Origin of the sequence: Campylobacter sp. RM12647 (assembly GCF_020138135.1) — a bacterium.
Taxonomy (GTDB): domain Bacteria; phylum Campylobacterota; class Campylobacteria; order Campylobacterales; family Campylobacteraceae; genus Campylobacter_E.
Genome location: NZ_JACGAS010000012.1, coordinates 1 through 54,379, shown reverse-complemented (window position 1 = coordinate 54,379; position 54,379 = coordinate 1). Strand labels below are relative to the sequence as shown.

The following is a 54,379-nucleotide window of genomic DNA, read 5'->3' as shown; positions in this document are numbered from 1 at the left end:
AACAGGAACAGCTACAGTTACTTTTAAAAACGTTGATGGGATTAATGATGTAACTTTAGAACCTGTAAAACTTACAAATGAAAAAGGTGATATCAGTGCTACTACAGGTCTAGGAGCTTTAGCTGAAGCTATCAATAAAGCAAGCGATAAGACAGGAATTAAGGCTAGTGTAACAGCGATTTCTACATTCGAGCAGCCTATTAAAGCAGGTGAGACTACAAGTAATTTTAGTATTAATGGCGTTAAGATTGGAACAGTAAATGTTCAAGAAAAAGACGGAAACGGAGCACTTAGAGCAGCTATTAATGCTGTAAAAGATCAAACAGGGGTTGAGGCTTCTGTAGATGCTAAGGGTAGATTAGTACTTGCAAATAGAGATGGTAGAGGGATTAAAATAGAAGATAACGTTAAAGTTCCAACAGGCGCTAATGATATTCATGATTTAGTAACTCAAGGAGCAGCAGGAAGACCTAATGCTAAATTAGGAGTAGATTTAGGTAATGATGCTACTTGGACTACAGCAGCAGGAACTGCAGGTTCTATTTTAATTAAAGAAAATAGCTTCGGAGATGTTAAAAACGCTCACGGAGTGCAAGATGCGGCTATTTATAATGATGCTTTAACTAAGACTAAACAAGCTACAGCAGCAAGTAATGCTTATAACACTTTCCACGAAAAAGAGCAAGCAGCTTTAGATAAGTTTAAATCAGAGGCTTTAAAGGCAATGGATGGTTATATTGGTGTTGCAGCAGCTGCTAATGACGCCGCTGGACAAGTTGCTAAGGCTCAAGGTGATGCAGCAGCTGAAAAATTAAAAGATTTAATAAATAATTCAAAAAGCTTTAGCGAAATAGCAACAGCTATAGATACTTTTAATACAGCCCATTCAGCAGCTGCTAATGCAGGTACTTTCAAAACTGCCTTTACAGATGTTATAGCTGCAGCAACTAAGGCATATGCTACTACAGTAGAGGATGCTGGAATTAAAGCTAGGGGAGAACTAGCAGCATATAATCAAACAGGCGATGTGGCTACTTTAGATGGTGAGTTAGATACTATGGTACAAGCCGCAACAACTGCTAAAACAGCAGCAGCTGTGACAGATTTAAAAACTCTTGGTGATGCTATGGGGGCATTTGAAACCGCATCTGCTCCAATAGGTGCTAAAGAAGTAGATTTTGCTACTTTAGCGGCAGAAAAAATCGGTGCATTAAATCTAACAAATAATCAACCTGCAACAGGTCCAGCAGCAGGTTTGGGTAAAGAAATTACAGATTTATTTAAGGATTTAAGAGCTCAAACAACAAAATCAGGTGCAAATGCGACAATTGATAAAATTGAGCAAAAATTAGATAAATTAATTGATGCGGCAAATGGTAAAACTATGGATACCGATGAAGCTAAACAGGGTATGATAGCTCACTCATTTAAGCAATTCTTTGCAGGTGTTAAAGCTGGTATGAATGAGCCTGATAAAGCAGGTCTTACTTCAATTATCGGCTTAAATACTGAAAACAGCACAAACATGGGAAGATTAAGCCTTGTTGCAAATAATGGTAGAGATATTCAAGTAGAGATTAAAGATGCTAATGGCTTTACTACAAACTCAGCAATCGGATTTGATAAGAATGTTAGCGAAAAAACTGTTTCATTAAGAGAAACAAATGCTAAGATAGATGTAGATACAGCTGATGCAATGGGCTTTAACAACGAAGAGTGGCAAGCAACTGATACAGGAGATAATGTTAACGGCTACGCAGCAGGCGTAATGACACTAAAAGGTGCACAAGCTATGATGAATATTGCTGAAACAGCTCAAAAAGCTCTTGAAGCAATTAGAAGTGACCTTGGTTCTGTCCAAAATCAACTTGTTTCAACTGTTAATAATATTTCAGTTACTCAAGTAAATGTTAAATCAGCTGAAAGTAATATTAGAGATGTTGACTTTGCATCTGAGAGTGCTACATTTAGTAAACACCAAATCCTAGCTCAATCAGGTGTATATGCAATGAGCCAAGCTAACGCTGTTCAACAAAACGTAATGAGATTATTACAATAGTTTTAAAGATAGCTTCGGCTATCTTTAAAAACGCATTAAAGATTATTGCGTTAATGAATGGAGTTTTTAAGGTGCTTATCGCCTTAAAAACTACTAAATTATTAAAATAATAATAGGAGTTTTTAAGATAGCATTAGCTATCTTAAAAAAACGACTAAATTATTACAATAGTTTTAAAGATTATTTGTAATAACAAAAAAGGTGCTATCCTTAGCACCTTTTTTATAAAAATCAAATAAAATCAAAAAACTAGCATAAAAAATATTTATGATTGTTTTAAATTACTACCTTATTAAAAATATTTATCATTTTCTACTTTTTAATTTTGATTTAGATTTAAGATATTGCATAATTTTTGTAAGTGATATTGTTAAATTTGTTATACTTTATCTAGTTAATATATTATGAAGTTTTTTAAATATTATATGAAAAAATAAAGGAGTAAAATACCTATGAAAAAATATCCGTTAAATCAGATTTTATATGGAGCACCAGGGGTTGGTAAGACTTATGATACTATAAATATAGCTTTAGAGATTTTGGGCGAAGATTTTTCAACTCAAACAAACGAAATTAACACAAGACAAGTAATGCAAAAAAAGTTTAAGGAGTATGTAGAAAACGGACAAATCGTATTTATCACTTTTCATCAAAGCTATGGATATGAAGAATTTGTAGAAGGAATTAGACCTGATTTTGACAACGAAGAGCTAAAGTATATGATAGATGATGGTGTTTTTAAGGCTTTATGTAATAAAGCTAAGCAAAATTATATAAATTACTCTACTCCAAATGAGCTAGATTTTGATAAGCTTATCAATTATTTTGCTGAGTATGTAAAAAGTGAGTTTTTAGACCAAAATAAGGAATTTGAGTTAGAAAAGGGTGTAAATATTCATAGCGTTTATTATGATAAAGACGGCAAGTGCCGTTCTTTTAAACTTGGTGGCACTATACAAAGTGATCAAAGATTAGTTATGGATATAATTAAACGTGATTACGAAGAATTTAAAATAGGAAATATAAAAAGCTATAAAGATATAAAGCCAAAGTTTGAAAGCAAGAGTATTAATCATGGTAATGCGGGGTATTATTTTATGCTTTATAAAAAACTTTTTGAGTTTGAGAAAAAAGATAATTATAAAAATCAAAAAGAAGATTTAAAGCCTTATATAATCATTATTGATGAGATAAATCGTGGGAATATTAGTAAGATTTTTGGAGAGCTTATCACACTTATTGAGCCTAGTAAAAGACTAGGAAATGCTGAAGAGCTAGAAGTAGTGTTGCCATATAGTAAAGAGAGTTTTGGTGTGCCAAATAATGTTTATATAATAGGCACTATGAATACAGCTGATAAGAGTATCACTACCCTTGATACGGCATTAAGGCGTAGGTTTGAGTTTAAAAAGATTATGCCTAATAGTTTTCTTTTAAATTCTAATTGCGATGGGATAAATCTTCAAGAATTATTAAATAAAATGAATGAAAGAATTGAATGTTTAATAGGAGATGAAAAGCTTATCGGACATTCGTATTTTATGGATATAAACAGCATTGATGAGCTTAAAGTCGTGTTTAGAAATAAGATTTTACCACTTTTAGAAGAGTATTTTTATAATGATTATTCGCAGATAAAATCGGTGCTTAATGATAATGGTATGATAAAAACTAAAAATATTTTAAATACCGATAAGTTTTATTTAAGCGATGATTTTAATGAAACGGATTTTAAGAAAATATATGAAGATTGAAATAGCCCACGAACACGAAATAATAAGCTCACTTGATAACGACGAGTTTTTAAATGAGCTTATGAGCTTTGCTGAAAATAACCCAAAGTTTTTAAAAATAGTCGGCAAAAATAAGCTAAAAGCAAGAAATTATGTAGGGCTTATAAAGACAAAAAGTGGGGTTTTAGAAATTTATCCTAAGGTTTCAAAACCAAGTAATGAGATAATGCCAAGAATAGATTTAAGCAAGGCTTATGAGCTAAAAGATGAGATGTTTAAGGATTGTAAAGAAAGAGAGTTAAATCCCAAGCAGCTACTTTTAGAACTTTTAAGAACTTTACAAAAAAGTCCGTTTAAAAAATCGCTTAAAGCAACGCTAAAAGATGAAAAAATACCACTTTTTGAAGTCTTTGTTGAAATGTTTTTAGAAGAACTTTTCGTGCTTTTAAATAAAGGGCTTATGAGTGATTATATAAAAATAGCTGAAAATAGAACAACTTTAAAAGGCAAATTGCTTTTTAATGAGAATTTAAAACATAACTTAATTCATAAAGAGCGATTTTTTACCGAAAATGATGAATATATCATAGACAATGTGATAAATCAAACTATAAAAACTACATTATTTCATTTAAAAAAACTAAGTCAAAATAAAAAGATTTTAAAATATTTAAAGACTTTTGATGATATTAGTTTAATTGATATTAAAAAATGTGAATTTAGTGTAAAAAATAAGCATTATAGTTATTATGAAAACATACTTTTATGGTGTAAGTTATTTTTAAATGGTTTTAGTTTTACACCATTTGCGGGGGATAATAACGCTTATGCTTTGCTTTTTGATATGAATAGACTTTTTGAAGATTATGTAGCTTTTATGCTTAAAAAACACAATCCAAATATAAAAATAAGCACTCAATTATTAAAAAAACACTTAATAAAAGATGGTCAAAATGAGCGTTGTTTAATGCGACCTGATATTTTAATTGAGCTTAAAGATAAAACAATCATCGCTGATACAAAGTATAAAATCATAAATAAGTTAAGTAATATTAGCCAAGCTGATTTATATCAATTATTTGCCTATGCAATAGCTTTTAAAGTTAGTGAAGTTTGGCTTATATATCCACTTTTTGATGGTAGTTTAGGGTATAAAACACTAGAATATAACTTAGATTACTTTAATACTAAGATAAAATTACAAATTCTTTTTGCTCCTTTAGGTTGATATTTTAGTTGCATTGTGATTTGTTATAATCTAGATTTTATGAATTTAAAATATGATTAGATATAAATAAAAAGCTTGATTATTAAGATAATAAATTGCAAGTTTAAAGATAGCTTTTACTATCTTTAAACATAGTTTCAAATTAAATTCCTAGATTTTCTAATGTTTTTTGAGCGTTTAGGAGTTGGGTTTTTACTGCGTTTTCTGATGTCCCACCATAAGAATTTCTTAAATCAACGCAAGTTTTTAAATCAATTGCTTTATAAATATCATCTTCAATTAAATCACACTCAAGCCTTAATTCATCTAAGCTTAATTCATCTAATTTAAGTTTTTTTGAGATTGCATAGCTTACTAATTTTCCCGTAATTTCGTGAGCTTTTCTAAATGGCACACCTTTTTTAGCTAAATAATCAGCCAAATCAGTAGCATTTGAATATCCATTAGCAGCTGCTCTTAGCATATTTTCTTTAATTGGTTTCATTTTTGCAATTAGTTTTGTAATTATTATTAGACTATCTTTTATGGTATCTTGCGTATCATAAACACTTGCTTTATCTTCGCTCATATCGGTATTATAAGCTAGTGGCAAACCTTTCATAATAGTTAGCATTGAGATTAGATTGCCATAAATTCTACCTGTTTTGCCACGCATTTTTTCGCATACATCGGGGTTTTTTTTCTGTGGCATTATGCTTGAACCCGTGCAAAAATCATCACTTAACTCAATGAATTTATAATCATTTGAATTAAAAATAATTAGCTCTTCACAAAGGCGTGAAAGATGGCTAAAACAAATTGCACTAACACTACAAAACTCAAGCATATAATCTCTATTGCTAACACTATCAATACTATTTTCACTTGGCTTTGCAAAGCCAAGTTCATTTGCGCTAAAAAATCTATCTATATTAAAAGTAGTCCCAGCAAGTGCAGCCGAGCCTAGTGGGCATTCGTTTAATGAATTGTATAGATTTAAAAATCTATCATAATCTCTTTTAAACATCCAAAAATACGCCATTATCCAATGCGAATATAAAATCGGTTGAGCGGTTTGAAGATGAGTAAAGCCTGGCATAATTAAGTCTAAATTTGTCTTAGCTTGGTTTAAAATCTCTTGCATCAATTCTTTTAAATTAGCTTTAATTCCTAATACAAATTCTTTCATTTGTAATATTCCATCTAGTGCGGTTTGGTCGTTTCTACTTCTTGCAGTGTGAAGTTTGCCAGCACTTGCACCTATTAAAATACTAAGTCTTTTTTCAATAGCCATATGAATATCTTCATCGCTTATATTAAACTCAAATTTATTTTCTATAAATTCGTTTTGAATAATTTCTAAGCCTTTTAAAATCTCTGCTAATTCTTGAAAGTTTATGATTTTTTGACGCTCGAGCATTTTTGCGTGTGCTATGCTTCCTTTTATATCTATTAAAGCAAGTCTGTTTTCAAGTGGCAAAGTCGCTGTGTAATTTTCTACTAATTTATCCGTAGCTTGGCTAAATCTACCGCCCCATAATTTTTTCATACTATTCTCCTAATAAAATTCCTTCTTTAAGCCCATAAGCTGAAATGATAAATTCAAAATCATCAAATAAAGTATCAATAAAATAAGCCCCGCAAAGCACTGCAAAATCTCTATTAACTCCTAGCATTAAATCTCTTTTTTCGGCATTATTTGTATTAATAAAATCAATTAACTTATATAATTCATCTTTATTTACAATGCTATTATGAAACTCTAAATCATCAATATCTTTATAAGCAATATTTTTTGCAATACTTTTTGCAAATATTCCCGTTTTTGATGCTAGAACAATTGGTCTTGGATAACTTTTAAGCTCGTTTTTATAAGGGTTTAAAAGTGTATATGCGTAGTCTTTAATATCTAAGTTTTTTTCTTTTACGCTTTTATAAAAAGATAAAAGTCCTATATCAAGTAATAATTTTTTATCATTACTTGTAATTTCTGTTGAATACCCACCAACATCTACTAAAGTAAAATCACCTTGAATTGAAATTCCAACCCCTAATCTAGTAAGCCTTGCTTCTTCGTTTTGGCTTAATATTTTTAATTTAAAGCCGTATTTTTGATAAAGCATATTAGCTATTAAATCAGCATTTTTACTTTTTCTAAAAATTGCAGTAGCAACTACTTTTGCCTTGCTTAAATCGTAATTTAGCTCATCAAGTGCATTGATTAAGACCTTAATTCCTTCATCATTTATACACTCGTTTTCATAAAATAGTCCTAAGTTTAAGACCTTTTCGTAGTTTTTTAAAACCTTATCAAATACAGCTATTTTAAGAGTATTTGAGCCTATATCAATTGCTAAATTCATTTAAAGTTGCCTTTATTAGCTTTAATAATTTTTCATTATCAATATCTTTTAAAACCTTTACTAGGTTTAACTTGCTTAAATCAATGCCTATATTCATATTAAGATTTTTATCATATCTTAAGCTTTTGCCCCTTGCTTCGCCACAAGTTTCTATATCTACATAATATTCATCGCTTTTACAAATGCTAGAATCTAGCAAATATGCAATTATTAAAGCATCGTGTATCCAAGTGCCAATGCTATTTCTTGTAAGCTCTGCATAACTTATCCAAGGCTTAATACTTGTATATAAAAAATCACATAATTTATTATTAATTGCTTTTATTTCTTCTAAATCTTTATGAGTTAGGCTAGTTTGCATTGTGATATTGTAAGGTGCTAGAGTGATTTTTGCCCCACTTCTTAGCACAATCCTAGCAGCTTCTGGGTCAAAACCAAAATTAGTATCTTTAGGGTATTTACTCATATCAAATACCCCGCCCATAATTAAAATCTCTTTTACATTTTTTGCAAACTCATTATCTAAAATACAAGCTTGAGCTATGTTTGTAAGTGGTCCAATAGCACAAACAATAAGCTCATTTTTATAAACTCTTGCTAATTCGCATAATTTATAAACAGCGTTTAATTTAGCGTTTTTATAAAGTTTAATAGGTTTAAAATCTTGCCATAAGTGTTCTAATTTAAAATTATAAACACTCTCATCAAGTCTTTTTCTCCACGGCGTTTCATCTTCTAATAAAGCCTTGCTTGAGCCTAAAAATACAGGAATTTTAATCCCTAATTTAGAAATTAAATTCCTTGCGACTGCATAAGCTTTGTGATTTATCACATTTCCGCTTAGAGTTGTTATTGCTTTTAAATCAATCTTTTTACTAGCAATTGCAAGTGCTAGGGCTAAGCCATCATCAGTATTAGCCCCACAAATACCATTGCCTATATCAGTATCAATTACGATTTTCATATAGCATCTTCAATAAGATTTAAATCTCTACCCCTAGTTTCAGGAGCAAAAAATGTAGTAACAAATCCAATTCCTGCCATAAATATAAAATAAGCAGCGATTAAATACCAATTATGAGTTAGATTTATAAAATAAGTCGCTAAAAATGGTGCAGTTCCACCTGATAAAATGCCACCGATTTCTTTAGCTAGTGCCATTTTTGTATAACGATTTTTGCACCCAAACATTTCAACTCCGTAAGCTGCTTGAACTCCAAAAATCCCTAAAGATGCAAGGCACATTCCTACGACAATTACACAAATTACTATTATTTCATTTTTGCTATCAAGTAACATAAATGCAGGAACTGCATAAATCATTAATAATAAGCAAAATATCCTATACATAATGCGACGACCAAATTTATCGCTTAGCCATCCAGATAATGGAATAACTAAAAATCCTAAAAATGAAGCTATTAAAACCCCTGTTGTAGCTATTTGTTTGTCTAATAATAAAATAGTATAAACATAACCTACTAAAAAGCTTTGAGCTATATAAGATGGGGCGTTTTCTCCCATTCTAAGACCTAGCATAATAAAAAATGATTTGTTTTTTTGCCAAAAAGTTTTGTTTTCGGTTTTGTGAGTTTTTAAATTTTGTTCTCGTTGTTTTTGCATTTGTTCTTTTTGTTTTGCAAATACAGGTGTTTCTCCTACAAAGCGTCTTAGATACAAGGCAAATGCAGCTATTAAAAAGCTAAATATAAATGGCAATCTCCAGCCCCATTCTAAAAAGTCTTTATCATCTAAAAATCCAAGTAAAAACCAAATTCCACTAGCAATTAAAGTCCCACTATTAGAGCCTAGTGCAATGATTGATGATACTAAACCACGATTTTTGCTAGGTGCGTATTCACCCAACATAATAGCTCCACCGCTAAGTTCAGCTCCTGCTCCAAAACCTTGTAAAAATCTTAAAATTACTAATAATAAAGGTGCTAAAATGCCTATGCTATTATAAGATGGGATAAATCCTATTAAAGTAGTCGCTGCACCCATCAAAAATATAGTTATCATCATAACTTCTTTACGACCATATTTATCTCCTAATCTACCAAAAAAGAAAGCTCCAATAGGTCTAGCAATAAAGCCAACTCCATAGGTTGCAAAACTAAGCATTAGAGCGATTATAGGAGTTTGCTCTGGGTAAAAAACTTTACCAAAAACGGTTGCAGCCGCAAGGCCATATAAAACAAAATCAGCATATTCCATAGCAGTTCCTAGCCAACAGCTAATGATTGCGTTTTTAAAGGATTTTTTGCCTTCTTTTGTCTTTAAAATATCATCTTGAATTTGATTCATTAAATCTCCTAAAATAAATAATAAAGTAAGCTTAAGAAAAATGCCGAAATTAAAGCACTAGCAGGTAAGGTTATCATCCATGCTAAGCCTATTGGCTTCATCATTTTCCAATTTGCGTTTTTGTTAAATACTCCAATTCCTAATACCGCACCTATTAGAATATGAGTTGAGCTGATTGGAATTCCTAGTTGAGTTGCTAGAAGTATTACAATAGCTGAAGCAAACTCGGCACTAAAACCTGTGGTAGGTTTGATTTTTGCTAGACTTTTGCCAACGGTTTTAATAACGCTTTTGCCTAAAAACCAAAGCCCAGCAACTAGTGAAATACCAAATACTAACATTACAATAGTAGGCACTGCTGAAGTTGGATTTATTGTATTTGTGTGTAAAATATCTAAAATCGCAGCAAATGGTCCAACTGCGTTTGAAATATCGTTTGCTCCGTGAGAAAAGGCAAATGTGCAAGCTGTAAATATTTGAAACCATGAAAAAATACGATTTACTGCTTTTTTTGGTTCGCCTTTTTTCATAATATTAATAATTCCTACACAAATTATATAAGCACTAATACAAATTAATAAGATGATTAATCCTATACTAAAATGACTAAGTCCTGTATCAACATTATTTAAGGCTTTAAAAAATAACATAGATGAAATTACAAAAGCTATTAAAGTAGCTAAAACAGGTATGCGTTTGCTTAAAAATCCTGCTACATCAACTGCTTTTTCTTTTTTTGTAAATTCTTTTAATTTATTTGCGTATTCGCCTTTTTCGTTAAGCAAAATGCCGTAAAGCTCACTATATTGCTTAGATTTTTCGCTTTGCATAAATTCATCTATATATTGTTTTTTATACTCTGCTTTATCTTTTTTGATTTGTTTTAAAGTATTTTCTTTTTCTTTAGTAGGAACTACAATGAATTTATAAACTAACGAATAAACAAAATAACTCAAAACCCCACCTAATACAGGAGAGATAAACCAACTAGCAACAATGGTTCCTATCCCACCCCAGCTAACTTGAGTAGCGTTATTTTCGGCTATGAAACCTAAAGCTAGTGCAGCACCTAAAATCCCGCCTACTATTGAATGAGTTGAACTAACTGGTAAAGATTTATAAGTAGCTATAAAAATCCAAACACTAGCAGCACACAAAGCACTCATCATAACATAAGCAAAGTGCATAGGTTCTATGTTTTCTTTAACGCTTACAATACCACTTCTAATAGTAGCAGTTACTTCAGCACCAGCAAAAAATGCTCCGCTAAATTCAAATATCGCAGCTATTATTAAAGCTTGTTTTATGCTAAGAGTTTTTGCTCCAACACTCGTTCCAAAAGCATTTGCAACATCGTTTGCACCTATATTGAATGCTAAAAATATTCCAAAAATTGCAGCAATTGTGAAGAATATATAATAATTTGTGGTGCTATAACCCCAAAACAAAAAGCCAACACAAACGATAGCAAAAAGTATCGTTATAATAATGTTTTCTCTTGCCATTACCTTTCCTTTTTAAAAAATTGGGCTAATTATAGACTAAAAAAAAATTGTTAAGATTTCTACAATGTAAAATCTTTGTAAAATATGCTAAGATACGCAAAATTAAAAGGAGTGTTGATGAAAAAGTTTTTAGTATTGGCATTTTGTGTTAGTGCTTGTTTTGCTAATAATCAAGTAATTTGTAACAATGCAAATGATTGTTATAACATAGGAATTGCTAAGGCAAAAGAAATGCAAATAGCAGAATCTATTAAGTATTTAGAAAAGTCTTGCGAGCTTAATTATATGTCAGCTTGTATGGAATTAGGAACTGCTTATATTTATAGTGCTAAAAGTAAGGAAGAATTTACTAAAGGGATTAATTATTATATGTTAGCTTGTAATAATAATGAGCCTATATCGTGCCACAATATAGCGTATATGTTAGAGCAAAGCCAAAATCCTGCATTGATGAATGAAATAAAGAGTTATTATGAAAAATCTTGTAATTTAAGATATTTAAACGCTTGCACTAATTTAGGAAATATTTATTATACGAAAGAAAACAATAAAGAAAGAGCGAAAATGCTTTATGAAAAAGCTTGTAATTTAGGAGAGGCTATAGCTTGCAATAATTTAGGTAACTTTTATTATTATACCAATAAAAGCTTGGCTAAGGAATATGTAAGAAAAGCTTGTAATTTAGGCTATCAAGTAGCGTGTGAATATAAAATAGATTAAATTATAAAAAGTGCAAAATTAATTTTTCTAGCTAATTCCTTTTATTTTTGATAGTATGAAAATAAAAGGAATTTAAAATGGTAAGATTTTTTAATAAAGTTGATTTTTTTATTTTCGTATTGAGTGTAATTTTTTACGCTTATTGTATTTTTGTATTTAAGCATTTAACCACTTTTTCAGCCTTAGATATAACTGCTAATTCTATATTTATTATATTTGCAAATACTTATTATTTTTATCTGTATTTAAAAGATGAATTGTTATATGATTTGTTTTTTGTATTTATTGGCTCTTCTTTTATTTTAGTAAATCTCTTAATATACGGCTGCATTATTTTATGAAGTATTGGAGTTGGAATTTAAAAGCGAGAATAAATCTCGCTTTTTATTTAACCTTGAATGATTTTTGGCTTAGAAAATGCTCTTAAAGGTCTAATAACACCTTTGAATTTTTCAATCTCTACTAAGGTTGTGTGAGCTGTGTTTGATTGAGCTAGTTTTGATGTTCCTTTATCACGAGTTAGCACATTTACGCATCCGTGCTGACAAAGTGATTTTTTCCCATAAACTTCAGGGTCATACCAAGCACCTTCACAAATTATAATAGTATCAGCCCTTACAATATCACTTACTAATGCACCTGTTAAAATTTCGCCCCTATCATTATATACTCTTACAATATCGCCTGTTTTAATACCTCTTGCTTTTGCAGTATCAGGATGAATTATCATAGGCTCTCTGCCATTTACTTCAGCATAATTTCTAATAAGTGAGTTATTTAGCTGAGAGTGTAGTCTAAATCTAGAATGAGGACTTACAACAGCAATTGGATATTTTTTAATTTGTTCTTTGTTACCAACCCACTCAAATGGTTCAAACCAAGCAGGATGACCTAAACAATCATCATAACCCATTTTTGCAATTGTTGGAGAGAAAATCTCAATCTTTCCACTTGGTGTTCCTAATCTATATTTATGCGGATTGCTTACAAAATCACTAAGTCTTGTGTAATATTCTGTATCTTTATTTACTTTATCAAATCTAACAAATCCTTTATTAAGTGCTTCATCAAAAGTTGGCATATCATATCCTAATGATTTTCCTTGTTGTAAAGCGTCGTTATAAATATATTTCATCCAATCAAGCTCGGTTGCTTTTCCTTCTGTAAATATTTCTTCTACTCCCCATCTTTTACAAATTTCTTTACAAATCCAAAAATCGCTTTTACTCTCTCCCATAGGTTCAATTACAGGCTTATTTAAGAAAATATATTCAGAATTTGTACTAGCTTCTATATCATAACGCTCAGGCTCAATAGCAACAGGTAAAACAATATCACTTAATTTTGCTTGTGAAGTCCAAAATGGTTCAGCTGTAATAATCGTATCAACCTTTTTAAATCCTTCAATAGCACGATTTACATCTTGATGGCGAGTAAAAAATGACCCACTAGCATTAAATGCTACTTTAATATGTGGAAGTTTTATTTTTTTACCATTTTGGTCAATTATTTTACCTGGGTTTAGCATAGCGTCAATACTTCTTGAACTTGGAATTGTTATGTTTTCAAATTTTTTCCAAGGACTATTTTCGTCTCCTAAATCATCGCTTGGAATAGATGAAAGTCCTTTTAAAGTAGGTGCTATAAATTTATCAGCACCTTGAGAATAATATCCTAAACTAAACTCAAATCCACAACCCTTGCTTCCTATATGCCCTAACATTGTTGCTAGTATTGTTATCATCCAATGTGCTTGCTCGCCGTGGTCTTGTCTTTGTATTGCACGACCTGCAATAATTATTGATTTATTATCACATAAATCATCTGCTAATTTTTTTAATGTTGTTGTATCTACTCCACAAATATTGCTAGCCCAAGTTAAATCTTTTTTTATTCCATCATTTTCGCCCATGAAGTATTCTTTAAATTTATTAAAGCCAACCGTATATTTTTTAATAAAATCTTTTGCATATTTTCCACTTTCATACAAATAACAACACATTCCTATCATCATTGCAGTGTCTGTATTAGGGCGAACTGATATTAATTCACTTTCAATATAACGATTTGTATTATTAGCATATACATCTATGCTATAAGTTTTGATTTTTCCTGCTTTACTTAGTTCTTTTAATTTTGTGAAATATTCATAATTAGTGTGAGTTGGTGTGCCAACTGCAATTTGATTTGTTACTAGTGGGTCAGTTCCCCAAAATACAACACTTTTTGCGTTTTCTAAAATACTTTTCCAAGTTGTAGGTGCTTCATAAACGGTGTTTGAGCCAAAAATATGTGGCAATATTACCATACCAGCACCGGTTGAATAGTCTCCACTTTCTTCAACATATCCACCTAGGATTTTTAGCATTCTATGAGCTGTGGTTCTTCCCCAGCTAATTTTACCCCAGCCACCCCACCAATAGCATTCGCCATATATAGCTTCAGGGCCATATTTGTCAAAGTTTTCTTTAAGCGCTTTTGCTGCTAAATCAAGTGCTGTTTCCCAACTAACTCTTACAAATTCTTCTTCACCCCTTAAATCGTTTTTCTTTTTTCCTTCTAGGTAGCTTTTTCTAACACAAGGATATAAAACACGGCTTTCGTTTTGTGTTCTATCTGGAACACAATTATTCATAGTATTAGGGAATTTATCTCCTTCAAAAGGTGTAACGCTAACGATTTGAGAACTATTAATATTTGCGTAAAAACTACCAAACCTATCAGATACTAAAGCCTTTTTATCATCAAAAATTGTATCTTTAATACCTTCAATTTTGCTAGCTTGTAATCCAACTCCTGCTACTGCACTTAGTTTTAAAAAACTTCTTCTTTTCATATTCTTCTCCTTTATTTAATGTCTTTTGCGTGATTTTGTAAATATTTAATAATTAAGCTTTTTTCATCCTTGCTTAGCTCCACATAACCAGAACTTATCATACTTTCAAGATTTGAAGGCCATTGATTTACCGAATATTCTTTAGTATCGTGCAACAAATGACAAGGCGAGCAAGTTTGCTCGTAAAAACTTTTTGCATTTTTAAAGATTTCATCTTTGCTAGCTACTAAATCATTTGAATTTACATCAAAAGTTATGCTTACTTTATGCCAATTTTCTCCATATTCATCTTGCAACACTTCAAGCATTTTAATGTATGGATTAGCGTCACCTTTGTATGTTGGATTGTCATTGTTATCGTGAAAACTCATATAATTTTCAATTTGAGAAAAACTTTTAACTATTTCTTCTTGATAATTATCATTAACATATCCAATTAGCTCAACTTTGCTAGTATCGTTATTGCTTGAAATGACTTTTACAGGTGCTAATAAACTAGCAGTTCCTATTATTTTACCATCAAGTTTAATTTCAACATCTTTATTTAAGTACATACTATTTGCTAATGCAAAAGATGATATAAGACAACTTAAAAATAACTTTTTCATATAACTCCTTAAAATAAAATTAATTTTTATATTTAATATTTTAAACTAATAAACTTATGAAATTATTAAAAAGAATAATATTTATTATTCATTTTATTATGAGAATTCAAAACTTAATTTGATATATAAAAAATAATTCTTAAAGAATTTAAATTATCATATTATTTAATATTTATTATGATAATTAATTTAAATATAAGTTTGTTTTAATAATATTTATCATTCTCATAAAAAAGGATAAAAATGAATATTAAAACAACAATTTCTTTAAGTTTAGTTGCTGTTTGTGCTAATGCACTTAGTTTAGAACAATCAATAAAAAATGTAGATTTAGATGGGTTTTTAAGGTATCGCTATGATGCTACTAGAGTTAAGGATATTGCTTTAACTCAACCAGCACACAAAATTAGATTAGATTATAAATTAAGCCTAAATTTAGCTGATAATTACAAGGCTAATGCGGTGTTTAGATATGATACAAAATCTTTTAGTTATTCAAATAATGCTTATATTAAGACTAATGATAATTTTCATTTAAAAGAAGCGAATTTAACTTATACTAATTTTAATACAAGCTTTAGTTTTGGTAGATTAAAAGTGCCTAGTATGTTTAATGATGGGGTTTTGGTTACTTCGTTTTTGATTGATAATCATTCTTTAGATAATACAAATATAAATGCGTATTTTGTAGATAATTTTGATTTGAGTGAAAGTAGTTTGATAAACGAAAAAGCAATAAATCAAATATCTTATAAAATACCACTGAAAGCCACAAATCTGCCAAAGAATTTAAAATCACAAATCTATAATCAAAACCTTTATGGGCTAAATATTAATTATCATAATGATTTAATAAATCTTACTTTAGGTGCTGATTATCTTAATGATTTTGCTATTTTTTATGGAGTGGATTTGAAAAGTTATTTAGGAGATAAGAAGAGTTATCATTATTCTTTTAATTCTCAACTAACTAGCACATCATTAAAGCAAAATTACAAAACTTCTCTAAATGCAAGTAATTCTGTATTTTATGGCGTTGAAATTCTAGTCGGATTTAAGAATTTTGATTTTGAGTTAGGCTATATAAATTATGGTAAAAAGGATAAAGCAAGTTTTGTAACTTGGCATGATAAAGGATTGCTTTTGCATTCGGGAAAAACGATAATAGATGGATTTTATGGTGGAATAGGTAAAAGAGAATATTTGTATTCAAATATATCTTATAAATATGATAATTTTAATTTTTTATTTAGCATAATTAATGGCGGGGTAAAGCTTGATTTAGCTAAATATAAGCAAACAGAATTAATGCCAAAAATTGTTTATAAATATTCTAAGCAATTAAAATTTAGCGCATTTTATGATTATGCGATTACTAAAACCGATATGAAAAATATTAAAACTTATAAAACTAGATTAGAAGCTAAATACTCGTTTTAACTATATTAAGAATTTAATTTAGGAATTTAAAATAAATATATAGTTTTAAATTCCATTTTTCAATTAGTTTTTATCTAAATTATAATTTAAGATTTAATGTTTTCTTTGATAGCTGCTTTGATAACTTCTACAAATTCTCTACTATCTAAATAATAGTTAGGATAGGCTTTCCTTAGTGTTTTAATTTTGTCTGATGATACAAGCACTACATCAGTATTGTTTGCATTTTTTGATTTTTGTTCTAAAAAATCATAATATTCTTTAGCTTTTTCAAAATCTGATTTTTTATATCCAGTAATCCTTAAACGCCTTGTATTCATATCAAGGTCTATTACAAAATAATAATGTATCTTTTTTTGAAATTCTTCAATGTTTTTGCTAGATACTAAAAGTCCAGAAAGCATTGCTAATATGTTGTATTTTTTATCTAGTTCTAAAATCTTTTGGCATATTTCTTGTTGTGTAAATTTATTATAATTTTCGTGAATTTTTGTTTGTTCTATCATACAAAACAAAGCACTTGATAATCTAAAAAATTCTTTATATTGTTCTTCCCCTTCACCTTGCTTGATTTTTGATTTACTAGTTATTCCTAAAACTTCCACTGCTGTAGCCCAAAAATGCTGCAATTGTGTTCTAAGTTGTAATTCTAAGGCTCTTTTTGTCGTATCTTGATATTCATAAATCTGATGGATTGAGCGGTATCCATCATCTTTTGGTTTATTGATATAATCACTAGTTCGTAAAAGTTTAAATTTTTTTATACCTTTAAGATAGGTTTGTTCCATAATTTGCTGAAAAGTTTTAGTATTGTCAAGATTGGTAAATACTATCCTAAGTCCTGCAATATCTTGCATTCTATCAAGCTTCATATCTGGAAATCTTTTTAACTTGTATTCAACAGAATTTAGCCTTTTTAATCTTCTTGCTACTACTATAGGGGTAATTTTATTTGTTTTTAGTTTTCTATTAATTGATGTTGCAAAGCTTGACATTATTTGAGCGTGAACACTTCTCCAAAAAGACACTATCTCATAGTCGTTTTCAGTGGCAATACCTATTCTTATATTATCTCCAGCTTTTCTTACTTGTTGTTTGGTTGCAATTATATCGTTTTCGCCCATTTTTACTCCTATTATTGTAATTTTTAATGTCAAAATCAATGCTTTTTCGTAGTGTAGTATATCAAAAAGTAATTTAGTTAATATTAGAATTAAACAACATAACGAAATTTAAGACTATTTTGCGGATTTCATTATAGCTTGATTGTAAAAATTAAATAAGAATAAATAATAAATTGTAGGAATTTAAAATAAGAAATTTATTTTAAAATTCCTAATTTAAATTCTTAATACACCACATTACTTCCACCAACAGGAATGTAAATAACATCACTTTTTGAAATATCTGTAAAATTATTATTTGTTTTTGAAATTCTTCCTGTTAGAATTTGTTTTAAAGATTCTAAGCCTAATAATTTATTGCATAATTCACTTCTGGTTTTTAGTTTTTTTACCACTATAAAATAATCATCAGTAGTAACTTCTAAACAATCAGTATTTTTAATAGTAAAATACTTATCATCTTTTAGACTTTGAGAAGTCATATCCTTTAAATTACTGCTAAAATTTGTTTGGGTTGTATAATAAGAGCCTAAATCACTAATTAAAATAGCAAGGTTTTGAGATGATTTTACTATTTCAGCATCATCTCTTGTAGCATTTAGTTTAGGAATTGCAACTGCTGCTAATACACCTAATATTACAATAACAAATATAAGTTCTATCATTGTGAATGCTGTTTTCATTAACTTCCTTAAAGTAACTAACCTAGATTAGTTTCTAGGTTAAAAATTAACATTTCCGCCACCGAGTTTGATTTCATAGGCACTAGCTATTCCTTGATGATTTTTTATATCTTTATTTCCCATAGCTGCTTTTACACTACTAGTTGCGAAGAATGATTTGCAAACACCTTTATCAAAGTCTGGAGAAGCAAAAATTTTAATAGTGCTTCCACTTGATTCTGCATTGATTGTTACACAATTTAAATCTTTAATATACAAATAAGCTGTTGAAGTGTTTGTTGCGTGTGGTTGCATTACTACATTTGTCATATCTTGTATATTGGTAGCAAAACTTCCTTTAGCTGTGTAATAAGAAGCTATATCACTAAGAAGTGTTGAGAAATTACTAACACCTTTTGTAATTTCAGCATCATCTCTCGTAGCATTTAGTTTAGGTATCGCGACTGCTGCTAAGATACCTAGAATAACTATTACGAAGATTAGTTCTATCATTGTAAAAGCTTTTTTCATCTTTGTCCTTTAAAATTTAAAAAAAGCTAAGCTTGGATTTTTACCAAACTTAGCTTTGTAATATTCATCAAATAAAGTGAAATTAGAAAGAAATATTTCCGCCACCTAGTTCGATTTTGTATTCACTTCCGGTAGTATAAGTTGATAATTTTTTATTACCTAGAATAGCTTGAATACTACTTACATCATCAAAAGATTTACAAATTGCATCAGTTATGTTGGCACCGGCGCCAATTTTTAATGTGCTACCAGCACTATCTGCTGTGATTTTTGCACATTCTTTACCTTTAATAGAGAATGCACCACCTGTTCCTAAAGCAACATTTGTCATTTTTGCTAAATCTTTATCAAATGAACCTTTAGCTGTGTAATAAGAAGTAATATCGCTTATTGCTGTTGAGAAGTTGCTAGCTGCTTTAGCTATTTCAGCGTCATCTCTTGTAGCATTTAGTTTTGGAATTGCAACTGCTGCTAAAATTCCTAAAATTACGATTACGAAAATCAACTCAATCATTGTAAAGCCCTTTTTCATGGCTATCTCCTTAAAAAATAATTTCACTTTATTTACACAAATGTGAAATTAAAATCTATTAGATATATGAAAAATTCCATCGCAAAATCTAGCTAAATTAGACTTAGTTAAAATATTGATTTATTAATTTCGTAAAATAAAATCAAGATTTATAGACAATAAAAGAATTTAAATAGTATTTATTTAAATTCTTTTTAATAATCTTTGGTAAAACTATGTTTTTATCAAAGATTTTATAAAATAAAAAATCGCATTTATAAGCTTTAAGGACTAATATGAAAGATTATTCGCATACTTTATTTGATGTTTTAAGCGAGAGTGATTATGCTAAAAAATTAGCTAAATTTGATGATTTTTACGATGATTTTTTAAGCAATAACCTAGCTTATAATGAATACGAGCCTTTAGTTTTAGAAGAGCCAAGTTATGCAAAAAGCCTTGAGATTATTCACCCAACAAGGATTAAAAGACCAAAAGAACTAAGTTCTGATAATGCTTTAGCAAAGACCTTGCACCAAATAGCTCATATTGAATATTCAGCAATTGACCTTGCATTAGATGCTGCTTATAGATTTTATCATACCGGCGGGCTTTTGTTTGCGAGTGATTTTTTAGAAATAGCTAAAGAAGAATGCTTACACTTTAGTCTATTAAACGACGCTTTAAATGAGCTAGGATATAAATACGGAGATTTTGGGGTGCATACTAATTTATTTGACGCTATGAGAGCTACTAATTCTAGTTTTAAGGTTAGAATGGGGGTTGTGCATAGGCATTTAGAAGCTTGTGGGCTTGATGCTAATCCTTTTGTGGTTAAAAAAATAAGCAGCACAAAACACCAAATAAAATCAAAATTATTAGAAGTTTTAAAAATCATCTTGCACGATGAAATAAGCCATGTAAATAAAGGCGATAGATGGTATAAAAACGCAGGTGGGACAAATGAGAATTTTTGTGATTTACTCTTAGAATACAAACACCTAATAAGACCTATTAAAAATATGAATGAAAATGCTAGAATTATGGCTGGATATACACAAGATGAATTAGATGAAATAAAAAAGAATTTTAATTAATATGCTAGAGAAAATATCAAATCAAATATCAATTTTAAAAGACTTAGAACTAATTTATAATAATACTAAAATTAATTTTGCAAAAGGCTTTGAATTCGCTTTAGATTACGATGAATTATTAGCAAAATTAAATGATTATAATTTAGAAGAATTAGAGCAAATCTCAATTAATTTAGAATATTTGCAAAAAAATTATATAAATGAAATATTGTTTTTAGAAAATGCACTTAAGGATAAATAATGTTAATTTATGGATTAGATTATATAAAAAATCAATTTACAGCTTTAGAATTTGAATTAGGATTTAGTGTAAATAATGTAAGTTGTGTAAAATTTAGCGAAGAAATATTAGCAAAGCCAAATATTAAAAGAGCTATATTTTGCGATACTTTAAGTGAAGTTTTGCAATCAAATGCAGCACTTTGTGAATACATTATCCCAAATGCTAAAATCTTAAAAGACAGCGTATTTTTAGCAGAAAAATATTTATTTGATAGCAAGATTTTATCTTTTATAAAAGATACTAGTGATATTGAAAAAGCTGCTTTAATAGGCGTTGATGCGGTGTTTTTTTGTGATTTTAAAGACTGCAAGGATTATTATATTTAATCTAGGAAGTTCCTAGATTAATTAGCAAAAATTCTAATCCCGACATCAATTACTACAAGTATTATTAATATACTTAATAAAGTAATTAATGCTGCGTTAGACTTGGGTTTTATCTCGCTTTTAGCTTTTTCAATTTTCTTTAATTTATCATTTAATTGATACTCAAATTTATTTTGCTCTTCGCTTAATTTTTTAATTTGTTCTTTTAACTCTTGATTTCTAGTTTTAAGCAAACTTGAAAGCTCGTTTTCTAATTCGTTGATAGTATTTGCATCAACTTTTATTAATTCTTTACTTGTTTTATCCATTTTAATCTCCTTTAATGTTTTTATTAAATTCTAAACAATGAAAATTATCGCTAAAGCCAAAAAATAGATATTTAATGGCATTTGCGTATTTAATATCGCTAAATTCATCTACTCCAAATTCCATCAAAGCTCTTGATTGTTTTTTAAAGCTATGTTTTAGATTAAGTTTATCAAAATAAAAGCACAATTCATCATAATTTACATTCCAAGTAATATCACAATTTGCAAATAATTCTTCTAAATTAGCGTTAAATGGGTCAATTAATTGATGGTTTTTAAATATTCTTAAACTAAACTCATCATTTAAATATGTAGAAAAATAATCAAATGTTAAAAAATAAAATTCCTTACACTTCTTATCTAAAGCACTTAAAAAATCATATATCATAGGAGAAAATTCCAAGCGTTTTTCAAGTTTATCTTGTAAATATTCATAACTATTTTTATGCTCTTTAAAGATTATTTTGCCATTTTCAACGAAGCCAAATTTATGATTATCATAAAGCTCACAAGCAAAAGCGTCAAATAATTCATTTGCGATAAAAAAGGCATTATCACTACTAAAATCATCAAAATAATAATGTTTAAATTCCACATTCAAATTCTTTTTTTGTAAAGCCCTTAGATTGTCGTGTGGCTCTATGATTTTCACATTAATTTGCTTATAAATTTCAGGGCGTTTATCTTTTAAATATGTTAAAAAATCTTTTAATAAATACCCTTCATTTGCACCGATTTCTACTATATCAATAGGTAGTTTTAAAATCTTTTCATCAACTAAAAAAATAAATCTTTTAGCACACAAAAAGCCAAAAAGCTCTCCAACGCTAACAGCTGTATAAAAATCCCCATCTTTACCAACTTTTACACCTTTTTTATAATACTCTTTACTCCAAGTATCAAAATATTTGCTAAAAATCAATTAAAAGCCTTTGCGTTGAATTTATTTACAAAATCAAGTGGATCAACACTAACGCCTTTTATAGCAATTCCAAAATGAAGATGAGGTCCACTAACCCTGCCCGTATCTCCACTAAGTCCTATAATATCTGATTGTTTTACAAAATCACCCACTTTTACATTAATCTTGCTTAAATGATAATATTGCGAATAAACGCCGTATCCATGATCAATCACAACGCTACCACCTGAATAATATCTATCTTTTGCAATAACTACTACTCCATCATTACTAGCTGGAACGCTAACTCCAATTGCTGCTCTAAAATCAGTGCCTGAATGATAACTCTTAAGAGTGTTTTCAAACACCCTAGCACTTCCAAAAGGGCTTGTAATAACGCTATCTAAAGGGATTATGAAAGGCTTATTAATATATACTTTTTCGGTGCTTTTTGCATAGATTTTCACTGCTTCATCGTATTCTTTAGCAATTCTTTCTTGTAGCTTTTTGTTTGGCTTAATAATTGATGGCTTTGCAAGTTTAATTTGCTCTTTTTTATATTCTCCTTCAAGCACTTTAAGGCTATATTCTTGATTGTCTAAAGTAATATTTAAAGTTTTACCACTTGAGCGATAATTTGGGGCTAAAATTAATAAGGTTTTATTATTTATCGGATATTTTGTGTAAGTGATTTCACTTTTACTAATTATTGGATTTTGAATGCTAATATCAACTTTGCCATTTATTAGATTATTTGATAGCAAAAATGTTGTAAAAAATGAGATAAAAAATAATTTTTTCATAAAATTCCTTAGTAATTTAATATAGAAAAGATTAGCAAAATAGCATAAATATTGAGTTTTTGCCACTTTTTGATTATCATTATCTTATATATTTTATTTTATTTTAAGTTTTAGGGACTACAATCATTTTTGAAAACGAAAGGATTTTTAATGGATAAAGCTAAGGTTTTAAGTGAAGTTTTAGAATACATTACAATCACTCATCACACAAGTGGTAGATTAAGACTTGATATATCTAGCAAGATAAGAGAATTAAAAGACTTAGAAAGCTACAACATTGATGAAGTTTTTAATCTAAAAGGGATTAATGAAGTTAAAGTTAATAAAATCTTAGGCAAGGTTACTATTTTATATGATGATAAAATCATATCAAAACAAAGCCTTGATAATTTAATCAATGCAAAAAACATTGATGAGATTAACCTAGCTTTAAAGGAGCTTAACATTGCTTGAGCTAAGATTTGAAAACCAAGAGTTTTTGCAAGAACTAGAAAACAGCGATATAAGAAGAGCTTTTGAGCTAGATTTAACTAGCATAAAATTATATGAGTATTATGCTAATTGCTTTAATGATGGTATTTTAAAAGATATTTTAAATGCAAAAAAGCAATTAAATCAATTATTAATTAGCGATAATAATGCTTTATTAGTTGAGTGCAGTTTAAATGATGCTTATTTGCTACTTTTAGCAAAAGAATTTGAAATCGTTCAAGCTTATAAAATAGCGGCTAATGTTTGCAAAGATGAAAAGCTAAAAGACCTTATTTTTAGACTTTGGGCTAGTTCGGTTAATGAGTATCAGGTGGCTTTAAGAAAAAGCCTTGCGACTAATGAATTTAATGTAGATTCTTTAGTTAGTAATTTTTTAAAAGATATTTTAAAATAAAGGAAGATTATCATGCCAATTCCATTCATATTAGGTGCAGCATTAGGCGTAGCTGCAGTAACAATTTATAATAAAAAAGATAGTATTAAAAAAAGTATAAGTGAGTTTAATTCTCAAGATTTTGCAAAAAGTGCAGGAAAAATGACAGAAAATGCAATTTTAAAAATCTCAAAACTTAAACCTTGTTGCAAATGCGAGAAAGAAGTAGCTAAAAAAAGCTCTAAGAAGTAAAAATTATGCTTACATCAAATAGAGTTCCGAGTGATCATTTATTAAGCTCTAGTCTTAATAATTTTTTTACAACTCAAGATTTAAAAGCAAGTTTAAAGGTAGGAGTTACTAGCTATTTTGCAATTAAAACAAGCAATGATATAGCTAGGAAAGATTATAAAAACGCAATAGTTTCTGGAATTAGTGGAATTTTAATTAATCAATTTTTAGGAGAAAATAAAATGACAAATAATAATAATCCATATTTAAACAATAATCAAAATTACAATGTTAATCAAGGATATAATAATCAAAATTATTCTTATAATCCATATTTAAATAATGTTTCAAACAATAATTTAAATAATACTGCAAACAACAATCAAAATACAGGCTTTTTAAGTTCGCTAACAACTCAAGGAACAGGGCTTTTTGGCTCTCCTTTAGTAAAAGGAATTTTAATTGGTGCTGCGGTTACTTATTTATTAAGCAATAAAGATGCAAAAGATACTTTAGCAAAAGGTGTTGCAAAAATTCAAAGTTTTGCTAGTGCTGCTATTGAAGAATTTAAAGAGCAAGTAGAAGATGCAAAAGCTTCAATGCAAGAATAATTGTAAGGTTATTCATCACTCTAAAAATCGTCTTAGAATTAGGCTAAATACGCTTAATAATCTAAGCGATAATCATTTATTAGTAAGTGAGTTTAATCTTAATTTTTCTGGTGTTTTTGTAAGTGTTAATAATGCTTCAAAAAGCTTAGTTTTTACAAGTTCAAAAGAAATTGATAATAATTTAGCTCAAAAAATATTAGATTTTTTTAGCACTTATGAAATTAAGCAATTAAAAAAAGCAAAAGAAACTCCAAGTAAGGCTATGATTTATTCATCTATTTTAGCTTTAGCAAATAGCTATAAAACAAGCCCTATTTATGATGGTTTTGTTTCTAGTGCAACTGCATTGCCTTTATTAAAAGAAGGAACTTTAGAACTTATTGAAAATGGTTTAACTTCAAAAGTATTAGAAGCAGCAGCGGTAGGAGTTTCTTTATATAGAAAAGATTATAAAGCAGCAAATAGCACTAATTTAATGCTAAATATTGGCGAATATATTGAAGAAAGCGTAGTAGCAAAAAGTGATGATTTGATAAAAGAACTAGCAAAACCACAAATAACTCACGCTTGGGTAGAAGTTAATCAAGAGCTTGTTAAAAAAAGTGCAAAAGATTTGGTAGTAGGGGATATTGTAGTGGTATCTCAAGGAGATAATATAGCGGTTGATGGTTATATTGTTGATGGGATTGCTAGTATTAATCAAGTTTCTATGACAGGAGAAGCCCAAGCAGTTACTAAAAGTCGTGGAGATAGGGTTTTAAGTGGAACCGTGGTAGTTGAAGGTCGTATTAAAATATGGGCTGAAAGCGTTGGAGAAAATACATCAACGGCTAAGATTTTACATTATATGAAAGATTGCCTAGAAGAAAAATCAAAAATAGGGCAAAAAGCTTATAAATTAGCAGATAGTTTAGTGCCTGTTACTTTAGGACTTGCTGGACTTGCATATTTATATAAAGGAAGTGCAGCGATGGCTAGTGTGCTTCAGGCTGATTATTCTTGTGCTTTAAAATTAGCAACTCCTGTGGCATTTAAAAGTGCTATTTCTTATGCAGGAAGAAGACAGATATTGCTTAAAGGTAGCACTGCTTTAGAGAATTTAAGCTCGGTTGATACTTTTGTATTTGATAAAACAGGCACATTAACTTATGGAGATTTAAAAGTTGAAAGCGTTCATGTATTTAGTCCAAAATATGATGAAAAAACCTTGCTAAACCTTAGTGCAAGTGCTGAAGAGCATTATTTTCACCCTGTTGCAGAAGCTATAGTAAAGGCTGCTAAAGAGCGTGGATTTTCTCATATTAATCACGGAGAAGTGGAGTTTATAGTAGCACACGGCGTTAAAACTAGCATTGATAATGAAGAAGTAATAATTGGTTCAAGGCACTTTTTAGAAGATGATGAAGGTGTTGATTTTTCTAGGGCTAATGCAAATATTAAAGAACTTTTAGATAAAGGCTTAACTCTTTTATATGTAGCAAAATCTAAAGAATTATTAGGCGTAATTGCTATGAAAGATGAAATTAGAAGCAATGCTAAAGAAGTCTTAGCAAAGCTTAAGCAAAACGGCGTAAAAGAATTAGTAATGCTAACAGGCGATATTGAAAGTAGGGCTTTAGAAGTTGCAAAAGAACTTGGAATTGATAAGGTTTATGCAGAGCTTTTACCACAAGATAAAGCAAATATTTTAGCTAGTTTAAAAGCTCAAGGCAAAAAAGTAGCCTTTATAGGCGATGGTATAAACGACGCTCCATCGTTAGTTCAGGCTGATGTTGGAATTTCTATGCAAAAAGGTGCTGATTTAGCAAAAGCTAGTGCTGATATTGGATTACTAAGAGATGATTTTGCTTGTATTTTAGAAGCAAAAGTTATAGCTAATGAAACTATGAAAAAAATTGATAAAAACTTTAGCACAACGGTATGGGTTAATTCATTCATATTAGGTGCTGCAACACTTGGTTTATTAAGCCCAGCAGCTACTGCATTTGCTCATAATGGCACAACTATTGGCTTATTGGCTAATGCTATAAAACATAAGCAATTATTTTAAATTATATTAGGAATTTGATTTTAAATTCCTAATTTTTCTTTTTAATTATTCTTTAAAATTTAAATCTTTTAATTTTTATAAAACATTAAAATAATTATGTGTAAAATTGGCATTTTAAAGGAGTTAAAATGAAAAACAAATATGTTTGGATTGTTGTAGCGATTTGCTTTTTGCTTTTTGCAAATGTTGTTGGATTTTTGGATTTAGCCATAGTTTTAGCGGCTATATTTTTAGGTGTTAGACTTGGTGGAATTGCCATTGGCTATACTGGTGGGATTGGAGTTATTTTATTAGGTATTTTGTGTGGTATAAAACCAGGCGAAATTCCAATTTCGGTAATTTTAATCATTATGTCAGTAATTGCAGCAATTTCGGCTATGCAATTAGCAGGCGGGCTTGATTATTTGGTGCATATTGCTGAAAAAAATACTTAGGAAAAATCCTAAAAAAATCAATTATTTAGCTCCTAGTATTACTTATTTTTTAACTATTTTAGCAGGGACAGGGCATACTGCGTTTTCTATGATACCAGTAATTGTTGAGGTTGCAAAAGAGCAAAATATTAAGCCAAAAGCTCCACTTAGCCTTGCAGTTGTATCAAGTCAAATAGCAATTACTGCAAGTCCTGTTAGTGCAGCTGTTGTTTATCTTAGCGGTGTACTTGAGCCTTTTGGATATTCTTATTTAACATTATTAAGCATTTGGATAGGTAGCACTTATTTAGCTTGTATGCTTAGTGCTTTTTTAGTAACTAAGTTTTCAAATCTTGATTTAAGTTCTGATGAGTATTATCAAGAATTACTTCAAAAAGGTGAAATAGCAAAAAAACAAAGCACTCAAAAAGAGATTATTAAAGGTGCTAAGACTAGCGTTGCGATTTTTGTTATTGGCGTTTTAGCTGTTGTTTGTTATGCGACTTATATTTCAGGCTTAAAAGCTGATAAGATAATTATCCCAAGAGATAGTGCTATTATGTGCGTAATGCTTAGCATTGCTACTTTTATTGTATTAAGCACTAAAATCAATACTTCAAAAATCATTGATACAAGTGTATTTAAGAGCGGTATGAATGCTTGTGTTTGTGTTTTAGGTGTTGCGTGGCTAGGAGATACTTATGTAAGCGCTCATAGTAATGAAATAAAAGAATTTGCTAAAGGCTTAGTAGAACAATATCAATTCTTATTAGCTTTTGCCTTTTTCTTTGCTAGTATGCTTTTATATTCTCAAGCAGCAACTGCTAAAGCAATAGTTCCATCAGTAATTGTTGCACTTGCATTAAATGAAAACCCAGAAAACGCAAAAATAATCATCGCTTCTTTTGCAGCAGTTTCAGCACTCTTTGTGTTACCAACTTACCCAACATTACTTGGTGCGGTTGGAATGGATGATACAAAAACTACTAGGATAGGAAAGTATGTATTTAACCATTCTTTCTTTATTCCAGGCGTTTTAATGATTGCTTTAAGCGTTGCTTTAGGATTTTTATTTGTAAAATTTATTTAAAAAAAACTTGAAATTATCATTATTTTTTGTATAAAATGTATCCTTTTTCAAAAAAGGATACATTATGAAACGACTTACTTGGAGTAATAGACTTACATATATTTTAACCGTTGCAGGTGCTACTATTGGATTTGGAGCTACTTGGAGATTTCCTTATATGGTAGGAGAAAATGGTGGTGGTGCTTATGTTTTATTATTTATAATAGCTATGTTTTTAGTCGGTGTTCCTATTATCTTAGTAGAAAATATAATAGGCAGAAGAATGCATAAAAATAGCGTTGATTGTTTTAGTAAAAAATGGCAATTTGTTGGGTATTTAGGGCTATTTGGAAGCTATGCGATTATGGCTTATTATATGGTTTTAGGTGCTTGGGTAATTAGCTATATTGTAAATATTATTATGTCTATGTTTAATTTAGGCGGGCTTGATTTAACTTCAGTAATTACAGCAGAGCAAACTAGCTTACATTATCAAAAAAATATAGAAAATGACCCTTTAATGATAGGAATTTATACATTTATTTTTGTATTTATTAATTGGATTATTTTAAGGCGTGGAGTTATTGATGGAATTGAGCGTTCTGTTAAGTATCTAATGCCGCTTTTGTTTTTATGTCTTATTGCTATGGTTATTAGAAATGTTACTTTAGATGGGGCAATTGAAGGGATTAAGTTTTATTTATATCCTGATTTTAGCAAGATTACACCTAGTATATTTTTATATGTTATAGGACAAGTATTTTTTGCTTTATCGCTTGGATTTGGGGTTATGATTACATTATCAAGTTACCTTGATAAAGGCGAGGATTTATTAAAAACAGCAATTATTACAGGTATTGTAAATACTCTTGTAGCGGTTTTAGCAGGATTTATGATATTTCCTTCTTTATTTTCTTTTGGATTAAGTCCTGATGCTGGTCCATCATTAGTATTTAAAACCTTGCCAATAGTGTTTTCTCATATGCATTTTGGGGATTTCTTTGCTATAGTGTTTTTTGTTTTATTATTAACAGCTGCACTTACTACGAGTTTGCCTATTTATCAAGTAATTATTTCTGTATTAGAAGAAAAATTTAAAATCTCAAAAAATACAGCGATTAATTTAGTTTTAGGTGGAATTTTTATATTAGGAAATATTCCTGCTTTATTAAGTTATGGAGTGCTTGATAATGTTTTAATTTATGGAAGAAATATTTTTGATACATTTGATTTTATTAGTGGAAATATTTTATTTGTAATTACAGCTTTACTTTGTGTAATTTATGTTGCTTTTGTTTTAGGTAAAGATGAAGCTTTAAGAGAAATTAGCAATAATTATGAACTTAAAAATCCACTTTATAAAGCTTGGTTTTATTATATAAAATATTTTATTCCTATTGTAATTATTGTAATTTTTATAAGTGGTTTTGAGAATTTAAAATCATATATTTTGGGATTTTTTAATTAAATATTTTACGATTTAGCATTAGCTAAATCGTAAGCATAAATTATTTTTTGTTTTCTACTTTTTCTTTTTTGTTGTGTTTTGATTTTTTAGCTTCTTTACTTTTTTTATTTTTCTTAGCTTCTTTTTTTGCCTTTTTAATTTCTTCTTTTGTTTGTTTTACTTCTTCTTTAACTACTTCTTTTTTTTCTTCTACTTTATCGCTAACTTGTTTTACCACTTCTTCTTTAGCTTTTACTTCTTCTACTACCTTTTGCTCACTTTTTTCTAATATTTTTTCAGCTTTTGCGCCATTGATACATTCAGCACTTTTGCAATCTAAAACATCAACTGCAGGAATTTCAGCAGCACATAAATTAAGGCCTATAAAGGCAACTAATGACAAACATACTTTTTTCATTTTTATCTCCTTTTAAAAAAGTCGCGAAATTGTAGGAGCGAATTATTAAAAATGGTTAATAAGAATAAATTATTTTTATCAACATTAATTCTAATTGATAATAATGAAAAAAATAATAAGTATCATTTAGATTTTATTTATTTATAACTCATACAATAATGAGTAAAATTATTATAAAGGTTATCTTGTGAAAAAAATATTTTTGCTTATTTTTGCTATTTGTATATCTTTAATAGCTAGAGATGATGTTGATTATTTCAAGGAAAAAGATTTAATTATAGAAAAGCTAAATAAAGGTTTAGAAGCCTATAAAAAAGGTGATGCAAAAACTGCAAGACAACTTGCAAGTGAAGCTTATTTTCAACATTTTGAAAATATGGAAGGTCCTATTGGAAGAAATATTGGTAGAAAAGGCTATTTGATGGAGAGAAAATTTACCAATCTTCGTGGTTATTATGGGCGTGGAGAAAATATAGGCAAAATTGAAGCTTTAATAGATGGTTTGATATTTGATTTAGAAGAAGTAACGCCAGTTATACAAAATGGCTTTAAAATAGTTGCAGTAGCGTCTGATCCAAATTATGATAAAGCAAAAGCTGAAATGAATGCAAGAGAGAATTTGTTAAAAACTTGCATTGAAGGTGAGATGATGTTTGGAGCAGATGAAAATAGTGCAAAAACTAAATGTGAAGAACAAAAAGCAGCAGAATTAGCCCATCTTAGCAAAGAAGCAAGTGGAGAAATCACAAAACCAACTATGCAAAAAGAAGTTTATGATAGTTTAGAAGACCTTCAAGCAGCAGCTGCGATTGATCCAAAATTACAATATGTATATGATTTATTAAGTGAGAAATTTGACGAAGCTATTCAATACAATAAGCAAGGAGAATTTACAAAAGCAGCTGATACAATTGGCGTTGCAAGAGAAGAAATATATATAAATACAAATATTGAAATTCTAATAAATGCAACAAAAAATCTTAATATGAGAAGCAAGTTAAGAAGTTTTGGCAGTGATATTCGCGAAGGAAAAGTAACTGAAAGCGATATGAGAGCTAGAAGTGAAGAGATATTAGATTCTATATTTGATGTAATGACTAAAATAGATGCTAGTAATTTAGATAAATTAAAATTAGTTGGATATGTTGATGAGACTAAGAATGTAGATTATACTCAAGTTGCAACTGATATTAAAATAGCTTTAAATAAAATAGTTCAAGACTATGAAACAATGGGAGAAAAAGCAAGTATTGATGCTCTTCAAAATATATATTTAGATATTTTTGAAGCAAAAGGAATGGAGAGTAAAATTGGTGCTGTTAATTCAAATATAAAGCTTGAAATAGAAGCAAAATTTACTAAAGGAACAGCACTAATTAAAAGTAAGGCTTCTAAAGATGAGTTAATTGCTAATTTTGATGAGTTAAATAAATTAATTGAAAGTCAGTTAGATAAAATCAATGATACAAGTGTTTGGTTTTTATTTATATCATCACTTACTATTATTTTAAGAGAAGGTTTAGAAGCTTTAATAATAGTAGTTGCAATAATTTCATATATTATTCAAAGTGGTAATAAAGACAGATTAAATATAGCTTATTCAGCACTTGGTAGTGGTGTTGTTTTATCATTTATCACTGCTTTTATAGTTTCATATTTTATTAAAAATTCAGGACAAAGTAGAGAGCTAATAGAAGGTGTAACAATGCTAATTGCTGTTGTTTTATTATTTTATGTTGGCTTTTGGCTACTTAGTAATGCAAGAAATAAAAAATATGCAAGTAATTTAAAAGAGCAAGCAAGATTAGCTATTACAAATGGCAGTGCTAAAACATTATGGTGGACCGTGTTTTTAGCAGTATTTAGAGAAGGTGCTGAAACAATATTGTTTTATCAAGCATTATTGATTGATTCTGGTTCTGGTGCTGGACTTAGTGCTGTTTTAGGTGGTTTAGCTCTTGGTATTGTTATATTAGTAGTTTTATATTTCTTACTTAAAGCTGGTGCAATTAGAATTCCTATAAAACAATTTTTCTTAATAACCTCAATCATTATTTTTTATATGTGTTTTGCTTTTACAGGCAAAGGGATTATGGAACTTGTTGAGGGCAAGGTCTTAACTCCACATCTCATACCAATGCAATTTGAAAGCATTACTTGGTTAGGATTATATCCTTATTATGAGAGCTTAATTTTACAGGCAATAATCCTCGTCCTATTAATAGGAGGAGTTGTTTATATGCAAATCAAATCAAAGGAGAAACAATGAAAAAATCATTGCTTAGTTTAGTAGCAGGTGCTTTTTTAGCGTCTTCAGTGTTTGCAGGAGAAGTTGAAATTCCTACAATTGATGGTGCAGAAAGCTATAAATTACACGGAATGGAAATAGCAGCTGTGTATCTTCAACCAATTGAAATGGAACCAAGAGGTATTGATTTAGCAGCGTCTTTAGCTGATATTCACTTAGAAGCTGACATTCACGCTCTTAAAGAAAATCCAAATGGTTTTCCTGAAGGTTTTTGGATGCCATATCTTACAATTGGCTATAAATTAACTAACCTTGATAATGGTAAAACAAAAGTTGGAAAACTTATGCCAATGGTAGCTGATGATGGTCCTCACTATGGTGCAAATATTAAAATGGATACAGGAATTGGTAATTATGAATTAGAATTTGTAATTGATAATCCTGAAAAACAAGGTTTTGGTCGCCACGTAGATAAAGAAACAGGTGTTGGCGAGTGGTTTGATACATTTAATGTTAAATACAAATTCAAATACACAGGAACACCTGATAAATAAAACTTAAAATATAGAAAGCTTAGGCTTTCTATAAAAAATATACAAAAATAAGGACAATAATGAGTATATATTTTGTGCATATATTTTTAGAGTGCTTTTTAGTTAGTTTTTTTACAGCTTTTTATGCTAAAAATTCATCATTAAAATTAAATATTATTTTTACTTTAGTTGGTTTTATTTTTGGATATATTTTATTTTATATATTCCACTATGAAAAAGTAGATAGAATAGGGGTATTAACAGCTAATATAATTTTATTAGTTACTTTATTTTTTAGCCTAATTAAATTAGTAATTTTTAAAAATAATTCTTTATTTGCTTATATATTAAGCTTTTTTATATCTTTAGCAGCTTCTTTAAAATACTTTTTATTATCAGTTGCTTATCCTATATTTTCATCAAGCTTATTAGATACTCAAGGGATTTTAAATTTTGGCTTTATTTTATTAGCTATTTTTATTTGTATTATTTTTTATATTAATTTTCTTTTTGCTAATTCAAATTCATTTTCAAAATCAAGAATTTGTATTTATGTAATTTTTGCAATTATGTTTTTAAATACTGCTTTTGCTGAGATTATGTATTATCTAATTAGAATTGGAGTTAGTGATAGCTCTATTTTGCTTAGTTATATTACTAAGAGTAGATATTATGCCGAGTTTTATTATTATATTTGCTTGATTTTAGGCATTATTTATGTTGGCACTTGCTTAAAAAATAGACCAAAATATAGAGAAAAAGCTTGTGATTTTGACATAGAATATAGAAAAAATATCGCAAAAACTTTTAGTATAAATTCTCATTTTACTATTCATTTTATATTAAGTATTAGTGCTGCTTTAGTTATGTTATTTTATGATTTAGTAGATTCTAAACCTATTCAAGTTGATGAGCCAAAAATCATTACTCCTAAAAATAAAGATTATTTTGAATTTGATGCTAAAGATATTCAAGATGGTAAATTATATCGCTATGCTTATATTTCTAGCTCTGGTAAGGAAATTAGATTTTTTATAATTAATCGCCACGCAGGTAAGCAAACTCCTGTAGTAGTATTTGATGCTTGTAGTATTTGTGGGGATAATGGCTATGTTATGAAAAATAATGAATTATTATGTGTAGCTTGTAATGTTAGGATATTTTTACCTAGCGTAGGTAAAGAAGGTGGTTGCAATCCAATTCCTTTAAAATTTGAAGTTATTAACGATAAGATAATTGTGAAAGTAAAAGATGTATTAGGTGGGGAAAACTATTTTAGTAAAGTAGTTGAAATGCAAGTTCAAGACCCAGTAAATAAAGAAAAATTTCTAAACACAAAAGCTAAGAAAACCTATATTTATAATGGTATTAGCTATTATTTTAATTCTGATGAAAGTTATCAAGAATTTAAAAAAGACCCATCAAAATTTGTAAGCTCAAGTGATAAAGCTTTATTTTTGATTGAAAGAAGAAGTTAGGAGTAAAAATGTTTTTAAGAATAGTAAAAAAATCAATTTTAGGCAATCCTATTCAAAAATTATTAAGTTTTGCGACTATTTTTTTAGCTTGTTTGCTCCTTGCTTGTATGCTTAATATAACTCTTGGAGTTGGCAATCAGCTAGGAAAAGAGTTAAGAAATTATGGAGCAAATATTAGTGTTTTACCACAAGGCTCATCTTATAGTATTGAAGTTGGTAATAAAAGCTTTAAATTACAAAGCGAAAGTAAATTCCTAAATCTTGATGATTTGAGAAAAATTAAAGATATTTTCTGGTCAAATAATATAACAGCAATAGCTCCATTTAAACAACGCCAAGTAGAATTTCAAGGCAAAAAAATCAGTATCTTAGGTACATATTTTAATAAAGAATTAGTCATAGAACAAGATAAATTTGGTAATAAAACCGTGGTATTTGATACTGGATTTTTATCTCTTTTACCTTTTTTAAAGACTGATTTAAATTTTGTAAATGATAATAGTTTAGAAAATGAAGTAAATATAAGTGAAAAATTAGCAAATTCTTTAAATCTTAAAGCTAACGATACTTTTAAAGTGCTTATAAATGATAAAGAAGTAGAGTTAAAAGTAGTTGGCATTGTGAGTAATTTGGGTGATTATGAAGATAAAATTTTAATTAATATAGATAGATTAAATGATATTTTAAATGAGCCAAATACTTATGAAAGAGCAGAAGTATCAGCTCTAACAATTCCAGAAAATGACATAGCTCATAGGGCAAGATATGATATAAAGAGTTTAAATCAAGTGGAATTTGATAATTGGTATTGCACGGCTTTTGTAAGCTCTATTGCATATCAAATTGAAGAAAATTATAAAGGAGCAAGTGCAAAAGCTGTTAGTAAAGTAGCAGATGCTGAAAGCTCTATCGTTAAAAAAATTCAAGGTCTAATGGGAATTATTTTTATCATATCTTTAATTGTCGCAAGTATTGCAGAAGCGTCTTTAATAAATAGTGATGTTTATAGAAGAAAAAAAGAAATAGGTTTGTTTAAAGCATTAGGCGCTAGTAATTTACAAGTTTATTTGGTTTTTGCGATTGATTATTTGTTTGTTAGTTTAATTGCTAGTATTTTTGGTGCTGTGTTTGGATTTTTTGTAAGTGATATTATATCTTATAGTATTTTTTCTCATAGTATTGAATATAACTTCATAATTATATTTATTTGTATGTTTTTTGCTAGTTTGGTGGCTTTACTTGGCTCATTAATAGCTACTAAGAATTTTGTAAATCTTGAAATAGTTGAGGTGTTATATGAGCGTAAATAACTTTTTTTTCACACAAGTTAAAAAGAGTATAGTTTTTTCAAAGCAAAGATTAATAATAGTTTTAATATCAATTTTTATAGGAACTTGCGTTACTAATGCTTTTTTAAATATATATTTTGATATTGACAATAAAATGAGTAAAGAGCTTAAAAGTTACGGGGCAAATATGCTAATTAGTTCTAAAAGTGATGATTATTTAGATATTAAAGAAGCTAATTTAATTAAATCAAAAATTAGTAAAGACAAATTATTAGCTTATTCTCCTTATTTATACTTTAGCCCTGTTTTTTCTACAAGGCAATTAATAGTGGCTGGGGTTGATTTTGATGAATTTAAAAAAATCAATAAGTTTTTATTAGTTAAAAAAGGTAGCCTAAGTCAAAGCGAATATTCAAAAGATAATAGTATTTATTTAGGTATAGACTTAGCAAATACGCTAAAAAAAGACATAAATCAAAAACTACCTTTAACAATAGTAAAAAATGGTATTCCTTATGAGAAAACTTATATTATAAAAGGGATTTTTTCTACTGGAGATGAGATTGACGCTATGGCTTTTATCAATTTAAATTCTGCTAAAGATTTATCAGGTATTAATGATAAATATTCTTATGTATCTTTAATAGTTGATGATGATTTTGAAAACCTATCAGAGCTTAGCAAAATAGCAGTAAGCAATAATGCAGAATTAAAACCAATTTTAAGTGTTAGTTTAAAAGAAGGAGCAATTTTAGAAAAAATAAAAGGTCTTATGTTTTTGATTTCTATTGTTATTTTAATAATTAGCTCAACAAGTGTTAATACAACTCTTAGTTCAATTATTTTTTCAAGAAAAAAAGAAATAGCATTGCATTTAGCTCTTGGGGCTAGTTTTAAAGATATAGCAAAATTATTTGCTTATGAAGTATTTATTTTAGCTGTTGTTTCATCTTTATTAGGCACTATTGGTGGGTATTTTTTAGCACAGATTTTAGGCAATATTATTTTTAATGCTAGTATAGATTTTAGATTAAGTGCTTTTGTGCTTTCAATTTTTATATCATTATTTTTTGCATCATTTGCTGCGTATTTTCCGATAAAAAAAGCATTGCAAATAGATATAGTAGGTAATTTAAGAGGAGAATAAATGAGTATTATTAAGGTTAGTAATTTACATAAAAGATTTGATAAAGCCCATGTTTTAAAAGGTCTTAATTTTGAATTAAATCAAGGTCGTTGGCTTAGTATTGTAGGTAAGAGTGGTAGTGGAAAAACTACGCTTTTAAATATTTTATCATTGCTTGATAATGCAAGTGAAGGCGAATACTTTTTAGATGGTATTAATGTAACTCATTTAAGTGAAGCTGATAAACAAAGAATAAGAAGAGAAAAAATAGGGCTTATTTTTCAACAATTTCATTTAATACCTTATTTAAGCGTATTAGAAAATGTTATGCTAGCTCAATATTATCATTCAAGTATTGAAGAAAATGATGCTAAGAAAATCTTAGATAAAGTAGGATTGTTAGATAGATTAGAGCATTTACCTAGCGAATTAAGTGGTGGTCAGCAACAACGCCTTTGCATAGCTAGAAGCCTTATTAATAATCCAAATATTTTATTAGCTGATGAGCCTACTGGCAATCTTGATGAAGAAAATGGAGAAATAGTTTTAGATATATTTAAAAAATTAAGAAGCGAAGGCAAGACAATTATATTAATTACTCACAATCCTGACTTGGCTAAAAATGGAGATGAGATAATTACTATTAAAGATGGACTTATAGTGAATGAATAAAATTCTAATAGTTTTAATACTTTTGTTTTTTGTATCTTGCGAAGATAATAAGTTAGTATTAAATAAACAAGCTCCTAATATTCTTGCAAAAACTACAGCTTTAAATAAAATAGAGTTAAAAAGACAAGGTATAGAATTGATAGAATTTTGGCAAAATGGTTGTGCTGCTTGTCTTAAAGTAATGGCTGGATTAAATGAATTTGCGAATGAAAATAATATTAGTATCTATGCAATTAATTCTATTGATGATTTAAATACTATTAAAAAACACGAATTAGAACACCAATATTCAAATATGATTTTTTTAAAAGATGAAGAAGACATTAGCTGGAGCAGATATGATATTTTTGCTGTTCCGACTTTATTTATTTTAAAAGATGGAGTTTATGTGGATAAGGTATTAGGCGATAGAAGTTTGGAATTTTTAACTAATAAGATTAAGGAATATTTATGAGATTTTTTCTAGCAATTTTCATATTTTTACTTTGTGCTTGTAAAGATGAAGCAATGTTAGCTTTAAATTCAAAAGAGCCAATACATTTAAGTTATAGTGCGAAAGAACAAGCGTTAAAGGGATTAAATGAGCCTTTTATGTTGTTTTTTTACACAAAGGATTGCGGTGTATGTGCTAAACAAATTCCTATCTTAAATGAGCTTAGTAAGGATTATAAAATTATTGCTGTATTAGGTGGTATGAGAGATTATGATATGGCAAAAGAAAGCTTAAAAGGTGTTACATTTGCTACTATTTATGAGAGTTTAGATGTTGAGTATTTAAGCAATGTAGTAGGTGGTGTTTGGGGTGTGCCTGCTATGTTTATTTATGATAAAGATGGAAAAATGGTTAAAAAATTTATATCGCTTACTCCAAAATCTGTCTTAGAAAATGAATTAAATATGTTGATTTAATATTAAAAACGCATAAATAAAACTTAAAATATTTTGCATTTAAAATAATTAAGAATTTCATTTGATACTTTAATATTTAAAATTAGCAAAACTTTAATTAGTATTACAAAACTAAAAGGTTTAGAGTTTAAGTTACTCTTCCTTTTAGTATAAATTTTATTAATTGTTTTCTAAAATACTTTTAGCTAGGGCTTTTGCTTCTTTATAATCTACCTTTCCACTGCCTAATAATGGAATTTCTTTTATCAAAATATATTTACTAGGTTTATAAATTGCTAGTATTTCGCTTTGTTTTATTAAATCTACAAAATAATCAAATTTTTCTTCACTACATTCAATTAATAAAACTACCATCTCGCCTTTTTTATCATCTTCTAAAGAAGTAGAGCAGAGTTTTACTTCATCATTATTAATCACTTTAGCAACTTCGCTTTCAACAAGTCCTAAAGAAATCATCTCTCCACCAATTTTTGCAAACCTTGAATATCTATCTACAATGTATAAAAATCCATCTTCATCTAAATGTCCCTTATCCCCTGTGTTATACCATCTAATGCCATCTATTTCTTTTATAACTTCAGCAGTTTTTTCGGGATTATTTAAATACCCTTGCATTACTTGGTGTCCGCCTATTAAAATAAGTCCATCTTCGTTTGCTTTTAATTCTTCATAGCTTAGTGGATCAACTATTCTAATAGCAGTGCCAGGTAAAGGCATACCTACGCTTTTATCTTTATTTGCTCTATGTAGTTGCCAATATGTGCTATCAAATTTATTAGGTAAATTCACACTTGCAACAGGCGTTGTCTCGGTAGCTCCGTAACCTTCGTAAATATTTTTTTTGAACTTTAGCTCAAAAGCTGATTTAATCTCGGGCTTTAATTTTTCAGCACCTGCAACTACAATTCTAAGGCTATCAAACATAATTTCATCTATTTTTTTATTTCTTGCATAAATTCCTAAAAATGTAGAAGTTGCACACATAATGCTAACATTATTTTTTACTATAGTTTTTGCAACGCCTAAAGCATCGGTAGGGTCAGCACAAGTTGCACTTTTTATCCCTTCTATTAAAGGCATAAAGGTAGTAACGGTTAGTCCAAATGCGTGAAATGGCGGTAAAGATGAGAGTATTACATCATCATCTTTTGCACAAATTATGCTAGAAATTGAAGCAATATTGCTTAAAATATTTTTATGGCTTAGCATAACTCCTTTAGGCATTCCTTCGCTGCCACTACTAAATAAAATCGCAGCTGTTTTTTCATTGCTTAAATTCTTAGTAAATAAGGCTTGTAATATAAAGCTAGGCAAGATACTTATTAAAAAGAGTTTAAAGATAATATCTAACTTTTCTTTTTTTATTGCTTTTATTAAATCTTCTAAATAAATGATATTTACATTTTCTAATTCTAATTTAAAGCCTTTATTTTTTAGCTTTTCTAAGAATTTAGATGATGTATAAATATGCTTTATATTTGCACTTTCTTTTGCTTGATTGATTGCTTTTATTCCTGCGGTGTAATTTAGATTTACTATGGTTTTTCCAGCAAATAAACTAGCTAGATTTACAAGCGTTGAAGCAAATGAAGCAGGTAATAATATGCCTATATTTTCATCGTTAGGGATTTTTTTACTAAGCACTAGGCTTAATGCTAGGAGTTTTTTGTAGCTTATATCTCCTGCTAAAGGGTCGTTTATCGCTATATTTTGTGAGTATTTTTTAGCACTTAGGATAAAGGCTTTTTCTATTGTTTTTAGATTATCGCTTTGAGTTTTTGTAGCTAAGAATGATAGTTCAAACACTTTAGCTTTTACTAATTCTTTACTTGAATGTATGCTAAGGGCTGTTCCGAATGCTATTGCTATTTCTCTTTTACCGATTTTTTTATTTCTTAGATTGTATTCTTCATCACTTCTTGAAAACGAACTACCCCAAAGCCCGTGGATATAAAAAGGAATTATAATCCCATCATCTTCGCTTAAATCCTTGCACGCTAATTCAAAACCACTTTTAAATTCATTTAAATGTCCGTGTCTTGATAGAGTTCCTTCAGGGAAAATACAAACAATTTCGCCTTTTTTGATATAAGTTGCAATTAATTCTAAGGCTTCTTTACTTGCAGCAGAGCTTACAGGGATTACTCCAAAATGCTTTATAAACATTCTAATATACCATTTTTGATAGTATTTTCTCTCCATTACAAAATGCACTTTTTTAGGGATTGCCATTTGTATAATAGCCCAGTCAATAAAGGAAATATGATTGCCTAATAATAGCACTCCTTTATTTTGTGGAATATTTTCAAACCCTGCTACTAATAATCTATATTTTTGATAAAAAGCAAGGCTTACTATTATTCTTACTAAAGAAAAAGGCAGTTTTATTAATACATAAAAAGAGCCTAAAAAACTCACAACTACAATGAAATAAAACAAATATAAAACATCAATTTCTAAATAAGCAAAAAAAGTAGCAAGTATTACAAAACTTAGCATAAAAATATTTTGAATAAAATTATTTCCTGCTAAGACTATACCTAATTCATTTTCTTTAGCATTAAATTGTATTAAAGAATTAAGAGCGATTGTAAATATTGCCCCAGATATGCCAAATATAAAAAATACAAGTGCAAAGGCAAATAAATTATTAAGAAAGCTTATTAATAATGAGCTTAAAAATAATCCTAAAGCACCAAGCGGGATAAGCCCTAATTCAATGTAGTTTTTAGAAAATCTACCTGCAATTATTGAGCCTATAATAACGCCTATTGCACTAGCTGCCATTACGCCTTGCACATAAAAGGTGTTTAATTCATTTAGATGAAACTTAGCAAATACAGGAAAAGATACTAAATATAATTGAGAAATAGCCCAAAAGAAGGCAATTCCTATTATACATAGCCAAATTACTTTATTTTGAAATATTAAGCTAAGGTTGTTTTTAAGCAACACTCCTTTTAAATAATCGTTTTTATTGAATGCTAAATTAGAATTTTCGCTTTTAACCTGCGGTAATTTAGACGCTAAAATAAATTCTAAAACGCTAAAAGCTACTAGTAATAAGCCTAGTGGAGCTACTTGAGTTAATATATCCTTACTCGTGCTAAACTCGTTTAATAATAATTCAAAACCTAAAGAAAATACAAGCATTCCGCACAAAATAGCCACAATACTAACAGCATTTATAGCACCATTTCCCATAGCAAGTTGCTTGATGCCGACTAGTTCTTTAATATAACCATATTTAGCAGGAGAATATAAGGCTGATTGAATCCCCATAATAAGCGTCATTATAAAGGCTAGATAAAAATAACCATTGTAATAACTAAAACAAATGATTGATACTAAAAATATATTTGCTAAAGCAGTTATTTTCATAACTTTATTTTTAGGATATTTATCAGCTAGAAATCCTGATATTGAAAAGCTAAAAATATAAGGTAATAAAATCAAGGCATTAATAATTGCGGTTAAAAATAATTGCGTGCTGCCATCATAAATCTTATAAACCGTGTTTTGAATAATGATTTTATGTCCTAAATCAACAAAAGCATTCAAAAACCCAACTAATAAAAATGCGATTATTCCATTGATTTTTAAAAAATCGTTTCTCATTTATAACCCCTAAGAAATAATTTATTTAACTATTTTTTTATTTTATTGTAAATTAGTTATAACGCTTTATAAGGTGGTTATAAATATGGTTGGTTTGATTATTAATTGTTTTGGAATTTGAAAAATAAATGTATTTATGAGTATTTTTAGTTTTATTGAACGCTTAAAATATTTATAGGTAATAAAAGCTTATAATGCTAAAAGTAATTTAGCTAGAATTGTTTAAAAATCTAAAACTAAACAATAATTAGTGATTTTAAAGTTATTACATTATTGATTTAGCTAAGGTATTAATTTAAGAATTTTAAATGTATGATTTAATTTCTTATTATTTATATTTTAAGTGATTTTTATACATAGTTAAGATAACTTATTTATTGTTTAAAAGGTTGTTTATATCTGATTTTTCAAGTCTATGTAGTAGCCATTCATCTTTTGTATTAGCTCCTATTTTTTTATAAACTTCAAGACTTGGATAGTTGTCTTTAAGACAAACCCAATCAATTCTTTCGTAATCATTTTGATTAGCTATTTTAGCTAGCTCTTTTATAAGTGCTTTTCCTATTCCTTTATTTTTGTATTCAACATCAACGAATAAATCTTCTAAGTAAATTCCACATTTTCCTAAAAATGTAGAGAAATTATTAAAATACAAAGCAAATCCAACAGGCTTTAAATCATAATAAGCTATTAAAACATAAGCTTTTTGTTTTATAAATAAGTTTTCTTTTAAAAGTTCTTTAGTAGCTACAACGCTACTTGATAAGTTTTCATAATCAGCTAATTTTTTAATAAATTCTAAGATTAAATCTAAATCTTTTTCTGAAGCTTTTTGTATTGTAATCATTCTATAAACGAAATTCTATAAACGGAGAAAAATCTCCGTAATATTAGCGTTTAAGTTCTTTAATTCTTGCAGCTTTACCACGTAATCTGCGTAGATAGAATAGTCTTGAGCGTCTTACTTTACCATGGCGAACTACCGTAATACTTTCTAGACTATCAGAATAAATTGGGAATATTCTTTCTACTCCAACACCATTTGCACCAATTTTGCGAACCATAAAAGTTTCACCTGTGCCTTGACCACGACGAGCTATACAAATACCTTCAAAATTTTGAACCCTTGACTTATCACCTTCTTTAATATGAATAGCAAGTTTTAATGTATCGCCAGCTCTAAAATCAGGAATATTTTTTCCTTCAATTTGTTTAGCTTCAAACTGCTCAATATATTTATTTCTCATAGTTTTTCCTTAAATTATTGTGCTTAGCAAGTAAATCCGGGCGGTGGAATTTGGTCTTGCAAAACGATAGATGATTTTTTAAAAGGCTAATATTAGCGTGATTACCCTTAACAAAACTTGAAATTGAATAAAATTTCTTAAAAATATTATTTTTTTTATATTCAAATATAAAAGGTTTAGTAAAAGATGGAGCTTCTAATAAATAATTTTCAAAACTTTCTTCTACTAAGCTTTCTTGTTTTATTACTCCATTTATATTTCTAGCAATTGCATCGCACATACAAAGAGCTCCCAATTCCCCGCCCGTTAGGACAAAATCACCTATGCTAAAAACTTCATTAGCATAATTTTCATACACTCTTTCATCAATACCTTCATATCTTCCGCATACAAAAGTAATTTCATTTTTTAAGGCAAGTCTTTTAGCATCAATTTGTTTAAAAGGTTTTCCTGTAGGGCTTAAAAATATAATATGAGAATTTTTATAATTTTCTAAACAATCAAATAAAGGTTGGCAAGCCATAAGCATACCTGCTCCGCCGCTGATTTTCGTATCATCTACTTTATTATGTTTGTTTGTAGAATAATTTCTAGGATTGTCAAAATGTAGTTTTATAAGCTCTTTTTCTCTTGCAATTTTTAAAATGCTTTCATTAAAATAGTTTTCAATTAGATTTGGAAATAAACTTATAAAATTAAATTTCATTACGAATTTTCTAAAATACTTTTAGAATTATTTACCTTGATAATATCACTTACTGAAATTATAAAATTATTATGAAAAGGTATATAAAAACTCTTAGCTAAGCCTAAATTTGCTAATTCATCGCTAGTTTTTATCTCTAATAAATCATTAGCTCCTGTTTCTAAAATATCAACAACGCTACCTAAAAACTCATCATCTTGATATACTTTTAACCCAATAATATCAAAATAAAAATATTCATCTTTTTTAAGCTTAATATTTTTTCTAGTATTTTCAATATTAGAGTAAAGCTCCATGTTTACAAGTTCTTTAGCCTTATTTACATCTTCATATCCTACAAATTGCACTAAAGAATTTGAAAAATCAAAAGATTTAATTATGAATTTTTTACCATTTTTATTAAAAAATTCAGCTTTAGGTTTAAATTGTTCGTAAAAATCACTTTTATTATGAAATTTTAAAAAACCAAGTAATCCGTGAGTTTTACCAATTTTAGCAACATAAACTAGATTATTCATCAAAAGTTTTTACCGTGATTTTATAATTTAATTTTTGAGTATTTTTGTGATTAACTGCTATTGTTTTAATTGCGGTTATGATTTTTCCTGATTTTCCAATAAGTCTTCCGGCATCTATTTTAGTAGCCATAATAACAATATCTATTAGGTTATTTTCTTTTTCTTCTACAAAAATTTCTAGCCGCTCAGGATTTGCGGCTATTGTTTTTGCATATGTAAAAATAAATTCTTTTACCATTATTTTGTAATTCTTGCTACACGATCGCTTAATTTAGCGCCTACGCTTTTCCAGTAAGCTAGTCTTTCAGCATCAAATTTGATTGTTTCAGGCTCGCTCATAGGATTGTAATATCCTATACTCTCAATCCAACCGCCATCTCTTCTTTTTCTGCTATCTGTTACTACGATACGATAAAAAGGACGCTTTTTTCTACCCATTCTTGTTAGTCTTACAACTGTCATTATTTTCTCCTTGATTGATTTAAAGATTTTTTATAAACAAAAATTGTCTATAAAAAAGCTTTAAATAAGTTTAAAGCTTTAAAAATTTTTAATTATTTTGGAAAATTTCCTTGATTTAGCATAGAACCTAACCCTTTCATACCACCTTTTGAAAGTTTTTTAGCGATTTTTGATGCATTTTCAAATTGTTTTAAAAATCTATTAACTTCCATTTGAGATAGACCTGCACCTTTTGCAATTCTTGCTTTTCTAGCATTGTTTAATAGGCTTGGAGTTTCTCTTTCTTTTGGTGTCATTGAGCTAATCATTGCCTTTATATGTATCATTTCTTTAGAACTTTCTAAATCTATATCTTTTACTTTATTAGCAATGCCACCAAGACCTGGTATCATTCCAACTAATGAACCTAAATTCCCTAATTTTTTTACACTTTCAAGTTGGTTTATAAAATCATTGAAATTAAATTCACCTTTTTTGATTTTTTTGCTTAAGATTTTTGCTTCTTTTTCATCAAAAACTGCTGAAGTTTTTTCCATTAAAGTTGCTAAATCGCCTTCTCCCATAATACGACCAACAATTCTTTCTGGAACAAAACTCTCAAAATCTCCTACCTTCTCACCAATACCTACGAATTTTAAAGGTAGATTTAATAATTTTGCTATACCTAAAGCAACCCCGCCTTTAGTATCTGCATCAAATTTACTTAAAATAACACCACTAATGCCTATTTTTTCATTAAATGTTTCTGCAGTTTTTACACCTTCTTGACCGCTCATAGCATCAGCTACATAAAAACTCTCATAAGGATTTATTATATCTTTTACACGAGCTAATTCATTCATTAAAGGCTCATCAATCGCTAAACGACCTGCAGTATCCACTAATAATACATCATATAAGCCATCTTTAGCTTTGTTAAGAGCATTTTTCGCTACTTCGCAAGGGTCTTTGCTATCCATTGAAAATAAATCAATTTCATTAGCTTCACATAATTGTCTTAATTGCTCTACCGCAGCAAGTCTTTGTAAATCACACGCTGCTACTAGAACTTTTTTCTTTCTAAGTTTTAAATAATTTGCTAATTTTATCGTGCTAGTTGTCTTTCCACCACCTTGTAAGCCTATCATCATTACAGATGTTAAACCACTTGGAGAAAATCTAAATTCGCTTATTTTATTTTCTGGTGTTAGTATGTTTGTAAGGTTATTTTTAATTGCATCTAAAAAATGCTTTTGACCGATTCCTTTTGCTTTTACTTCATTTTCTACATTAACTAATAATTCTTTCGTTACCTTAAAATGAACATCAGCCTTTAATAAAGACTTTTTAAGAGTTTCCATAGCGTTTTTTAACGCTTTTTCATCATCTATTGTTTTTAATTTATTTACCGCTTGCTTAAAAGAATCACTAATCAACTCAAACATTAAAAATATCCTTTAATTTAAATTTTAAAAAAGGGGTAATTATAACCCCAAATGCTTTATATTTGTTTAATAAATTATATATCTATATCACAAATAGTAGCAATCATAACAGCTTTTATAGTATGCATTCTATTTTCTGCTTGATTAAAAATTATATCAGCATTATTCTCAAATACATTTTCTGTAATTTCATTACCTTTTACTGCAGGTAAGCAGTGCATTATTATCGTATTTTTTCCAGTTTTTAAAAGCAATTCATCATTTACTTGATAAGGTTTTAAAATATTTATTCTATCTTTTGCTTTTTCTTCTTCTCCCATAGAGCACCAAACATCAGTATATATAATATCAGCACCCTTAATATCTTCAATATTATCGCTGATTTTTATACTTGAGTTATTCGCAAAACTTTTGCAAAGATTTATTAATTCATTATCAGGATGAAGTTCTTTAGGACTAATATTTATGTAATTTAATCCTAATTTAGCGCAGCCTATCATAAGAGAATTTGCCATATTGTTTCTACCATCTCCAATATATGCACAATTAAGCCCTTCTAGTTTGTTAAAATGCTCGTAAATAGTTAGCATATCGGCTAGAATTTGAGTTGGATGAAATTCGTTTGTCAAACCATTCCAAACAGGAACATCACTATATTTTGCTAAGGTTTCTAAATCACTTTGATTAAAGCCGCGAAACTCAATGCCATCAAACATTCTGCTTAATACCCTAGCGGTATCTTGTATGCTTTCTTTTTTGCCTAATTGTATATCGTTAGCACCTAAATATTCAGGATAAGCTTTTTCATCGTTACAAGCTACCACAAATGCACATCTTGTTCTAGTTGATGGTTTTTCAAATATTAAAGCTATGTTTTTTCCTTGCAAATGATTGCCTGTTATACCTTGCTTTTTCTTTTCTTTTAGCTCTTTTGCAAATTTAATAAGTGCTAGGATTTCATCTTTACTAAAATCTTTTAAAGTTAGAAAATCTCTGTTTGTTAGTTTCATTTTTTCTCCTTTTGTTACTAATTTATACAATTTTAAAATATTTTTGAAGAATTTATTTTAATTTATTGTAAAAAAAGTTATTATAAAGCAATTTTTTTAAGGAGGACAAATGGAAAAATTACAAATAAATAAATCAAATCTGCGTTAAAACTTATCACTTCTTTTATTCTATTTTTTATTTTTTATATTTTTTTATTTTTATTAATTTTTAGGAGATTATTATGAAACAAATTTTTATAGCTACATTGCTAGCTTTAGGGCTTTTCGCACAAGAGATTTATAAGGTTGGCACAGGATATGATTATCCACCATTTGATTATATAGAAAATGGTGAAATTGTAGGATTTGAGATTGATTTAGTAAGAGCAGTAGCAAAGGAGTTGGGTATTCAGGTTGAGCCTGTTACAATGCCATTTGATGGGCTTATTGCGGCTTTAAAAGTGGGTAAAATTGATATTATTTCAGCAGGTATGAGTTATACTTCACAAAGAGCTAAAAATGCTGAATTTACAAAAAGCATATTTGATAGCAAAAATTATTATTTGAAGTTAAAAGGAAATGATAAAATAAATTCTTTAGATGATTTATCAAATGGTGCAATAATTGGGGCAAAAATAGGTACTCTTCAAGCTGACGAAATAACTAATTTAAAAGGTGTTAAGCCGTATTTAAACGAAGAATATATAGTGCTTATTAATTCTACTTTAAATGGTAAAATTGATGGTTTTGTAATGGAAGAACCAGTCGCTAAAAGTTATATGAAAAAGTATCCAAATTTAGAAGTTTTTGCTACTTCTAGTATTGAAGGAATGAGTCTAGCTTTTAAAAAGGGTAATACAAAATTAAGAGATGATTTTGATAAAACTATTGAGAAATTTAAGCAAGATGGAACCTATTTAAAATTATTAGAAAAATATAATTTAAACTAATCCTTGAAAAAGGATTAGTAAATTCTTTCGCCTTTTAGCCAAGTTTGATGAACTTTTATATCTTTTATTTTTGTTTTATCAATACTAAAAATATCATTATCTAAGACAATAAAATCAGCACTTTTACCATCTTCAATAGTTGTGCAATTTTTTAGCATTAGGATATTTTGTGAGTTTTTAGTTAGCATTAAAATCGCATCTTCAACTGATATTTCTTCATTTTTATTATAGTTTTTGCCGTTAGGATTAGTTCTTATAACAGCTGCATTAATACTTACAAATAAATTAAAAGGCTCGTGATGAATTGTAGCTGGTGCATCACTTGAAATGCTTAAATCTAAATGTTCTTTTAATGTGTTTAAAGCACAAATTGAATTAAATCTATCATCTTCTAACGCATCTTCATAGCTTGTATATTCAGCGTATTGAAATATTGGTTGTGTGCTTATAGCAATTTTTACTTTTAACTTTTTTATTTTTTCAATATGTTTTAAATTTAGCATAGAAGCATGCTCAAATCTAACGCTAGGATAATCTTTTAACCAATTTTCATAGCTTATAAGATTATCAATTACTATATCTATAGCTTTATCTCCCATTAGATGAAAACTTATTTGGCAATTATTATTTTTGGCAAAATCAATGGCTTCTTTAATTTCATTAATATTACATACTAAATCCCCATAATTGTCGCTATTTTTATAAGGTTTATGAGTAAATGCAGTTTGTGATGAAATAGTGCCATCTACAAAGAATTTAATTCCATTAGTTTTAATATCTTCTAGGCTTTTAAATAAGCCAAATTCTTTAGCGTCTTTATAAACTTGATATAAACTAACTCTTTGTTTTAAACCCATATTTTTTGCCAATTTATATAATTCATAAGCTTTTAAAGGTTTAGAATAACACATCATATCGCTAATATTTACTATTCCTAAACTTGCATAAATTTCGCCTAATTTTACTAATTTTTTTGCTTCATCTTCTAAGCTTTCTTTTTCCATTGCATTGCGAATTAACATAGATGCACCTAAATCATACATAATACCATTAGGAGTGCCATCTTCAAATCTGCCTATTTTTCCACCTTTAGGCTCTTTTGTGTCTTTTGTAATATTTGCTAGCTCTAATGCTTTAGAATTGCAAACGCAAGAATGACAGCAACTTCTTAATATAAAAATTGGTTGTGTTGAGCTTATCAAATCTAAATCTTTTATAGTAGGAGCTCTTTTTTCATCTAGTTTTGATTCATCATAACACCAACCTTTAATCCATTTATTTTCCTTACCATAATTTGGTGAAGTTTTTAAAAATTCTATTAATTGTGGAATATTTGTCACATAAGGTTTAGTGCAAGCTAGACTATCTATTATTTGTGATACATATGTTGGATGCGTGTGAGTATCGCTTAATGCAGGAATAACGCAGGCATTTTTTAAATCTATGATTTTATTGCAATCATTTCTATTTACATTATTGATTTCACAAAATTTAGAGTTTTTTATACTAAATTCGCTTATAAAATCATTTTCGTTTTTACCTGTAAAAACTTTAGCATTAACAAAACCTATTTTCATAATCTATTCCTTTATGTTACATAATGTTACATTTTTTATATTTAATTTAAAATTACACATATTATAATTAACATATTTTACTTTTTTGATTATTATAAGTCATATTTTTAAGGAGGACAAATGGAAAAATTACAAATAAATAAATCAAATCTGCGTTAAAACTTATCACTTCTTTTACTCTATTTTTTATTTTTTAAATTTTTTATTTTTATTAATTTTTTAGGAGATTATTATGAAACAAATTTTTATAGCTACATTGCTAGCTTTAGGGCTTTTTGCACAAGAGATTTATAAAGTTGGTCTATCGCCTGATTTCCCACCATTTGAGTATATGGAAAATGATGAAATTGTGGGGTTTGAGATTGATTTAGTAAGAGAAATTGCTAAGGAGTTAAATATAAAAATTGAGATTATTCCAATGTCTTTTGATGGTTTAATTCTAGCGTTAAAATCAAAAAAGATTGATATTATTGCATCAGGTATGAGTTACACACCTAAAAGAGCTAAAAATGTTGAGTTTTCAAATCCAATAATAGAAAGTGAAAACCACTATATCAAATTAAAAAGTAATAAAAAGCTAAATTCTTTAAAAGACCTTGAAAAAGGAGCTATTTTAGGCGCACAAATAGGAACTTTGCAAGCTGATGAAATATCTAATATTAAAGGCGTAGTTCCGTTTTTAAATTCTGAATACATTCCACTTGTATTATCTACTTTAAATGGCAAAATTGATGGTTTTGTATTAGAAGCTGCTGTTGCTAAGAGTTATACTAAAAATTATGATGATTTTGAAGTATTCGCAAAAACTCCAATAGCTGGAACTTGCATAGCTTTTCAAAAAGGCAATACTAAATTAAGAGATGATTTTAATAAAGTAATTAACAAATTTAAAAACGATGGAACTTATTTAAAATTGTTACAAAAATATAATTTAGACTAAATATTTATGCCTAATATTTAGGCATAAATTGAATTTTTTAGATATATTAAAGTCTTAATAAAGGAAAAATATGAAAAAAAGTTATTTTTTAATAAGTATTTTATGTGTAATTTTTATATCTTTAAATCTTAGGGCACCAATTACTGCAATAGGTCCTATAGTTGATAATATTATGAGTTATTATGATTTAAATTCTACGCAAATTGGGATTTTAAGTGCTTTGCCGCTTTTTTGTTTTTTTATTTTTTCTTTAATCGCTCCGATTTTACCAAATACAAAAGCTATGCTTTATGCGATTATTTTAATAATGTTTGGACTATTTGCTAGGGCGTTTTTTAATACTTTTTTCTTGTTTTTTGGGACGATTTTAATAGGTTTAGGTATTGCTATTTTGAATGTTTTAATGCCTAGTTTTGTTAAAAATCACTTTAAAAATATTGGAAAAATTATGGCACTTTATGGAATGTTTTTAAGCATTTCTAGCTTAATAGGAGTTTTTGGGCATTATTTGATTGATTATATTGGACTTAGTGGAGCTTTATTTTGTTGGATTATATTTGCTATTATTGCGTTTTTTTGCTATCTGCCATTTATTAAAAATCATAGGCTTAATAGATATTCTAAAACTCAAAATTTCAGTGATTTTTTAAGTATTTTTAAAAACAAAAACGCTTGGATAATCACTGCTTTTATGGGGCTTCAAAGTTGTGTTTTTTATACGATAATTACTTGGTATCCTAGCATATTAGCTATTAGTATGAATAAAGATTATGCGACTAATATTGTTATATTATTTCAATTTTGTTCTATGTTTTCAGCTTATTTTATACCTAATAAAATGGCTCAGATTGAAAATAAAGCAATGCTTTTAACTTTAGTTTGTATTAGCAATATTCTTGCTTTTTTTATATGTTTATTAAGTTCAAATATTTATATTTTAATAATTTCAGCTTTATTATTTTCTATTCCTGTTGGTGGAATTTTTGGAGTAGCACTTACTATGATTGCTATTAAATCAAAAGATACAAAAACTACAATATACTTAAGTTCAATGTCTCAAAGTGTAGGGTATTTAATAGCTACTATTGGGCCAATAATTTTTGGATATTTTAAAGATATTACAAATAGTTTTAATACTTCAATTATTTTTATGATAATTATTAGTTTTTTGTTGCTAATTTTTTCTTTACTTTCAAATAAAATAAGCTATATATAAACTTTATTGTGATAAAATCGGCTCTTCTTTTTTAGAAAATTCAACAAAAAGGAAAGCTTATGCCAAAAATGAAGAGCGTAAAAAGTGCTTCTAAGCGCTTTAGAGTAGGCAAAAATAAAATTAAGCGTGGTTCAGCTTATAGAAGCCACATTTTAACTAAAAAGCCTGCAAAAAGAATGCGTGATTTAAGAACAGCAAAATTTGTTCATGCTACAAATGAAAGCCGTGTTCTTAAAATGCTTTGTATGAAATAAGAGTTTTTGATTTTTAATCATTCGTTACCCCCGTTTAGGGAAAGATTTGCTTTAAGCAAACGCCATTAAAAGGAGAAATTATGGCAAGAGTAAAAACAGGCGTAGTAAGACGCAGAAGACATAAAAGATTATTAAAGTTAGCTAAAGGTTTTTATAGCGGTCGTAGAAAACACTTTAGAAAAGCTAAAGAACAATTAGAAAGAAGCTTGGTATATGCTTACCGCGATAGACGCCGCAAAAAAAGAGATTTCCGTCGTTTATGGATTATTAGAATTAATGCAGCTTGCCGCTTAAATGATTTAAGCTATTCAAGATTTATGAATGGTCTTAAAAAAGCTGGTATTGAACTAGATAGAAAAGTTCTAGCTGATATGGCTATGAATGACGCAGCAGCTTTTGCTAAAGTTGCAGCAGCAGCTAAAAAAGCATTATAATTTCTTTCCTAGCTAAGATTAGCTAGGAATTTCTTTCTTTAACATTTAAATATTTTCCCTAGTAATTTTTATTTTTTTAATATTATTTTAAGAATGGTGGGGGGGGGTATAATCTTTTTTCTTAATTCTCCTGAAGTTAATATTCTAGGAATAGGAGCTTCTAAAAAACTCAAAATCACATCTAAAATAGATGAATTAGAAATATATGAGATTAAACTAAATAAAGGAAATTGCAAACTTCATTATGTTTTATCAAAATCAAATCCTAAAAAATTAAAATACGGACAATCATTTTCACCTATACATTTTTGCGAGAATTTAAAACAAGCAGAAATTAAAACCAATGAAGGTGATTTTACTTATTCTTTTTAAGCTATAGATTTTCTATAGCTTAAAAATAAATATTACTATTTAAAAATATTTCGCTAAAATTACTACCTTAAAAAGGAGTTAGTATGAAAAAATTATTAATTTTATTATTTAGTGTTTGTATTTATGCCGTTGAGTGTGTGAGTTTAGAAGAATGCTTAAAAAATGCTAATTATTATCAGTTTGATAAAAATGATGAAACAAACGCAGCTTTATATTATAAAGTTTCTTGCGAAGAATATGAAGATTATTTATCTTGCAAGGCTTTAAGTGATATTTATAAATATTCTGATAAATTGGAAAATAAAAAATTAAATAAAAAATACAAAAATTTAGCAATAAAATTGGTTAAACAATCTTGCAAAGATGATGATAATGCAAATGCTTGCTATGATTTTGCAAATTTTTGTGAAGTAAAATATACTCAATGTGATGATTTTGAAAAATTATATGAAAGAGCATTTAATTTATACGAAAAACAATGTAATAATAATGATTATTCATCTTGCTATTTTTTAGCAAATATGTATTTAAATGGAGTTAGCACTGATATTGATGAAGAAAAAGCTTTAGAATTATACAAATACGCTTGCAATAATAATGATAACAAAAGCTGCTATGAAGTATCTCAACTTTATGAAAATAAATCTCTTGAGTATTTAAGAAAATCTTGCGAATTAGAATTTAAATACGCTTGTGAAAAGTTAGATAATATAAAATAATTTTAAAAAGTTCTTATTTTTTAAGAACTTTTTATTATTTGATATATTTTTAAAAACGAGTAGTTATAAAAGTATATAAATTACAACTATTTAAAATAATTTAAGATTTTTATTATTGTTTTGTCATAATAATCACATTTACTTCAAAGGAATTTTATGAATATAGAAAAACACCAAAATATGGTTAATTTTATTTGGAATATCGCAGATTGTCTAAGATATTTTAAGTTAAAATTAGTTTTGTTTTTAATGTGAGAAAGTTTATGGAAA

Annotated in this window: 54 protein-coding genes and 2 pseudogenes; 31 read left to right on the top strand and 25 right to left on the bottom strand. The window is 28.4% G+C overall.

The genetic code is table 11. The annotated features are described in order from the left end of the window. Positions 1-40 precede the first annotated feature (40 nt). The 3 genes and pseudogenes from AVBRAN12647_RS05885 to AVBRAN12647_RS05875 all read left to right on the top strand — a co-directional run bounded on the left by AVBRAN12647_RS05885 (position 41) and on the right by AVBRAN12647_RS05875 (position 5,020). Entirely contained in the window at positions 41-2,059 is a 2,019-nt protein-coding gene (locus AVBRAN12647_RS05885; protein WP_442862276.1) for a flagellin, read from the top strand. A 452-nt stretch (positions 2,060-2,511) separates the two neighbouring features. Further along, positions 2,512-3,813, top strand: a pseudogene (locus AVBRAN12647_RS05880) (McrB family protein); the annotation flags it as partial. Beyond that, entirely contained in the window at positions 3,803-5,020 is a 1,218-nt protein-coding gene (locus tag AVBRAN12647_RS05875; protein ID WP_336614834.1) for an McrC family protein, read from the top strand. The pseudogene AVBRAN12647_RS05880 and the gene AVBRAN12647_RS05875, both read left to right, overlap by 11 nt. Before the next feature lie 142 nt (positions 5,021-5,162). Here the strand turns inward: AVBRAN12647_RS05875 and argH are convergent, their stop codons facing one another. The 5 genes from argH to AVBRAN12647_RS05850 are packed head-to-tail and all read right to left on the bottom strand — an operon-like array spanning position 5,163 to position 11,174. Beyond that, the gene (argH, locus tag AVBRAN12647_RS05870; protein WP_336614833.1) at positions 5,163-6,548 is read right to left on the bottom strand and encodes an argininosuccinate lyase; all 1,386 of its coding nucleotides are present in this window, start codon (positions 6,546-6,548) and stop codon (positions 5,163-5,165) included. 1 nt (position 6,549) lies between these two features. Then, positions 6,550-7,362, bottom strand: coding sequence for a Ppx/GppA phosphatase family protein (locus tag AVBRAN12647_RS05865; protein WP_336606769.1), 813 nt, complete (start codon positions 7,360-7,362; stop codon positions 6,550-6,552). After that, positions 7,346-8,326, bottom strand: a complete 981-nt coding sequence (locus tag AVBRAN12647_RS05860; RefSeq protein WP_214117831.1) for a nucleoside hydrolase — start codon at positions 8,324-8,326, stop codon at positions 7,346-7,348. The genes AVBRAN12647_RS05865 and AVBRAN12647_RS05860 overlap by 17 nt, the downstream gene beginning before the upstream one ends. Further along, positions 8,323-9,684, bottom strand: coding sequence for an MFS transporter (locus tag AVBRAN12647_RS05855; RefSeq protein WP_442862228.1), 1,362 nt, complete (start codon positions 9,682-9,684; stop codon positions 8,323-8,325). Before AVBRAN12647_RS05855 ends, AVBRAN12647_RS05860 begins: the two co-directional genes overlap by 4 nt. After that, positions 9,678-11,174, bottom strand: coding sequence for an inorganic phosphate transporter (locus AVBRAN12647_RS05850; RefSeq protein ID WP_214117829.1), 1,497 nt, complete (start codon positions 11,172-11,174; stop codon positions 9,678-9,680). The genes AVBRAN12647_RS05855 and AVBRAN12647_RS05850 overlap by 7 nt, the downstream gene beginning before the upstream one ends. 117 nt (positions 11,175-11,291) lie before the next feature. Here AVBRAN12647_RS05850 and AVBRAN12647_RS05845 point away from each other — a divergent pair, with 117 nt between their 5' ends. Both AVBRAN12647_RS05845 and AVBRAN12647_RS05840 read left to right on the top strand, forming a co-directional pair. Continuing rightward, the gene (locus tag AVBRAN12647_RS05845; protein WP_336614832.1) at positions 11,292-11,894 is read left to right on the top strand and encodes a tetratricopeptide repeat protein; all 603 of its coding nucleotides are present in this window, start codon (positions 11,292-11,294) and stop codon (positions 11,892-11,894) included. 77 nt (positions 11,895-11,971) lie between these two features. Further along, positions 11,972-12,235, top strand: coding sequence for a hypothetical protein (locus AVBRAN12647_RS05840; protein ID WP_336614831.1), 264 nt, complete (start codon positions 11,972-11,974; stop codon positions 12,233-12,235). Positions 12,236-12,282: 47 nt separating this feature from the next. Here AVBRAN12647_RS05840 and AVBRAN12647_RS05835 read toward each other — a convergent pair whose 3' ends face one another. Both AVBRAN12647_RS05835 and AVBRAN12647_RS05830 read right to left on the bottom strand, forming a co-directional pair. Then, a complete protein-coding gene (locus AVBRAN12647_RS05835) occupies positions 12,283-14,730 on the bottom strand; it encodes a molybdopterin-dependent oxidoreductase (RefSeq protein WP_336614830.1) in 2,448 nt (815 codons plus the stop codon). Between the two features lie 11 nt (positions 14,731-14,741). Beyond that, positions 14,742-15,338 (bottom strand): hypothetical protein, encoded by a 597-nt coding sequence (locus AVBRAN12647_RS05830; protein WP_214117825.1) that lies wholly within the window; start codon positions 15,336-15,338, stop codon positions 14,742-14,744. A 243-nt stretch (positions 15,339-15,581) separates the two neighbouring features. On the opposite strand from AVBRAN12647_RS05830, the gene AVBRAN12647_RS05825 reads away from it, so the two are divergent. Continuing rightward, complete coding sequence (locus AVBRAN12647_RS05825; protein WP_336614829.1) at positions 15,582-16,778, top strand: major outer membrane protein; 1,197 nt, start codon at positions 15,582-15,584, stop codon at positions 16,776-16,778. 86 nt (positions 16,779-16,864) lie between these two features. Here the strand turns inward: AVBRAN12647_RS05825 and AVBRAN12647_RS05820 are convergent, their stop codons facing one another. The 4 genes from AVBRAN12647_RS05820 to AVBRAN12647_RS05805 all read right to left on the bottom strand — a co-directional run bounded on the left by AVBRAN12647_RS05820 (position 16,865) and on the right by AVBRAN12647_RS05805 (position 19,627). Continuing rightward, positions 16,865-17,902 carry a hypothetical protein gene (locus tag AVBRAN12647_RS05820; protein WP_214117823.1) on the bottom strand — a complete coding sequence of 346 codons (1,038 nt, stop codon included), beginning with the start codon at positions 17,900-17,902 and terminating at the stop codon, positions 16,865-16,867. Between the two features lie 224 nt (positions 17,903-18,126). Beyond that, complete coding sequence (locus AVBRAN12647_RS05815) at positions 18,127-18,585, bottom strand: type II secretion system protein (protein ID WP_239803106.1); 459 nt, start codon at positions 18,583-18,585, stop codon at positions 18,127-18,129. 39 nt (positions 18,586-18,624) lie between these two features. Further along, positions 18,625-19,095 (bottom strand): type II secretion system protein, encoded by a 471-nt coding sequence (locus AVBRAN12647_RS05810; RefSeq protein ID WP_214142909.1) that lies wholly within the window; start codon positions 19,093-19,095, stop codon positions 18,625-18,627. Positions 19,096-19,177: 82 nt separating this feature from the next. After that, on the bottom strand, positions 19,178-19,627 hold the full coding sequence (locus AVBRAN12647_RS05805; RefSeq protein WP_336614828.1) for a type II secretion system protein: 450 nt from the start codon (positions 19,625-19,627) through the stop codon (positions 19,178-19,180). A 275-nt stretch (positions 19,628-19,902) separates the two neighbouring features. On the opposite strand from AVBRAN12647_RS05805, the gene AVBRAN12647_RS05800 reads away from it, so the two are divergent. From AVBRAN12647_RS05800 to AVBRAN12647_RS05790, 3 genes are read left to right on the top strand one after another with little or no spacing between them, the layout of a single operon-like run. Continuing rightward, the gene (locus AVBRAN12647_RS05800) at positions 19,903-20,703 is read left to right on the top strand and encodes a ferritin-like domain-containing protein (protein ID WP_214117820.1); all 801 of its coding nucleotides are present in this window, start codon (positions 19,903-19,905) and stop codon (positions 20,701-20,703) included. A 1-nt stretch (position 20,704) separates the two neighbouring features. Then, positions 20,705-20,944, top strand: a complete 240-nt coding sequence (locus AVBRAN12647_RS05795; protein ID WP_214117819.1) for a hypothetical protein — start codon at positions 20,705-20,707, stop codon at positions 20,942-20,944. Next, entirely contained in the window at positions 20,944-21,312 is a 369-nt protein-coding gene (locus AVBRAN12647_RS05790) for a hypothetical protein (protein WP_336614827.1), read from the top strand. Before AVBRAN12647_RS05795 ends, AVBRAN12647_RS05790 begins: the two co-directional genes overlap by 1 nt. Before the next feature lie 17 nt (positions 21,313-21,329). On the opposite strand, the gene AVBRAN12647_RS05785 is transcribed toward AVBRAN12647_RS05790, so the two are convergent. The 3 genes from AVBRAN12647_RS05785 to AVBRAN12647_RS05775 are packed head-to-tail and all read right to left on the bottom strand — an operon-like array spanning position 21,330 to position 23,324. Then, positions 21,330-21,620: a hypothetical protein gene (locus AVBRAN12647_RS05785; protein ID WP_214117817.1), complete on the bottom strand. Its 291-nt coding sequence runs from the start codon at positions 21,618-21,620 to the stop codon at positions 21,330-21,332. Between the two features lies 1 nt (position 21,621). Then, complete coding sequence (locus AVBRAN12647_RS05780) at positions 21,622-22,542, bottom strand: SAM-dependent methyltransferase (protein WP_214117816.1); 921 nt, start codon at positions 22,540-22,542, stop codon at positions 21,622-21,624. Next, complete coding sequence (locus tag AVBRAN12647_RS05775; protein ID WP_336606761.1) at positions 22,539-23,324, bottom strand: M23 family metallopeptidase; 786 nt, start codon at positions 23,322-23,324, stop codon at positions 22,539-22,541. The genes AVBRAN12647_RS05780 and AVBRAN12647_RS05775 overlap by 4 nt, the downstream gene beginning before the upstream one ends. A gap of 150 nt (positions 23,325-23,474) precedes the next feature. On the opposite strand from AVBRAN12647_RS05775, the gene AVBRAN12647_RS05770 reads away from it, so the two are divergent. The 7 genes and pseudogenes from AVBRAN12647_RS05770 (at position 23,475) to AVBRAN12647_RS05740 (ending at position 30,031) form a co-directional block, all read left to right on the top strand. Beyond that, the gene (locus tag AVBRAN12647_RS05770; RefSeq protein ID WP_214117814.1) at positions 23,475-23,777 is read left to right on the top strand and encodes an HMA2 domain-containing protein; all 303 of its coding nucleotides are present in this window, start codon (positions 23,475-23,477) and stop codon (positions 23,775-23,777) included. Then, positions 23,770-24,210, top strand: a complete 441-nt coding sequence (locus AVBRAN12647_RS05765; protein ID WP_214117813.1) for a hypothetical protein — start codon at positions 23,770-23,772, stop codon at positions 24,208-24,210. The genes AVBRAN12647_RS05770 and AVBRAN12647_RS05765 overlap by 8 nt, the downstream gene beginning before the upstream one ends. Positions 24,211-24,222: 12 nt before the next feature. Next, positions 24,223-24,441, top strand: coding sequence for a hypothetical protein (locus AVBRAN12647_RS05760; protein WP_214117812.1), 219 nt, complete (start codon positions 24,223-24,225; stop codon positions 24,439-24,441). Positions 24,442-24,446: 5 nt separating this feature from the next. Beyond that, complete coding sequence (locus tag AVBRAN12647_RS05755) at positions 24,447-25,031, top strand: YtxH domain-containing protein (protein ID WP_214117811.1); 585 nt, start codon at positions 24,447-24,449, stop codon at positions 25,029-25,031. After that, on the top strand, positions 25,006-27,081 hold the full coding sequence (locus AVBRAN12647_RS05750) for a heavy metal translocating P-type ATPase (protein WP_214117810.1): 2,076 nt from the start codon (positions 25,006-25,008) through the stop codon (positions 27,079-27,081). Before AVBRAN12647_RS05755 ends, AVBRAN12647_RS05750 begins: the two co-directional genes overlap by 26 nt. Positions 27,082-27,209: 128 nt before the next feature. Then, positions 27,210-28,584 (top strand): annotated as a pseudogene (locus tag AVBRAN12647_RS05745) (anaerobic C4-dicarboxylate transporter). Positions 28,585-28,648: 64 nt separating this feature from the next. Next, positions 28,649-30,031 (top strand): sodium-dependent transporter, encoded by a 1,383-nt coding sequence (locus AVBRAN12647_RS05740; protein ID WP_214142724.1) that lies wholly within the window; start codon positions 28,649-28,651, stop codon positions 30,029-30,031. 40 nt (positions 30,032-30,071) lie between these two features. Here AVBRAN12647_RS05740 and AVBRAN12647_RS05735 read toward each other — a convergent pair whose 3' ends face one another. After that, entirely contained in the window at positions 30,072-30,428 is a 357-nt protein-coding gene (locus AVBRAN12647_RS05735; RefSeq protein WP_214117807.1) for a hypothetical protein, read from the bottom strand. Positions 30,429-30,615: 187 nt separating this feature from the next. On the opposite strand from AVBRAN12647_RS05735, the gene AVBRAN12647_RS05730 reads away from it, so the two are divergent. The 8 genes from AVBRAN12647_RS05730 to AVBRAN12647_RS05695 are packed head-to-tail and all read left to right on the top strand — an operon-like array spanning position 30,616 to position 38,683. After that, positions 30,616-32,697, top strand: coding sequence for an FTR1 family iron permease (locus AVBRAN12647_RS05730; protein ID WP_336606757.1), 2,082 nt, complete (start codon positions 30,616-30,618; stop codon positions 32,695-32,697). Then, positions 32,694-33,230 carry an iron transporter gene (locus AVBRAN12647_RS05725; protein WP_214117805.1) on the top strand — a complete coding sequence of 179 codons (537 nt, stop codon included), beginning with the start codon at positions 32,694-32,696 and terminating at the stop codon, positions 33,228-33,230. Before AVBRAN12647_RS05730 ends, AVBRAN12647_RS05725 begins: the two co-directional genes overlap by 4 nt. Positions 33,231-33,289: 59 nt before the next feature. Further along, on the top strand, positions 33,290-34,687 hold the full coding sequence (locus tag AVBRAN12647_RS05720; RefSeq protein ID WP_336606756.1) for a Fe-S-containing protein: 1,398 nt from the start codon (positions 33,290-33,292) through the stop codon (positions 34,685-34,687). An 8-nt stretch (positions 34,688-34,695) separates the two neighbouring features. Continuing rightward, a complete protein-coding gene (locus AVBRAN12647_RS05715) occupies positions 34,696-35,997 on the top strand; it encodes an ABC transporter permease (RefSeq protein ID WP_214117803.1) in 1,302 nt (433 codons plus the stop codon). Continuing rightward, a complete protein-coding gene (locus AVBRAN12647_RS05710; RefSeq protein WP_214117802.1) occupies positions 35,984-37,123 on the top strand; it encodes an ABC transporter permease in 1,140 nt (379 codons plus the stop codon). Before AVBRAN12647_RS05715 ends, AVBRAN12647_RS05710 begins: the two co-directional genes overlap by 14 nt. Next, on the top strand, positions 37,124-37,774 hold the full coding sequence (locus AVBRAN12647_RS05705) for an ABC transporter ATP-binding protein (RefSeq protein ID WP_214117801.1): 651 nt from the start codon (positions 37,124-37,126) through the stop codon (positions 37,772-37,774). After that, a complete protein-coding gene (locus tag AVBRAN12647_RS05700; protein ID WP_214119523.1) occupies positions 37,767-38,228 on the top strand; it encodes a TlpA family protein disulfide reductase in 462 nt (153 codons plus the stop codon). The genes AVBRAN12647_RS05705 and AVBRAN12647_RS05700 overlap by 8 nt, the downstream gene beginning before the upstream one ends. Next, positions 38,225-38,683 carry a TlpA family protein disulfide reductase gene (locus AVBRAN12647_RS05695; RefSeq protein ID WP_214119525.1) on the top strand — a complete coding sequence of 153 codons (459 nt, stop codon included), beginning with the start codon at positions 38,225-38,227 and terminating at the stop codon, positions 38,681-38,683. Before AVBRAN12647_RS05700 ends, AVBRAN12647_RS05695 begins: the two co-directional genes overlap by 4 nt. Positions 38,684-38,842: 159 nt before the next feature. Here the strand turns inward: AVBRAN12647_RS05695 and AVBRAN12647_RS05690 are convergent, their stop codons facing one another. From AVBRAN12647_RS05690 to argF, 9 genes are all read right to left on the bottom strand, one after another. Continuing rightward, the gene (locus AVBRAN12647_RS05690) at positions 38,843-42,301 is read right to left on the bottom strand and encodes an acyl-[ACP]--phospholipid O-acyltransferase (RefSeq protein WP_336614826.1); all 3,459 of its coding nucleotides are present in this window, start codon (positions 42,299-42,301) and stop codon (positions 38,843-38,845) included. 370 nt (positions 42,302-42,671) lie between these two features. Continuing rightward, on the bottom strand, positions 42,672-43,148 hold the full coding sequence (locus AVBRAN12647_RS05685) for a GNAT family N-acetyltransferase (RefSeq protein ID WP_336614825.1): 477 nt from the start codon (positions 43,146-43,148) through the stop codon (positions 42,672-42,674). A gap of 43 nt (positions 43,149-43,191) precedes the next feature. After that, positions 43,192-43,548 (bottom strand): 50S ribosomal protein L19, encoded by a 357-nt coding sequence (gene rplS / locus AVBRAN12647_RS05680; RefSeq protein WP_214117796.1) that lies wholly within the window; start codon positions 43,546-43,548, stop codon positions 43,192-43,194. Next, on the bottom strand, positions 43,538-44,254 hold the full coding sequence (gene trmD, locus AVBRAN12647_RS05675; protein WP_214117795.1) for a tRNA (guanosine(37)-N1)-methyltransferase TrmD: 717 nt from the start codon (positions 44,252-44,254) through the stop codon (positions 43,538-43,540). The genes rplS and trmD overlap by 11 nt, the downstream gene beginning before the upstream one ends. Beyond that, positions 44,254-44,772, bottom strand: a complete 519-nt coding sequence (rimM, locus tag AVBRAN12647_RS05670) for a ribosome maturation factor RimM (RefSeq protein ID WP_250325824.1) — start codon at positions 44,770-44,772, stop codon at positions 44,254-44,256. The genes trmD and rimM overlap by 1 nt, the downstream gene beginning before the upstream one ends. Continuing rightward, complete coding sequence (locus AVBRAN12647_RS05665) at positions 44,765-45,010, bottom strand: KH domain-containing protein (RefSeq protein ID WP_214117793.1); 246 nt, start codon at positions 45,008-45,010, stop codon at positions 44,765-44,767. Before AVBRAN12647_RS05665 ends, rimM begins: the two co-directional genes overlap by 8 nt. Next, positions 45,010-45,234 carry a 30S ribosomal protein S16 gene (rpsP, locus tag AVBRAN12647_RS05660; protein WP_214117792.1) on the bottom strand — a complete coding sequence of 75 codons (225 nt, stop codon included), beginning with the start codon at positions 45,232-45,234 and terminating at the stop codon, positions 45,010-45,012. Before rpsP ends, AVBRAN12647_RS05665 begins: the two co-directional genes overlap by 1 nt. A gap of 92 nt (positions 45,235-45,326) precedes the next feature. Beyond that, positions 45,327-46,658, bottom strand: coding sequence for a signal recognition particle protein (locus AVBRAN12647_RS05655; RefSeq protein WP_214117791.1), 1,332 nt, complete (start codon positions 46,656-46,658; stop codon positions 45,327-45,329). A gap of 74 nt (positions 46,659-46,732) precedes the next feature. Continuing rightward, positions 46,733-47,668, bottom strand: coding sequence for an ornithine carbamoyltransferase (gene argF / locus AVBRAN12647_RS05650; RefSeq protein WP_214119533.1), 936 nt, complete (start codon positions 47,666-47,668; stop codon positions 46,733-46,735). A 221-nt stretch (positions 47,669-47,889) separates the two neighbouring features. Between argF and AVBRAN12647_RS05645 the strand changes: the two genes are divergently transcribed. Next, entirely contained in the window at positions 47,890-48,597 is a 708-nt protein-coding gene (locus tag AVBRAN12647_RS05645; protein ID WP_239803086.1) for a substrate-binding periplasmic protein, read from the top strand. Between the two features lie 14 nt (positions 48,598-48,611). On the opposite strand, the gene AVBRAN12647_RS05640 is transcribed toward AVBRAN12647_RS05645, so the two are convergent. Further along, on the bottom strand, positions 48,612-50,174 hold the full coding sequence (locus AVBRAN12647_RS05640) for an amidohydrolase (RefSeq protein ID WP_336614824.1): 1,563 nt from the start codon (positions 50,172-50,174) through the stop codon (positions 48,612-48,614). Positions 50,175-50,406: 232 nt separating this feature from the next. Between AVBRAN12647_RS05640 and AVBRAN12647_RS05635 the strand changes: the two genes are divergently transcribed. The 6 genes from AVBRAN12647_RS05635 (at position 50,407) to AVBRAN12647_RS05610 (ending at position 54,109) form a co-directional block, all read left to right on the top strand. Next, positions 50,407-51,114, top strand: coding sequence for a transporter substrate-binding domain-containing protein (locus AVBRAN12647_RS05635; protein WP_214119538.1), 708 nt, complete (start codon positions 50,407-50,409; stop codon positions 51,112-51,114). Positions 51,115-51,184: 70 nt separating this feature from the next. Continuing rightward, a complete protein-coding gene (locus AVBRAN12647_RS05630) occupies positions 51,185-52,330 on the top strand; it encodes an MFS transporter (RefSeq protein ID WP_336614823.1) in 1,146 nt (381 codons plus the stop codon). Positions 52,331-52,389: 59 nt separating this feature from the next. Beyond that, entirely contained in the window at positions 52,390-52,584 is a 195-nt protein-coding gene (rpmI, locus tag AVBRAN12647_RS05625) for a 50S ribosomal protein L35 (RefSeq protein WP_214117785.1), read from the top strand. An 80-nt stretch (positions 52,585-52,664) separates the two neighbouring features. Continuing rightward, complete coding sequence (gene rplT / locus AVBRAN12647_RS05620; RefSeq protein ID WP_214117784.1) at positions 52,665-53,018, top strand: 50S ribosomal protein L20; 354 nt, start codon at positions 52,665-52,667, stop codon at positions 53,016-53,018. A gap of 96 nt (positions 53,019-53,114) precedes the next feature. After that, positions 53,115-53,390: a hypothetical protein gene (locus tag AVBRAN12647_RS05615; protein ID WP_214119542.1), complete on the top strand. Its 276-nt coding sequence runs from the start codon at positions 53,115-53,117 to the stop codon at positions 53,388-53,390. Between the two features lie 83 nt (positions 53,391-53,473). After that, entirely contained in the window at positions 53,474-54,109 is a 636-nt protein-coding gene (locus AVBRAN12647_RS05610) for a tetratricopeptide repeat protein (RefSeq protein WP_336614822.1), read from the top strand. Positions 54,110-54,379: the final 270 nt, after the last annotated feature.

Excerpts from the sequence above, each read along its gene's own strand:
- AVBRAN12647_RS05750 (WP_214117810.1), top strand. The coding sequence starts at position 25,006 with ATGCAAAAGCTTCAATGCAAGAATAATTGTAAGGTTATTCATCACTCT.
- AVBRAN12647_RS05875 (WP_336614834.1), top strand. The coding sequence starts at position 3,803 with ATGAAGATTGAAATAGCCCACGAACACGAAATAATAAGCTCACTTGAT.
- AVBRAN12647_RS05830 (WP_214117825.1), bottom strand. The coding sequence starts at position 15,338 with ATGAAAAAGTTATTTTTAAGTTGTCTTATATCATCTTTTGCATTAGCA.
- AVBRAN12647_RS05805 (WP_336614828.1), bottom strand. The coding sequence starts at position 19,627 with ATGAAAAAGGGCTTTACAATGATTGAGTTGATTTTCGTAATCGTAATT.
- AVBRAN12647_RS05815 (WP_239803106.1), bottom strand. The coding sequence starts at position 18,585 with ATGAAAACAGCATTCACAATGATAGAACTTATATTTGTTATTGTAATA.
- rplS (WP_214117796.1), bottom strand. The coding sequence starts at position 43,548 with ATGAGAAATAAATATATTGAGCAGTTTGAAGCTAAACAAATTGAAGGA.
- AVBRAN12647_RS05755 (WP_214117811.1), top strand. The coding sequence starts at position 24,447 with ATGCTTACATCAAATAGAGTTCCGAGTGATCATTTATTAAGCTCTAGT.
- AVBRAN12647_RS05640 (WP_336614824.1), bottom strand. The coding sequence starts at position 50,174 with ATGAAAATAGGTTTTGTTAATGCTAAAGTTTTTACAGGTAAAAACGAA.
- rpmI (WP_214117785.1), top strand. The coding sequence starts at position 52,390 with ATGCCAAAAATGAAGAGCGTAAAAAGTGCTTCTAAGCGCTTTAGAGTA.
- AVBRAN12647_RS05635 (WP_214119538.1), top strand. The coding sequence starts at position 50,407 with ATGAAACAAATTTTTATAGCTACATTGCTAGCTTTAGGGCTTTTTGCA.
- AVBRAN12647_RS05820 (WP_214117823.1), bottom strand. The coding sequence starts at position 17,902 with ATGGGCGAAAACGATATAATTGCAACCAAACAACAAGTAAGAAAAGCT.
- AVBRAN12647_RS05790 (WP_336614827.1), top strand. The coding sequence starts at position 20,944 with ATGTTAATTTATGGATTAGATTATATAAAAAATCAATTTACAGCTTTA.
- AVBRAN12647_RS05690 (WP_336614826.1), bottom strand. The coding sequence starts at position 42,301 with ATGAGAAACGATTTTTTAAAAATCAATGGAATAATCGCATTTTTATTA.
- rimM (WP_250325824.1), bottom strand. The coding sequence starts at position 44,772 with ATGAATAATCTAGTTTATGTTGCTAAAATTGGTAAAACTCACGGATTA.
- AVBRAN12647_RS05685 (WP_336614825.1), bottom strand. The coding sequence starts at position 43,148 with ATGATTACAATACAAAAAGCTTCAGAAAAAGATTTAGATTTAATCTTA.
- AVBRAN12647_RS05840 (WP_336614831.1), top strand. The coding sequence starts at position 11,972 with ATGGTAAGATTTTTTAATAAAGTTGATTTTTTTATTTTCGTATTGAGT.
- AVBRAN12647_RS05645 (WP_239803086.1), top strand. The coding sequence starts at position 47,890 with ATGAAACAAATTTTTATAGCTACATTGCTAGCTTTAGGGCTTTTCGCA.
- trmD (WP_214117795.1), bottom strand. The coding sequence starts at position 44,254 with ATGAAATTTAATTTTATAAGTTTATTTCCAAATCTAATTGAAAACTAT.
- AVBRAN12647_RS05845 (WP_336614832.1), top strand. The coding sequence starts at position 11,292 with ATGAAAAAGTTTTTAGTATTGGCATTTTGTGTTAGTGCTTGTTTTGCT.
- argF (WP_214119533.1), bottom strand. The coding sequence starts at position 47,668 with ATGAAACTAACAAACAGAGATTTTCTAACTTTAAAAGATTTTAGTAAA.
- AVBRAN12647_RS05800 (WP_214117820.1), top strand. The coding sequence starts at position 19,903 with ATGAAAGATTATTCGCATACTTTATTTGATGTTTTAAGCGAGAGTGAT.
- AVBRAN12647_RS05655 (WP_214117791.1), bottom strand. The coding sequence starts at position 46,658 with ATGTTTGAGTTGATTAGTGATTCTTTTAAGCAAGCGGTAAATAAATTA.
- argH (WP_336614833.1), bottom strand. The coding sequence starts at position 6,548 with ATGAAAAAATTATGGGGCGGTAGATTTAGCCAAGCTACGGATAAATTA.
- rpsP (WP_214117792.1), bottom strand. The coding sequence starts at position 45,234 with ATGACAGTTGTAAGACTAACAAGAATGGGTAGAAAAAAGCGTCCTTTT.
- AVBRAN12647_RS05850 (WP_214117829.1), bottom strand. The coding sequence starts at position 11,174 with ATGGCAAGAGAAAACATTATTATAACGATACTTTTTGCTATCGTTTGT.
- AVBRAN12647_RS05775 (WP_336606761.1), bottom strand. The coding sequence starts at position 23,324 with ATGAAAAAATTATTTTTTATCTCATTTTTTACAACATTTTTGCTATCA.
- rplT (WP_214117784.1), top strand. The coding sequence starts at position 52,665 with ATGGCAAGAGTAAAAACAGGCGTAGTAAGACGCAGAAGACATAAAAGA.
- AVBRAN12647_RS05740 (WP_214142724.1), top strand. The coding sequence starts at position 28,649 with ATGAAACGACTTACTTGGAGTAATAGACTTACATATATTTTAACCGTT.
- AVBRAN12647_RS05770 (WP_214117814.1), top strand. The coding sequence starts at position 23,475 with ATGGATAAAGCTAAGGTTTTAAGTGAAGTTTTAGAATACATTACAATC.
- AVBRAN12647_RS05835 (WP_336614830.1), bottom strand. The coding sequence starts at position 14,730 with ATGAAAAGAAGAAGTTTTTTAAAACTAAGTGCAGTAGCAGGAGTTGGA.
- AVBRAN12647_RS05865 (WP_336606769.1), bottom strand. The coding sequence starts at position 7,362 with ATGAATTTAGCAATTGATATAGGCTCAAATACTCTTAAAATAGCTGTA.
- AVBRAN12647_RS05825 (WP_336614829.1), top strand. The coding sequence starts at position 15,582 with ATGAATATTAAAACAACAATTTCTTTAAGTTTAGTTGCTGTTTGTGCT.
- AVBRAN12647_RS05700 (WP_214119523.1), top strand. The coding sequence starts at position 37,767 with ATGAATAAAATTCTAATAGTTTTAATACTTTTGTTTTTTGTATCTTGC.
- AVBRAN12647_RS05715 (WP_214117803.1), top strand. The coding sequence starts at position 34,696 with ATGTTTTTAAGAATAGTAAAAAAATCAATTTTAGGCAATCCTATTCAA.
- AVBRAN12647_RS05735 (WP_214117807.1), bottom strand. The coding sequence starts at position 30,428 with ATGAAAAAAGTATGTTTGTCATTAGTTGCCTTTATAGGCCTTAATTTA.
- AVBRAN12647_RS05695 (WP_214119525.1), top strand. The coding sequence starts at position 38,225 with ATGAGATTTTTTCTAGCAATTTTCATATTTTTACTTTGTGCTTGTAAA.
- AVBRAN12647_RS05665 (WP_214117793.1), bottom strand. The coding sequence starts at position 45,010 with ATGGTAAAAGAATTTATTTTTACATATGCAAAAACAATAGCCGCAAAT.
- AVBRAN12647_RS05795 (WP_214117819.1), top strand. The coding sequence starts at position 20,705 with ATGCTAGAGAAAATATCAAATCAAATATCAATTTTAAAAGACTTAGAA.
- AVBRAN12647_RS05630 (WP_336614823.1), top strand. The coding sequence starts at position 51,185 with ATGAAAAAAAGTTATTTTTTAATAAGTATTTTATGTGTAATTTTTATA.
- AVBRAN12647_RS05710 (WP_214117802.1), top strand. The coding sequence starts at position 35,984 with ATGAGCGTAAATAACTTTTTTTTCACACAAGTTAAAAAGAGTATAGTT.
- AVBRAN12647_RS05610 (WP_336614822.1), top strand. The coding sequence starts at position 53,474 with ATGAAAAAATTATTAATTTTATTATTTAGTGTTTGTATTTATGCCGTT.
- AVBRAN12647_RS05760 (WP_214117812.1), top strand. The coding sequence starts at position 24,223 with ATGCCAATTCCATTCATATTAGGTGCAGCATTAGGCGTAGCTGCAGTA.
- AVBRAN12647_RS05705 (WP_214117801.1), top strand. The coding sequence starts at position 37,124 with ATGAGTATTATTAAGGTTAGTAATTTACATAAAAGATTTGATAAAGCC.
- AVBRAN12647_RS05810 (WP_214142909.1), bottom strand. The coding sequence starts at position 19,095 with ATGAAAAAAGCTTTTACAATGATAGAACTAATCTTCGTAATAGTTATT.
- AVBRAN12647_RS05725 (WP_214117805.1), top strand. The coding sequence starts at position 32,694 with ATGAAAAAATCATTGCTTAGTTTAGTAGCAGGTGCTTTTTTAGCGTCT.
- AVBRAN12647_RS05785 (WP_214117817.1), bottom strand. The coding sequence starts at position 21,620 with ATGGATAAAACAAGTAAAGAATTAATAAAAGTTGATGCAAATACTATC.
- AVBRAN12647_RS05860 (WP_214117831.1), bottom strand. The coding sequence starts at position 8,326 with ATGAAAATCGTAATTGATACTGATATAGGCAATGGTATTTGTGGGGCT.
- AVBRAN12647_RS05720 (WP_336606756.1), top strand. The coding sequence starts at position 33,290 with ATGAGTATATATTTTGTGCATATATTTTTAGAGTGCTTTTTAGTTAGT.